This window comes from Patescibacteria group bacterium (assembly GCA_018896215.1).
Classification (GTDB): domain Bacteria; phylum Patescibacteriota; class WWE3; order 0-14-0-20-40-13; family 0-14-0-20-40-13; genus JAHINB01.
In genome coordinates this window covers 1-41,216 of the sequence record JAHINB010000008.1, presented here as the reverse complement: position 1 = coordinate 41,216, position 41,216 = coordinate 1, and the positions used below count along the sequence as shown (strand labels likewise).

Sequence of the window (41,216 nt, the reverse complement as noted above, 5' to 3'; positions counted from 1 at the left end):
CCTCCTGAAGGAGGAAGATTTTGCCTAATGTGCGGCGGCTTCGCCTTGTTAGGCTTATCGCTCGCAAAGCTCGCGACATCGCCTAACTGCGGTATACGCAAAATCCCCTTCGGGGACTTCGCTTATACCGCCGCACATTAGCCAACATCGCTACGCTCGTTGGCTAATGTGTTGCGGATTCGCTGTTGCCTCGTCGCTTCGCGACATCGGCTAACAGCGGGATATACGAAATTTTTTCCAGCTTCGCAGGAAAAGTCTTCGTATCATCCGCAACACATTATATGATGTTGTGCTGATTTTTTCTTTAATATATAATCATTATTAACTAATCAAAAAAAATATGAATGAGCAAAATTTTCCGCAATCAAATGAGTCAATCCAAAGCTCAAAAAATATTTGGATAACTATAGTTGCTGTAATTATTACTGCCTTAGTCGTTGGCGGCGGTGTTTACGTATGGCAAAGATCAACTATAAAAAACACGGAGCAAGGCTTACAGCAACAAATTGACACATTAGAAAACCAGATGAAGTTGCTCCAACAATCAAAAAGTCAGGATAATGACACAACCTCTCCGTTAACTGAGATTGATACTGACAAAACTGAAACTTCCTCAAGTCTGACTTCAATTGATCAAACATGGGATTTATATACCAACCACAAATATGGCTTTTCAATCAAAGTACCTAAAAAGATGTTTCATGGTTATGGATCAATGTGTGAATGGAAGACTGACTCCTATCGTCCTAAAGGCGGTATTGTCCCAGTGAAAATTTTTGAAGATGAAAATGTCTATATCTCTAGCGAATATTTTTATGAGCTTACTGGGGAAACAGTAAAAAATAGTATTCATTATTATTCTGGATGTGATAAAGTTATCAATTCACTTTCATATCTTAAAGACGACAAATATTTTCAGCAACAAAGTTGGGAATTTGTCATTAGAGACATTAGTAATGATATCGAGTTGGAAAATTTTATCAAAGAACATTACGGCAGTGGATGTAAATTAGGTAGTCAAAATCCTTCTAACCAATCCGACGTTTTTGATATATCAATTCAGGGAGACGGAAAGGATTTGGAGGAAACTAAATGTCCGTTAAACTATATGACGGTTTTAAAATATTATCCGGAGAAAAATATAGCAGTTTCATGGCATCTAGGACAGGCAACCACTTTTGTTGCGGACGAAAGCTATCAAAATGTTTACGACCAAAAAATGGTTGAGAGTTTTAAATTTGAATAAAAAAATCAGCACAACATCATATAACACTGAGTATCTGGTTCCGCTACGCTACACCCAAATTGCTATCGCAACTTCAGATACTCAGAAACGTTAGCAGAAATAATACAACAAAGAATATTATGGGCACCATCACAAAAGAAACCATAGAACTTACTAAAGAGCTCGGTAAAGTTTTAGAGAGACTTAATATAGGTAGAAGCTTCAGGATATTTGGCGGACTTGGTTTATTAATATCTTTATCAGGCGGCAACGACCTCGCTCTAAAAGTTGCCATTCTTACCTTTACTTTTGGTGCGTTATCTAAAGTTCTGGAGATGCTTAACGATCTCTGGCCCAAGAATACTATTTTGCAATCTATTATTTGGTTTCTTTTTGTGGTCGCGTACTCATTGTTAGTAAACAATCTTATTGAGGTATTCTAATTGTTGTATTATTCCTCGCTTCGCTTGGTCACATTGTACTCTCACTTCGTTTGGGTCACCTAACACAGCATACACGGCTCACCGCATTGCATTTGTTCGCTCAAAATAGCTGGGATATACTCTTTTTCCACCCCCGAAGTGGAAGATTACAATATGTAACCTATTTTTTTCTCAATAACCTCTTTGTAATTTGCAATAAATTGATCCAGGAAGGCTGGGGATTCTACAAGGGGAAATAAGTCCTCATAAACAAATTTGGAGTCCAACAACTTTAATTTTTTTCTAATCAAGCCGGACAGCTCGTCATTATTGTCAATCTTTAATAACTCTTTAATTCTCTCCCTATCAGGTCTTATTTTAAACTGATTGGACGCCGAAAGGTTAATTAGCCAAAATAGGTCATAAATGTCCCGACCTTTGAAGGGATACTTCTGCAGGCTTCCCCTAAAAAAAGAGCGTTCCAAAAAGGCAAAGATTTTATTGGCGAACAATGTTGGTAAATCGTAAGACTTGACAAAAAACGAAAAGCTTCCCGCGGTAATTAAATTTACCTCGGTTTGGTACTTTTTTCCTTGGATTTTGGAGAAGTCGCAACGCAAAAATATTACGGTCGATGCTATCTTTTCTTTGCGATTGTCAAATAGAGTTTCCCAAGGGAATTTAACTAACACTGTGTTTTCTTTGTTGGAGATACTAGTTGTTACCCCCTTTAACTTTAAAGAGGTTACAAAATACTTTCTAATGTCACTAGAAAATTTTTGGATTGAAAAATTACTCGTAAAATCAAAATCCAAATCCTCGGATAGCCTATTTAAACCATACACTTTCCTCAAACAAGTGCCTCCCGTAAAGATTAAATCTCTGTAGTTGCTATTGTAGATAAAATTTAGAGTGTAGTTTTGGAGGATTTCTTTAACTAAATTTCTAAGATAGAAGTTGTTAGAGCTTTGAGTTATCGCGATGGTTTTCTCAATGTCGCTTTTGATGTTCATCTAGATTAGTTTAAAGGTAATTAATTTCTTCTGCAATCGCTTCATTTTTAGGGAGTTGGATTTTTTAACATACTCTCTAAATTCTTGCTTATCTTTTATTTTTAAGACGCCCCAATTAATTCTGGAATCATACTTAAGGTATTGTTCCAGATTTAAGCCCGTCAAACCCTTTTTTAGGAGTAAAAAGTCAAACAAACATTTGGCTTTTGTGGCAAAACTAATGGATCCTGTCTTGTAGGGAATGTCTCTAAATCCAAAAAATAGCTCGTTTTTAATCTTTCTGTAGGAAAAAACGCCAAGACTGTTGTCAAATTTTTTTGTTTTGTTTGGTGAAACAGAAGTTATGCTGTACACACTTTCTGGAATTAAGCCGTAAAGGCTCAAAGCGTACTCTAAAGAGATATACGAGGGTTGATAGAGGGCATTGGACAGATACTCCAAGTATTTTTGCCGATCCGGTTCTTGTTTTAGGTAGTTGGTGGAGACATAAAGACCGTTTTTTAACTTAAATATCACATTAGATTTTATTAAAGATTTAATCCGATCGTCTACAGTTCGTCTATTATTTCCCAGAAACAATTCTAGGTTTTTACGCGTTAAATAGGGGACAGAATCTAGTTTTTGTTTTGTATTGGATATTTCCACTTGCACGCCATTTTACGTGCATTTGGAATTTGTGTCAAGATTTTGTTTGGCAATTAACTTTTGCCCCCTTCCTGTGGAGTTCGTCCAAGAGCCTTGGTGGAAGAAGTATCTTCACCCAGGCTCTTTTTTGTCCCTTGACATCAATTTGTACAATTGTACAATATACTCATGAATACCACGACAGTTGTAACGACAAAAACAAAAGTTAGAAATTCCTTTTCTTCCTACTATCAAAAGGCAAGAGATGGCTCTTTTGTCTATGTTTCCGATAGGGGAAAAGTGGGTGTTGCTATAGTTCCAATATCGTTACTTCCTCAAACAAAAAGATCTATTTCAATTTGCGAATCTCCAGCCTACGGAATGTTTAGAGATATCAAAAACCCAGTTTCTTTTGTAAGGAAATTAAGAGGAGAAAGGGCAAAAAGACAATATGGGAGAAGATCTTCTAGTTGATACAAATGTAATTATAGATGCGCTTCGTGGTCAAAATTCCGCAATTAAATTGTTGGACAGTCTCGGTGTTATAAATGTATCTGCTGTAACAGCTGGCGAACTATTGCAGGGGTGTATCTCAAAGAAAGATCAAGAAAAAATCCAAAAGCTTCTTGATGGTTTTAATATAATTCAAATAACAGAAGAAGTAAGCGTACATTCTCTTTTTCTCCTAGAAAAATATTGCCTTTCTTTAAAAATTGGTCTTGCCGATGCCCAAATTGCCTCAACCTGTTCAATATTTGGATATAAGTTGGTAACTAGAGACACTAAACACTTTTCCAAAATTGAGGAAATCGGACTTTTTAAGGGATAGTATCTAAAGAAACTCTTCCACTTTGAAGGTGGGAGATTATGAACTTTCTATTAAAGGAACAAAGACAAAACCGGGAAATTCTTGGGAGATAATTTCTCCTCGAAGATTTTTTGTTAGGCGGAAAATTGAGGTTTTTACCGGTATTACCATCACGCCCCCGGGTTTTAGCTGATTTAAAAGCTCTTTGGGGAGTGTATTGGCGGAGGCGGAGACCAGAATCCTGTCAAAAGGCGCTTTTGGTGGTAAGCCGAGACGCTTTTTTGCCCGAGAAATTTGGGCGTTTCTGTCGCCGTACTTCTTGAGATTAGCTCTTCCGAATTCCACAAGTTGGGGGACAATTTCAAGACCGTAGACTTTGCCTTTTGGACCCACGATTTTGGTCAGTAGTTGAGTAGTCCAGCCCGACCCGGACCCCACATCTAAAATCTTGTCTCCTTTTTTAAGCGATAGAAGTTCCAACATCAAAGCGACTGTGGTTGGTTGAGAAATCGTTTGTCCCAATCCGAGGGAGAGGGGATAATCCTCGTAAGCTCTAGTTTTATCTTCCGGTTTGACGAAATCCGCGCGGTCAACGACTTTAAAGGCACGAATAATCTCTGGGCTTTTAAGCGCGCCAGAATTTAGAAGGTATTTTAGAAGTTCCTCTTTTGTCATTAATTTAGGTAAAGCAGTTTAAAGAAATTATACAAGATATGAGCAAAAGACCAAAATTTATTTGTTGTCATAATAAAATAACATATTTTAGATTAAATGCTTTAGATACAGCAAATTATCGGGTACTACCCAAAGTCGGGTAGTACCCGCTTGCAGTAAGTGTTTTTGAGGATTGACATTTATATTGCTGGATTCCAATAATCTTGTTATAGATTCTCGCTCGCGAACTCGCGATAATATGTAACGCCTCCCGCCTTTGGCGGGGAAATTAATAGGAATATTTTCTCAAATCTTGTTATGAAGTATTTGGGGTGTAACTTAACCGCTTTTTGGAGAGTTGCTCCCATTCGTCCAACAAATTCTGCTCCTTAAAATCAAAGTTTAGTTTATAAAATGTTAGCTTTCCCACCTCTTTTTTTTGGACAACAGCTAAATCGGTGGCTTTTTTAAGGTAATTCACAAAAGTCTGTTTAGAAACTTTAGTCTTTGCTTTATTGTAAAGCCATTTAAACTGGGTTTCTTTTCTCTTTGTTAGTGGTAATAAGACGGCAACCTCAATTTTTGATAAGTCTTGTGACTTTAACCACTCTTGTTTTCTTGCAATTAACCCTGCTTTTACGACTGTTGCTATAGAATAAAAAAGTGCTTCCAAGATGAAACCAGTAAAATAGTTTAAATTTTTTCGTTCCAGCGAGTGTAAGAGAAATTTGTAGTACCGTGGTTTTTCGCTGTGGTAATAATAAGATGTTCCATAAAGGTTTTTGGCATTTAGCCCGATATCTCGGAGCAAAAAATGCTCTAAAATCCTGCAAACTCTTTTATTGCCATTATTAAACGGATGGAGAGCATATAACGCTGTGTGGAAAACGGCTATGCCAATTGGAGTAGGGTTGCTCCTTAGATATTTTGTAAGTTCTAAAATACCATCTCCAATAATTTGATAAGGGGCGGGGATGTAGTTTCCAACTCTGATGTTATCGTTTTTGCGCAATTTTCCCGGTACATATTGAGTAAAATTTGGTATCGCTTTTTCAAAGTTATCCAGATTGGCGCAAAGTAGGGCGTGGATTTTACAGATATTCTCAACCGAAAGGTTTTTGATCAATGCGGGGTTTTGAGAAAGTAGTCTAAAGGTTCTGGCAATATTTAAAAATTCTTTTTTATCATAATCTTTTTGGGTAGGGTTTTTTGTAGTCTTAAGATCCTTACCATCAAGGGCTATCGTGAACAAATTTTGAGCCTCTTGGACAGTTAATGAGGAGTTTTCGGCTTTAGAAATGGCATACGATGCTAAAAATTGGTTTTTGGCGATAAGGTGTTTTTCCAAATCAAGGTTTATAAATCGTTGCTCGTATTCAAAAAGCTTTTTGTCAAACGCAATTATTTCCGAATTGCTAAACGGAAGCTCGGATTGGTAAAAAGATAAATTGTTCAAAAACCCTGTTTTGAAAGGGTACGTAGGTGCATTGTTAATCATAATATCAGTCTAACATTAGTCTAACAATTAGTCTAGTTTGAAAATGGGTAATTTCTACTTCCGAAGTGGAAGAATTAAATTGGCACTTGACCCCCGAGTTTTAGGGGTTATAATAGACATATATGTCTAGAAATACTCCTGGTAATAATCTTGCGAAACTTCTAAAGTCAACTAGTAACACTTTTTCTCTAAAGGATTTAGGTGTTTTGTGGGATATCTCCAACGACAAAACCTTGGCGACAATTGTCTACAGATATGCTAAGAAGGGGTACCTTTATAGATTAAGAAAGGGAATTTATTCCAAGTTTCCTTTCATTAACCTAGATTACAAAGAGGCTGGTTGTGCTATTTTTGGTAGCGGTGCATACTTGTCAACGGAGTCGGTTTTAGTAACCTACGGTGTTATTACACAAAGCATCCAAGATCACACTTTTGTTGGCGGGTTGTCTCAAAGTGTTAAGATTGGAGAGGAAAGTTTTTTGTGTCGCAAAATGACCTCGCGATATTTATTCAATAGGACAGGGGTTATAGATGGTACAAATTATTCGCAAGCTTCATTAGAAAGGGCGGTTGCTGATATGTTGTATTATAGTCCTAAGTATTATTTTGATACCGAGAAGCCAATAAATTGGGATAAAGTCAAAGAAATTAAAAGTTTAGTAGGCTATTAACCATGTTTACTCCGAATAAAAGAGATATCCAGCACAAGGTTGTGATGTTCAACCTACTTAATTTAATTTTAAAGGATTCCTTTCTAGCACAACATTTAATGTTTAAAGGTGGTACTTATGCCTCGTTGCGGGGGTTTCTGGACAGATTTTCGGTTGATTTGGACTTTGATTTGCCATTCAAAGAAGAGAAAGAGCAAATCAGGGAGCGTCTGTACAAGATTTTTAAAAAGCTCGACTTGCAAATTAAGGATGAGAGCAAAAATTATTTGCAATTTTTTCTTAAATATGATCAGCTGTCTTTTCAAAGAAACACTTTAAAGCTCGAAATTAACGATGCGCCGAGTAAGTTTAACGAATACGAAAAAGCCAAGCTTCTGGAAATAAGCTCCTATTGTAATGGGCACACCCCGGATACGATGGTGGCAAACAAGTTGCTTGCCGCCAAAGGGCGCTATGATAAAAATGGGAAAATATCCGGCAGGGATTTCTATGACATTAACTATTTTTTAAAACAAGGACTAAAAGTTAACAAAAGAGTAGTGGAGGATATTTCGGGTCTCAAATACAAAGAGTATATTGCGGAGCTTATCGATCTTATTCAAAATAAACTTACAATACGCCTTTTAAACGAAGACTTGAATCCCTTATTGCCCAAAGACGCTTTAAACAAAAAATTGCCCCTAATCAAAGACGAATTAATCTTTGTTCTAAAGCAGGAGTAGGTCTGTTTGTTTTAATTCTTCCACTTCGGAGGTGGAAGAATTGCAATTTCTTATCTCCTATAGTAAAATACCCCCCACGGGCGCAAAAAATCTAGAGAAATCTGGAGGAAAGGAGCAAAGATGGACGCTAAAGTTAAAGCGTGCTATGACGCTATCGTAGCCTCAGTGGCTGGAGGTTCTCCAGCCATTTTTTGGATTCGGGCGGAGGCTGTGGTGCGTGGGCATGTAAGATGGCATTTCTTCACATGCCGGGGACTAAAGCCAACACGCAAGGCCTTTTGCCTTCGGAAAAAGGAATTCATCGGAAGATTCATCCCCCGACTTTAGGTCGTGGGGTCTTCTCTAAATCTTGTTATAAACAAACTAATTTTAGATTAAATGCTTTAGATACAGCAAATTATCGGGTACTACCCGAAGTCGGGTAGTACCCGCTTGCAGTAAGTGTTTTTGAGGGTGGTTGACAACTCTACTTCCCTAACAAAGGCGAAAAAATTAGAAATTCGGTTAGTTGGCTTGTTCCCAACGCACCTGTAAGAATTTTAGTATTAGATGATGGTAGGGTAATGCTAGACCGCCATTTAGATACAACAGGAAAATGGCAATTGGTCGAGAACGCCTTTAAAATTACCCATTCCAAAAAATTTAAATTACCTTTAAGTAAAATAATCGAGAAGGGTAGATTGACTCACTAACAAAAAATGAAAGGTGTAGAGGTAACTGCAATTTAGAGAAACTTTGCTAAACCCGCAGGCTTGCTTTTGCCTAAGTCCACAATTTAAATTGTGCATTTGGACAAGAGCGCTATTAAAATCTCCAAATAAAAGTGTTGACTTCGGATAGCATCCATCCTATTCTTTCGATACATATACCCTTCGTTCACGACCTAAAGTTGGAGCTACGGGTATACCTGCCGATGAAAAAAAAGAAGAAAAAAGTATCTCTTTCAGATTTGATTTTATTCCTTAAGGGAAAACTGTCTTCTCCCAATGGGTTTTTCTTCTTTCTCTCTTTTCTTTCTCTCATCTCTTTAAATTTTTTCATTACAGAACTTTCCAGTTTATCTAAAAACAATTCTCCTCAAAACCTTTATATCGCAGAAGTCGGAGCTACTCCTTTAATCTCAAATGGTGATTTTGAAGGAAGCACCAAACAAATTACCATTCCGCTTCCAGCGGGTGGATCCTGTCCTGTTAGTTCTGAAGTTCTTGGTATCTCCACCGAATCACAGCTGGCAGCAAACCCCCCAAGGCTTTTGGATATCTTTAAGCGCGGGTCAGTTGCTCCTTCTCGACCTCCCCCCGATGATACAGGTAAAGATCAAGAAGACACTAAACCAGTAACCCCAGTAACCAAACCAGCTACACCAGCTCCAGTATCCTGTAATCTCGGTACCATAGGAAATAGTTGGACTAGAGTAGGAAATACAACAAAGTATCAACACTTTGAAGTCTCCTCAACTAAAATTAAATCAGGAGCTAAATCTCAAAAGATACTAGCCGAAGCATCGGGTATCGGTATTCAACAAACCATTACGCTGGACCCTACCAAGCAGTACACCATCTCAACTTGGGTATTTGTCGAAAAAGGTCAAGCTGAACTTAAAGTTACCGATTCCAGCAACAAATCTCAATCGATTAAATCTACCAAAACGGGGGAGTGGCAGGAGCTTAAAACACGAGTGGATTTTGTTTCCTCAATTGACATCAAAATCTCATCTTCAACCAGCAACACCTCATTGTTTACCGATGCCATCACTGTAGAAAGTACCTTGTTTTTGGGGGATGGTTTTGATCCCACAGCAGGACCTGGTTTAGATAATGACTGTCCTTCTTGTCCCACAAGCTATGCTCAAGGAGGAGAGGCCGGCGCGGCTTATGTTCCGTATCCCAGCAACTCCAAGACAAAATTCAGACCGGTAATCTTTTTGGCCAAGGAGTTTCATTCCTACGATTCTATTTTTAGCTCGAGCGTAGGGGCAAGAATGATGGATTCGTTAAGTTGGTACAGGAATCAGGTAAGTGGCTTCTCTTTTAAATATGAGACTCCGGTTGTTGTGAAGGACTCTTTTAGCATTAGCTCTTGCAAAGGGGACGAAGACTGTCTTTTACTGTTGAAAATTAAAGCAGTTGAAAACATAGACAGATCGGATCCTTTAGCGAGCTATGTTCTTTTTGTTCCGGGGGTTTCTACCGAGGCCTATTCTGTTGGGTCTGGGGGAGGCAGCAGAGCGGGCGATATTCTTATTAGCGGGGCATATGTTCCGGGTTCAGAATCCCAGGAACTGGCTAGCCAGTTAAACGGACACACCGCAAGTGATCAAGCTTTTGCCATCTCCCACGAAATGGGGCATACCATGGGGCTTTTACACTCCCACAGACCGTCTGTGATGTCATATTATGAAGAAGGAACGGCTGCTATTTTATTTGATGACAGCTACCCCGAGAAATATGTTGTTTGTATGTCTAGTATGAATACCGGCAACAAAAGCGGTTGTCCCAATTATGTTCACACGGTATTTAAGAGGATGAAGAGAGTAGATATAGTTGGCAAAACAACTTGCAAAAATGCAAGTTTAATCCCAAGCAGTGGTATCGCTACGACTATTTCTATATATGAGTCGGGGGATTATAAAACTTGGACTCTTTATTCTAGCGACAGCGTAACCTTAAGTGAAACCGGAACAGCAGATTCCAAAATCTTTAGTATAAGCCATGAGTTTGATGTCAGTGGTTGGCGCTACAGGTTTTACATTGCTCCCGACAACCCGGGGACCGTTCCCGATGATACGGGTTGGAATACTTATACCTTTGTCGATAAAGGCGTGAGCGTGGATATCTGTAGGGAGTATGGGCTTGGTTGTTGGGACGCTTACTCCGGATTAGTCTCATTTGCTATTTTGCCAGATTCTCTTTGTATCTCTCCGCCTTCCGAACAAATTGTGGGTTTAGATTTTGGGGGAGTATTAAAAGAGTTTGACGGCTCTTTTGAACCCGAGGCAGATATTCTTATTAGAATTGTCCCCTCAACTGGTGGTGGTATGGAATTTCCCGCCCTTACGGGGGTTAATGGTGATTGGAGGACAAGGATCGCATTAAGCATTCCGGAGCCTGTGGAGACAAATTTGTTTGAGCACTATTTCCCAATTTCGCTTTTCTTCAGAAGAAAAGGAGAGTCGGCGGGGGTTTCTTTCCAGCTCGATAAGGTTAGCTTGGCTCATATAAGTGGCTCCGATTACAATCTTTTGGTAAAGAACAACGCCTTAGGTTGCAACCCTTCTTGTAACAGTAAGTCATTAAATTATACCCTTCCATCCCCCGTTCCTTCAGGTAATGCTTCTCTTTCTGGGATGCTGTCTGTTTCCGGTGTTCCGGTTTCTTCCGGAGGCAGTGTTCTTTTTGGGGAAAAATCAACGGGAAGCTATGTAGAGACCGCAGTCGGTCCTTCGGGAATATTTCATTTTGACTATCCTTTATCTTCGACTGATTACGCTAAGACTTACAGAATTATTTTTGCCAAGAGAGAAAATGGATTGGAACAGGTATACGAAACCGACTTTAGGTTTATTAACACCTCCGACCGCTCTCGCGATTGTAAACTGCTTTACAACGGTTCTAATGTTATCAAGGCGAGGTCCAATCTTAGTTTTGATTTTGATAACGGATTAGTGGGGGAAGCAAGTGTTCCCCTAACATTTTCTGCTGATTCGTACAGAGTGGTTCAAAATGGGAGCGCTACTTTCAGATGGGGCGCTTCCGAAGCTTTACATGTTCTTCAAGGATGTTCTGCAAGCGGGGGTTGGGAAGGGGCAAAACCTGCCGCTGGCTCGGAGCGGAAGGCTATCACGGATTCCAAAAACTACGCTCTTTCTTGTACCAACGGAACGGAGGGCGCTACCAGATCCTTTAGAATTGAGGTTGCTGGAAGTGCGACCCCAACCCTCTCTCTAACTTCCGATAAGACCAATCTTGTGGTAGGAGAGTCTACCACTATCCGTTGGAGCTCCGCCAACGCTACCTCCTGCCGTTCGTATGGAGACTATTGGAGAAATGAAGAAAGGGGAACCAGCGGGTCTACCAATACTGGAGCTTTTGCTTTGGCGGGTTCTTACGCTTATGATATGGTTTGTACCGCTTCCGATGGAGTAACCAGCGTCTCCAAGTATGTGCGGATTGAAGTTAGCGCTCCTGTAATTCCTCAAGCTACCATCTCTGGTCTTGTTGGTTGTCAATATTCGGGAAGTCCTACGGATATTGGAGAAGTCTATGCCATAGATAATACGGGAGTAGAAATAGCTCATGGAGCCATCGGATCCGATGGCAGGTATTCTCTCAACTACGCTTTTAAGACCAAAGCTCAAGATCCCAATGTCAACTATGCCATTAGACCCGGAAAGACTACCGAAGCTCAAGGAGTCTGCATCTCTTCCAATACAGTCGAGTATGGTCAGTTTGAAGATCGAGATCACAATGGAACAATCGATACCCTCTGTTCCCGATACCGCGATGGTGATAATCCCGGATGCGAACCTACCAATGATGATAATGGAATTGAGTTTGGATTCCTCAACTGCTCCCTCTCCCGGGGTCAAAGCTGCAATCCCGCATCGGATACTACGGCTAAAATCTGCAATACCAACGAGGGATACAACTGGCCCAAGCTAGAAGTTCCTCCCACGGCAACCAAAGTCACTGGGAGCGACAGCAAAGACTATCTCAAGCTCTGTATCTTTGGAGAAGCCGGTTCAGGCAAAGGATTCTTGATTTACGGTCCCGATAAGGATGTTCAATTTAACGAGACTTCAGGAAACACCGGCAAGCCAGCCAACTTTGATTTTCAGACCGATAAGAATGACGGGGGAGGTTTGATGGCTTGGACTTGCACTAAAACTGGAGAAGCGGGCACAAGAACCGTGGCAAGCGCAACCGCTCCCAACGCTATTTTATTATCAACTTTGTCTTCGGGATCCAATACCTTCGCAATCTTTCCCGATATCAAGACAGGCAAGACCCCTTGGCAGAAGAAGGATTGTCAGACCAAAGTTAACTATACTAATCTCTTACCGAATCTCTCAATGTTTTCAATCAGAGTTTCTCCTTCCAGTAGCATAGAAGTTGGAACTTCTCATAGTGTTATGGCTACGATTCAAAATGATAGCTCTTTGGGTATCTCCCAGACCTTTGATGTGGCGGTCTATTTAGACAAGATGGAGCAGGGGAGTATCAAGGGATATCAAACAGTTTCCAGCCTCAAAGCTGGAGGATTCTCCGAGGTAGAATTTGCTAATCTTACTCTTAGTGGAGCTTCCTCTTTGGGCAATCACACATACTTCGTCTGCGCTGATTGGAATAACTTAATCACTGAATCAGACGAAAAGGATAACTGCATGTCGACCAATCTTACAATCACTGCCTGTACTGATACCTCTGCTCCAGTAGTTGCTTCTGCTACACCCCCAGCCGGAGGAGCAACACTATGTACTAATGACACCACCCCCTCTTGGTCGTGGATCGTTTCTAATCAAGGATGTTACACCTTATCCAGAACCGAATTAGATACCAGTTGGGATAGTAACAACGCAGTCTTTAACTCTCCAATTTCTTCCTTTACTCAATCCAGCCTCTATCCACTTAAACCTGATGGTAACTACTCGATTAAGGTTAGGATGCAGGAGGCATCTTCCACTAACCCAGCTTTAACCTCTTGGGGTCCTTGGTCAGGGAGTATGGTTTATTCAATCGATACCTCAACTCCCGCTGTAGCCTCGGTAACCTCATCCAGTCTTACTTGTTCTAGCGCCGGAGGGGCTAACGGTTCCTTGGTTCTTAAATGGACAGTTGCTGACACGGGATGCGGTTCCTCCCAAATCTTAAATTGGATTGCGGTGGATAGTACGGCTGGAGCGGCATACTATACCGACTGGAGCTCTTCCAAGTCGTTTAGCGAAACTGTAGAGAATCTCTCTCCCGGAGCTCACTATGTGACGATTAAACCCATGGATAAAGCCAACAACATCTCACCCAGCGCCTACAAGAGATACGACTTTAATATCCCGACCTGCAGCGCTCCTGAAAGGGTAGTCAACTCTATCCTTAGAGGGGTAGCAAAAATATTTAAGGTGAGGTAAGGGTGTATGCCTCTTGACTGGTTATTGTTAATGTGTTAATTTTCCCTTCGCGGATGTATAAAACACCTTACAAGAGATTCACTACAATAGTGCCCATATAACGGGTGGTTCTTTTGCTAGGTATGTTTGCGCAACCGCCAAAGGGCGGTTCGTTGTTTCTAACCTCGCCCGCCTTTGCCGAGGCTACGGCGGGCATAAACAGCTGTAACTCGCTTTACTCGTAACAGCTATTAATGGGCCTGTAGTTCAGCCGGTAGAACGCTTCGTTTGCAACGAAGAGGTAGGCGGTTCGAGTCCGCCCGGGTCCACCACGTAATATCTTAGCGATGCACCGACGCAAGGTCGGTGCGAGATTAGAAATTACGTGGAACGTTTGAGCCGAAGGCTCATTACGTTCCCACACTAAGATTTAATCCTATATCGCTAAGCTAAACGTGGCACAGCCACATTGAGCACCTTAACAAATGAATGACAACCTTTTAAAGAATAGCTAGTTTCTTAAAAGGTGGATAGAAAATACAAATGCATACGCGTGGATGCCTTGGAACTTGAAGCCGAAGAAGGACGTACCAGACTGCGATAAGCCTCGACAAGCTGTCAAGAAGCGTTATAGTCGGGGATTTCCTAATGGGGAAACCCTTGCAAGTAAAACTTGCAAACTGTGTATTAAAAATGGCGCAAGCTATATAGGTATACAGAGGGAACTCGGGGAACTGAAACATCTTAGTACCCGGAGGAAAAGAAAACAAATCCCGACCTTGTGTCGGGAACATTCCCCAAGTAGTGGCGAACGAAAAGGGAAAAGCCTAAACCCCGACCTAAAGTCGGGGGGTTGCGGGGCAAATAATGTGGCATTTTGTTTTGCTAGAAGAACTTGCCTGGAAAGGCGGGCCGTAGAAGGTAATAGCCCTGTATTTAAAAGCAAAGCAAAGCCTATTTTGTACCCAAGTACCGCGAGACACGAGAAATCTTGTGGGAATCCGGCAGGACCATCTGCCAAGGCTAAATACTTCAAGTTACCGATAGTGAACAAGTACCGTGAGGGAAAGGTGAAAAGCACCCCGGTAAGGGGAGTGAAATAGTTTCTGAAACCGTATGCAGACAAACTGATAAAGTCCCGACTTCAGGTCGGGATAATATCGTGCCTATTGAAGAATGAGCCCGCGAGTTTACAATGGTTTGCGTTTAGGTTAAGCTCGTCAAACGAGCGGAGCCGAAGGGAAACCAAGTCTTAAAAGGGCGTATTTCCGACCTAAAGTCGGAATGTAGTAAACATTGTAAGACCCGAAGCCAAGTGAGCTAACCATGAGCAGGGTGAGCCCGTTGTAAAAAACGGAGGAGGCCCGAACCGGTGTCTGATGCAAAAGGCTCGGATGACTTGTGGTTAGGGCTAATACGGTAATCGAACTTGGCGATAGCTGGCTCTCCCCGAAATATATTTAGGTATAGCCTCTTTTAATGTTGCGCAGGGGTAGAGATACTGGAAGGGATGCAGGCTCGCAAGAGTACTGTACCCTACCAAACTCCGAATACTGTGCAATTTATAAAGGGAGTCAGTCCTAGGGAGCTAAGTTCCTAGGTCAAAAGGGAAACAACCCAGACCGTCAGATAAGGTCCCTAATTAAAGTTTAAGTGTGAAAGGAAGTAAGTCTGTTAAGACATCCAGGAGGTTGGCTCAGAAGCAGCCATCCTTTAAAGAGTGCGTAACAGCTCACTGGCTTATTCCCCGACCTAAAGTCGGGCGGCAGACTTGCGCCTAAAATTTAACGGGGCTAAAACTTTAACCGAATCTGCGGATCCCGACCTAAAGTCGAGGATGGTAGGGGAGCATTCCAACGGCTGTGAAGTCCTGTCGTGAGATGGGGTGGAGCTTTTGGAAGTGAGAATGCGGGCATGAGTAGCGTAATATCCGATGAAAAATCGGGTCGCCGAAAGTCCAAGGTTTCCTGCGCCACGTTTTTCGACGCAGGGTTAGTCGATCCTAAGGCGAGGCCTAAAGGCGTAGTCGATGGATAAACGGTTAATATTCCGTTACTACCAAAAAGTTGCGATGGGGGGACGGGGTTTGATAACAAAAGTGTCAGTATGGTTTGGCATCTAAGCAGCAAGCTAGAGAGTGTAGGTAAATCCGCACTTTCGTCCCGACCTAAAGTCGGGATACGCAAGCTGTGGGGAAGTCCGCATGGACAATTTTTGCGATTTAAGCCTCCAAGAAAAACCTCTAAGTTTACACTTTTTGGTATTCGTACCTAAAACCGACACAGGTGGACAGGTAGAGTATACCAAGGCGAACGGGAGAACGGCGGCCGAGGAACTCGGCAAATTAACTCCGTAACTTAGGGAAAAGGAGTCCCTCCTTGTGCGAAGCACAAGGAAATCCTGGAAAATTTCTAATCTCTAAATCCTAAATCCTAAACGAGCACAAATGTTCAAAACACAAATTTCAAAAAAGAATTTGGAGAATTTGAATTTTGATATTGTTTAGATATTAGAATTTAGAATTTAGTATTTAATCTATAGGATTTTCTTTTGCTTCGTATGAGGGGGGGGCACATAAATGGCTCGAGCGACTGTTTAACAAAAACACAGGTCTCCGCTTAACCCGCAAGGGGATGTATGGGGACTGACGCCTGCCCGGTGCCAGTAGGTCAAACTCTAAGGTTCACGCTTTGGAGCTAAGCCCTGGTGAACGGCAGCAGTAACTATATTCGCGCAAGCTACCGCGAAGCGAGAATATATGTGGTGAGGTTTCCGCCGAACCCATATAACTGTTCTTGCTTTGTCGAAGCAGTATGTAGTTACTATAATAAATTTGGCTGTATGCTGGAAACTCTTGCAAAGTTTAGAGTACCGAAAATTAAGGTGAAAATCTCTAAAATAAAGACAATCAGCAGGCAACCCTTCTATTAAAGAAGGTGAGTCCTCAGAGACTATACGCCAAATCCCGATCTAATCGGGAATGATATAGTCCGGTCTCCAGCGAGAGTTGGAGTTAACACACACGAACTGTTCTAAGGTAGAATAAGCGCCGCCTTAGTAAAATTCGGCTAAATGCTGGAAACACCGTTGTATCCACAAGTACCCCGACCAAAAGTCGAGGGTGAAAATCTTAGTGGTGCGGTCAATCAGCAGGAAAGATCAGCAGAGTATCAAAGGCTGAAATCCTCACTCACTATACGCCGAATCCCGACCTAAAGTCGGGAAAGAGATAGTGGCGTCTGCATAGCGATATGCAGTGATTGCATAATGTGCGATAAGGAAATGCAATCTGGAGTCGACAATCGTCGATAAAGAATATAAGCGAAATTCCTTGTCAGGTAAGTTCTGACCCGCACGAAAGGCGTAACGACTTGAGCACTCTCTTAGCCGCCGGCCCGGCGAAATTGAAGTGGCTGTGAATATGCAGTCTATCTGCAGCTGGACAAAAAGACCCCGTGGAGCTTTACTGCAGCTTAGCATTGAGGCAAGTTTTAGGATGTGTAGGATAGGTGGGAGTCCCGACCTAAAGTCGGACAACAGTGAAATACCACTCTTTCTAATCCTTGTCTCTCTAGCCTGACCCGTTATCCGGGCAGGTAACAGTGCTTGGTGGGCAGTTTGACTGGGGCGGTCCCCTCTTAAAAGGTAACAGAGGGGCCCAAAGGTTTGCTTATCCCGGATGGAAATCGGGATGTAAGTGTAAAGGCAAAAGCAAGCTTAACTGAAAGACATACAAGTCAAACAGATACGAAAGTAGGGCTTAATGATCCTCCGATGGCATATGGATGCGTCGGAGCTTAACGGATAAAAGTTACCCCGGGGATAACAGAGTAGTCACGCCCGAGCGCCCACAGCGACGGCGTGGTTCGCTACATCGATGTTGTCTCGTCGCATCCTGGGGCTGTATAAGGTCCCAAGGGTTGGGCTGTTCGCCCATTAAAGCGGCGCGTTAGATGAGTTCAGAGCGTTGTGAGACAGCTCGGTCTCTATCCACTGTGGACGAAGTTGGTTGCGAGGATTTGCCGGTAGTACGAGAGGACCCCGGTGAACGAACCTCTAGTGTACCAGTTGTCACGCCCGTGGCATCGCTGGGTAGCTACGTTCGGATCGGATAAGAGCTGAAAGCATCTAAGCACGAAACCGACCTCAAGATTAACCAACGGCCTCCTGGTAGACTACCAGGTTGATAGGTAACAGGTGTAAGCACAGTAATGTGTTCAGCCGAGTTATACTAATGGCCTCATTTTTCTATCCACCTTTTAGGCAAACTACACCCTTCGCTCACGACCTAAAGTCGGAGCTACGGGTATATATCCGTCTAAGCTATTTTGGCAACCCGTTGGGTTGCAAACTAGCGTAAGATGGATATAGTTGGCTTGCTTTGTTGCTTCGGTGACTTGGCCTGTTGGATCAACCTGTTCCCATTTCGAACACAGTGGTTAAACGACATGGCGGAGAAAATACTTTGGGAGAAGTCCCTTGGGAAAATATCCTTCGCCGGGGCAACAAAGTAAGCCAGCTAGTTTTTAATACCTATCTAAGCTATTTTTCCAACCCCTAGGGGTTGCAAACTAGCGTAAGATAGGTATAGTCTTGAAAGGAATTTAATAAATATGTCACCAAAAAAGTTATCTCGTCTTGTGTCGTCCGCATCTCTTATGGAGGAATTGCTCACTAAACACCCGCTTTCGGTTAAATCGTTTAGAAAAGGTCAAATTATTGAAGGTACTGTGGTGTCAGTATTGCATGATCAGGTTTTAGTTGATGTCGGAGCTAAATCCGAAGGGATAATTCGCGGTACCGAGCTTGCGGATACAGATTTTTCTTACAAAAACCTTAAGGAAGGGGATACCATTTTGGTTTCGGTAGTGCAATCAGAAGACAGGTATGGCTATTTGGTTTTATCTTTAAAGCGGGCCGAAAAAGAGCGCAAATGGAGAGATTTTGAGAGAATGTTTCAGGATGGGTCATATATAGAAGTTCAGGTGTTGGAGTACTCCAAAGGGGGTCTCTTGGTAGATGCGCTGGGGCAACGAGGTTTTATTCCTATTTCGCATTTGGATAAGTCTCACTTTACTGACTTTAGTCGCGCTATGGCAGAGGGAAGTCCCGCCGAGCAAAAGGCCAGTCTTGGGGGACTTAAGGGAGCAAAAATAAAAGTTAAGGTTATTGAAGTCGACCGAAACTTAAATAGGTTGGTTATGTCCGAAAGGGAGGCTCTAGCTTCGGCTGGTTCCTATAATAAAAAGGACTTAACCGACAAGCAACTTACATCGTTTGTAGTAGGGGATGTTTTAGAGGGTGCTGTCTCGGGAATTGTTCCCTTTGGACTTTTTGTAGATATTAAAAAAGGCGATGTTTCGTTGGATGGTCTGGTTCATATCAGTGAAATTTCTTGGGAAAAGGTTTATCACCCCGGAAACATTTACAAAGTTGGAGACAAGGTAAAAGTTAAGGTGATAGAGGTTAATAAACAGGAAAAACGAGTTCAGCTTTCCATAAAAACACTAATTCCTAACCCTTGGGAGGAGCTATCTAGCAAATACCCGGTAGGATCAAAGGTTAAAGGGGTAGTCTCTAAAATTGTCCCCTTTGGGGCTTTTGTTACCATAGAAGTTGGTGATCCTAAACACCCCGCAAAGCTGGATGGTCTAATTCATATCTCCGAGACAACGGGACCTTTAACCGAAGGCGAAGAGATTACTACCATGGTTACAATTTGCGATCCCCAAAACCAAAAATTAGGCTTATCTGTAAGGCAAATCGAAGATGTCAAGATGTATAAGTGAAACTTGTTACGCTTTCGCTGACGCGAAACATTTTAGTATTTTTTCTTAAATCTTGTAATAAATGAAACTTGTTACGCTTTCGCTGACGCGAAACATTTTAGTATTTTTTCTTAAATCTTGTAATAAATGATGTTACCAAATTTATCTGAATCGTTAAGAAAAATTCTTCTCTCGCTTGAGAAAAAGGAAGATTCTCAAGGTTTATTTTCTTCCAACACTGTTTTTTTGGCTCTTTGTGAGAGGGATGGTACGGTTGCCAAAATTGCTTCCACTCTCTTTATTAAAAAAATCAGCGAGAAATCTCTTAATCTCTCCGAGCTGGTCGCAAAATCGTATACTGAAGCCTACAAGGAATCGGCCTCTGTAGTTTACCCTTACCATACTTTTTTAGCCCTGACGCTTTGGTGTTTACCTGCTCGTTATAAAGACGCTTTTTTAGCGCAAAAGGCCATTCAAATGGCGCAAAAAGACTATAAACCTAGTATTTTTGACAGCGACTTTTCTCCATTTACAAACCTAACCTACCTTGCGGCAACCAAAAAATTACCCAAAATAATCTCCCGAGAAAAAGAAATCGATTGTATTTTAAGTTCTTTTTTGCAAAGGGACCGGAAGCCGTTGTTGCTTTTGGGTCCCACAGGGGTTGGAAAAACCTCAATTGCCTATGGCTTGGCGCAAAAAATTAATGACTGGAAGGTTCCCAGACCCTTTTTAGGAGCGCAGGTTTTGTTACTAGACTCCCTTCGGGATTCTTTCGAAAAAGGTCTTTTGGCTTTACTTAATACTTATGGAAAATACGGAGTAAAAACAATTTTGTTTTTTGATGATATTCATACAGCTTCGATTTCTGGAATTGTTGGAGTATCAGCGCTTTCACTAAACCGCGACTTTGGTTTAAAAGAGGATCTGCCGATTAATTTTTTGGGGGCAACCAATGACAATTTAGCTTCTCGTCCTTGGGTACCATCCCTAAGTGATTTTTGGGAGGAATATCCAGTTTTAGAGCTTTCGTCTAGCGTTACTTGCAGAATACTTCGGGAAAAAATAAAAACCGATGCTTATTATAAACGAATTACTGTAGCAAATAATGTATTGTCAAAAATATGTGAGAGCACAAAAGTGAGTACGAAAGTTCCCCAGGTTAATCCCGGAAAGGCGGTGTTTTTGCTCAATGAGGCTATTGCCAAATCTAGGGTAAGATCAGAAAGATTAAGTTCCGCGGAAACTGCCACCAAGAAAAAATTAGACCTGCTAACCCGCAACTTAAACGCGCTTATCGTGGAATCCCAATTTAATAAGTCTATTAAGGTTGCATCTAGTGTTAAAGAAGAAACAAAAAAAATTGAGAACCTTTTTAAAAAAGATTCGGCAAAAATTAATATTTTGTTAAAGGATATTAAAGACATTTTAAGCTTCCAAGACAACAAGATTGCTAAAATTAAAAGGTCGCAAGCTTATAACAACCTACTGGTTCGTTTAGAAAACAAAATAAACGAGCAAATTGTGGGTCAGGAAAGGGCTTCCCACGCCTTATCTCTGGCTGTAAGAAGAGCCGAAACTGCCATTGCCGACCGCGGTTTGCGACCAGCGGGATCCTTTTTATTTTTGGGTCCCACAGGAGTGGGAAAAACCGAAACCGCAAAGGTTTTGGCGCGGGTGTTAAAAGATGCTTATGAGCTTACTACCCCAAATTTTCTTCGTTTGGACATGGCGGATTTTATGGAACGGCACACTGTAGCAAGGCTTACGGGTTCGCCTCCGGGGTATGTGGGATACGACGAGGGTGGGCAGTTAACCGAGTTTGTTTTAGAAAACCCCCAATCAATTATTCTTTTTGACGAAATCGAAAAAGCTCACCCAGATGTTCTGAATATTCTGCTTTCTATTTTGGAGGAAGGAGAGCTAGCTGGGGGTGGGGGAGAAGTGGCGAGTTTTAGGGAGTGCATTGTAATTCTAACATCAAACATTGGTTCGGAATTACTAGCTCATCGGGAAATCGGTTTCGGTCAAAAAGACCCTAATTCGCCGGCTGGCGAACCAAATCTCCCTAATCGCCCTAATTTACCTAATTACGAAAAGCTCTTTCTTGAGGCTACAAAGAAAACATTAAAACCCGAATTTCTAAACCGTCTAGATGAAATAATTGTCTTTAGGCAACTTAATGAGGCAGATTTGCTTAAAATTATTGACCTACAACTTGCGCCAGTTATGGTCAGTTTAAAACAAAAGGGAATCAAGCTGACTTTAACCGATGTTGCCAAGAAGGAAATTTTGGCAAAAGGTAATTTTAAAGAATACGGAGCAAGGGAATTAAGGCGAATCATAGAAAAAGAAATTTTAGATCCGCTAAATATTGCCATTTTTAATGGCCGTTTGGTGCGTGGTGGGATAGCAAGTTTTGGCGCGGATTTTAGGGTACAATATTCTCAATGGTCCAAAGAACGCTAATTGTTTCCTTTCTAACCCTAATCCTGTTTTCTCTTACCACAAAACCAGTATTAGCTTTATCGTTGCAGGACTTTGCTAGTACCCCGACCCAAAAAGAGCAAAGGGAACAAAATCGTCAGGAGTTTTTAAATATCTGTCAAAGGTTATACCAAGACAAAGTAGGCTCGGGGCTAAGTTTAGCCCCGAGCCTGATTCTGGGTTCAATCAATCGGGTACTACCCGCATTCCCTTCTAGTATTCTCGGTTTTTTGGATCCCGTAATTTCTCGCCTTTCTGCAATTAGCAACCTTCTTTCCAAAATAAAAGACACTCTGCAGACGCTTGGAGATTTACTTCACTTATAGAGCTACTTTGATGGAAGGAGACATGGAGGAAGCAAGATAGACGGATCTAATATAGACCCCTTTGATTTTTGCGGGGCGGACTTCTTTAATTTTAACCATTAGCGCCTTAAAGTTTTCTACCAACTGCTTGTCATCAAAATCAACCTTTCCAATTATGGTGTGAACAATAGGTGCCGATTTTTCCACTTTTATCTCCTTTGTTCTAATTTTGTGTTCATTTTTAGTTAAATCCAGACCCAGATTTATGTGGGCTTCCACGGTGTTGTTCTTTTTAGAAAACGAAATTTGCTTTACAAGTTGTACAGCTTCCTCGATGGAATACTGCCTGTTGGGGTCCACGAGCTTTTTAGCTTGGGTGTAGAGCTTACCCCTGGTTTTAGACTTAGTTGGGCTTTTACCCTTCGACAGGCTCAGGGCAGGGGGGTTAGAGATAACAACAGAGCCAGAAACCGGAGTTTCTGGTTCTAATTCGCTGGTAATTATAATGTTACGCTTTTTCCCCATGATTAAACAATGTCAATTCCCATACTGCGGGCAGTGCCGGCAATAATTTTGCTGGCGGAGTCTAGATCCCGAGCATTTAAATCCGGCATTTTTTTGGTGGCAATTTCTTCTACTTGCGCTTGGGTGATTTTGCCAACCTTGGTTTTGTTAGGAATGCTACTGCCTTTGGCTATCCCCGCGGCTTTTCTTAGCAAGTCTGATGCCGGAGGAGTTTTGGTAATAAATGAAAATGTGCGGTCTTCGAAAACAGTAATAACAACAGGAACAACAGCGTCCCCCATGTTTTTGGTTTTTTCGTTGTATTCTTTGCAAAACTCCATAATAGGAAGTCCGTGTTGCCCCAGCGCCGGTCCAATGGGAGGAGCGGGATTGGCCTTGCCAGCCTGAATATTTAGTTTGATGTAAGTTTTAATTTTTTTTGCCACTTTGGGTCAAATTCAACTCGATTAGGGATAATCCCAAATTTGGGATTATCCCTATTTTAGATTCTAAAGAGAAGAGATTTGGAGGAAATCCAATTCTACTGGAGTTTCTCTTCCAAATACCGAAACTAATACTTTGACTTTACCTTGATCTTCGTTAACATCAATAATTTTTCCAATGCAATCAAGAAACACCCCATCGGTAATCTTTACCGCGTCGTCCACCTTAAAACGTGATTCGTATCTCGGCGCCTCTATTTTAGAAAACTTTTGAATTGTCGCCACTTCAGATTCGGCAAGCGGGGTGGGTTTTGATCCCGCGCCCACAAATCCCGTGACTCCTGGAGTGGAACGCACCACATACCAATTGGGGTCGGTCATTTTCATAAAGACAATCACATACCCCGGAAAAAGCCTTTCATCAACTTTGCGTTTTTTGCCCTCCGAAATTACAATTTTTTCTTGAGTTGGGATGAGGATTTTGCTAATTTGCGATCCCAAACCTACGCTTTGTACCCGTTGCAGTAGGGTGTTGGCAACCTTTTCTTCGTGACCCGAATAAGTATGAATTACAAACCACTTGGAGTCGGCATCAGGTTCTTTGGAAAGCTCAATAATATTAACTTTTTTTCCTTCTTCTTTTTCTATTTCGCTAGAAACAAGCTTGCTTATTTTTTTTGTTGCCATCTTTAGCTTAAAACAAGTTTTAAAATCGCGCTTAAGAGAAAATCCAACGCTCCAAGGTAGGTTGCTACAATCGCCGATACTACCACAACAATTACGGTAAGTCTAATGGTTTCTTTTTTTGTGGGCCAGCTAACTTTAGAAACCTCGGATTTAACCTCGGTAATGTATGTGGTAATGGGATTGCGCATGTTTGGTAGTCTAGCAAAAAAGTGGCAAGAAAGCCACCTTTTTGTGTCAAAGATAAAAAGATAATATCACCCCGCTACATCGTGTGGAATCGAGGTTGCTTTCCCGTTAAGATCAAGTGGGTTTTCTAGAAACTTGTGCCATGCAGAAGTTTCATGTCGAAATCCCGTCTTAAAGGTTGTAGAGAAGCAAAAACCTAATTCCATCTCGCGTGTGCGGCAGGGATTGGGTTTGTGACCCATGGCTTAATTATTCTCCGTGAGTTATACTTTGTCAAGTTTTTTGGAAATTAAATAAAATGAATTGGATAATTTTGTCCCTAGCTGGTGTTGCTATTTGGGGTGCCAACAACATCATTGATAAGATTTTTTTGGAGAAATATATCAAGAATTCTAGTAGCGCTACCATCCTAATGGGTCTAGTAGGGTTGCTTGTTTCCTTGTCACTCCTTGTTTTTACTGGTATTCCCGAATTTTCCACAAGGGATTTTTTGATTATTTTCGCCTCGGGTCTTGTACTTACCCTTTTTGCTTTGCCTTACTATAAATCTCTTTCGTTGGATGATGCATCAAGAGTAGTTCCTGTTTTTCAATTTATCCCAATTTTCTATTTGCTTTTGGCATATATTTTCCTTGGAGAATCTCTGCAACAAAAATCCCTGGTTGGGTTTTTAATTGTTTTGGTAGGAAGTCTTTTTATTGCAATGGAGAAGTTCGACTTGAGTATTTTTAAGATCCGCCCATCTTTTTTGTTTATGCTTCTTGCCTCCTTTATGTATTCGGTTTCTATCGTTATGTTTAAGGTAGTAGCCGTTGATAATGATTTTTGGGGTTCGATACTTTTAACATATTTTGGAACGGGGGTTGGGTCTTTGTTGCTTTTTTTGATCCCATCTTTTAAAAGAAATTTTATTAGCGACATTGTTAGGTTCAAAAAAGGTGTGTGGGGTGTAGTTGCTCTAAACGAAGCAGGAGGTCTTACAGGAAAGCTTCTTATCTCCCTTGCGGTTATCGCAGGGCCATTAGCGTTAGTTGGTCTAGTAGAAAACTCCCAGCCGGTGTTTGTGTTTATTTATGCCTTGTTGCTTACCAAATTCGCCCCCAAAATTCTTAAAGAAGATTTTTCGCGCGAATCCCTTATTATAAAAGCGTCATCGCTTGCAATAATCACTGTGGGGGTGTTGTTGATTTAAGCTTTGGTTTGGAGTTCTTTATACACCTCGTAGAACCTTAAAAGCCCAATGGTCATTAAAAAATACGAAATAACAAAAAGATAATCGCTTGTTCCTCCTGGAAGCCAAGTCTCGGCTCGCGTTTCGTAGATAAACATGCTATCTGCAAAATATTGGAAAACAAGAGAAAACAGAATGAAGGTAACTTTATTTTTCATTATCCCACCCAGCGTTTTTCTAGTAAGTCGATATGTAAGAATTGCTAAAGAGACAAAACAAGCTTGAGCTAGTGGATAAAAATAATCTAAATATAGACCAATGCCCGCAGACCCCTCGCTAGAATAATTTTTAAGAAAGAGTAAGTACGATAAAAAAACTAGACCCGTTGGTATAAAAAGCGCACTCACTTTACTGGAGAATTTTTTTAAAGTTATGGTTATTCCCGAGGATTTTGCTAGGTAAAATACAGCAAAGATATATGAAGGTATGGTCAAAACGAAAAATATTTCGCCTACAGAGGGATAAGCATTTTCCACGCCGGAAACCCGATAAATTATGGTGTAGCTTAATTGTCCCAAAAACTGGAATAGCAATCCCCACGAAAAAAAGCTCACAGCTTTTCCAACATAGCTTTTGTATCCACCCCAATTTTGTGAGGCAATAAAGCCAACCACCGCGCCCCAGAGGGCTAAAATACCGTATAAGTCGGCAAAAAGATCTCCGTTAAACGGGGTTTCATTAAGGTTTAGAAACTGAATTAAAATCCACCACAAAGAGAAAAGGGCAAATAGAATCCAAGATATCGTAAGGAAGCTTTTTTTGGTTATCATAAGTTAGTTCATGCTAATATTAAGGAGCGTATGTTGTCAACTGGTTATTCTTATCCTAATTTTTGTTTAATGTCATCAAGGCATTTGGGAATGATAAAGAAGTATCTAAAAGATTTTTATCCTTATTCCGATTTTAATCCCGTAAGTATTTTGTGCTGGGATTATTCCCATCAAGCTTCGTTTTCTGTATTAGATGGAAATTTGGTTATTGCTCTAAAGAACTATTTAAAGGACAGCGTGGCATTTTCTTTTCTGGGGACAAAAAATGTTCATAATTCTGTAACAGTGTTATTGAGAGATAAAAAAGAACTTCGCTTTGTTCCGAAGGAGGTTTGCAAAATATTGGAAAATTATCCTTTGCAGTATAATATTCATTCCGATAGAGATAGTTTTGATTATGTTTTGGATATTCCTCTACACAAAAATTTAAGTGGGAACAAATTTAAGAGTCTTAGAAGACAGGTTGTGGGATTTAAAAAAGCTTATCCGGACAGTGTTTTGCGCCTGCTAGACCTAAAAAAGCGCAAGGAAAAAAAACAAGCGTTACAACTTAGGAAAAAGTGGTGTTTGGCAAAAGGGTTTAACAGATTAGAAGCGCAAAACGATATCTACTCCATAAATAAATTTTTTGAGATAGAACGATCTATTGACAGTCTAAATTTTGGGTTATTTATAAAAGATAAACTTATAGCCTTTACTTTAAATGAAAAACTGGAGAACGGTTGGTGTATGGGGCATTTTGGTTGTTCCGATGCGGATTTTGATGGAGCATCCTATCATCTTGAATACGAGGAATTGGGGTGGTTAGAAAAGAATGGTTGTAGGTATTTAAACATGCAACAAGATACTGGGATATCTGGTCTTAGAGAATATAAAAACACCTTTAGACCCGACTTTTTTCTGGAAAAATTTACTGTATCGAGAAAGTCGCTTTAACAGGTTTTTCTAAAAGACATAATTAGCATCTCGGGTTTTTTTGACCCCGACCAGTGGTATTTCTTCAAGAAGTGCAGAGGGTAGGGTGGGTAAGATTCTAAAATTTTTGTAAATCCGTTTTTCTCCATAACTCTTTCGTAATACTTGGCACCTCTTATGTAAACGGGAATTTTTATTCCTTCAAAGTTTACATAGCCTTTATGTGGGTCTATGGGAGAGTCAAAATTTTCGAACAAATCTTTTATAATTAACGAGTCGACAACATGATTTTTTGGAAACACAGAAAAGATTACTATACCGTTATCTTTCAACATTACTGCCAGCTTTGCTATAACCGTTTCTATATTTTCAATCCATTCCCATGAGTGCATTGCCGTAATAATGTCAAAATAATTGCCATAGGCAGAGGGAGCTTTTTTGTTTTGCGACAAATCAATTTTAATAAGTTTTACCTTTTTTGGGAGATTCTTCTTGGCAAAATTTATCATCTCCTGCGACGCGTCTACTCCGGTAACCATATACCCCATGTTGTAAAGTTCTTTGCAAAATTTTCCAGTCCCGCATCCAAAATCCAGAATTTTACATTTTTTCGCACCCATAAATTCTGCCTGGAAGTTTATTTGTTGCAAAAATGTTGGCCATCCAACATATGTGTTTACCGCAGCGTCAGGATGAATTTTATTACTAGCTTTATGAGTGTTAAATCTTTCGATTAATAAATCCCACTCATTTCGTTTTTCGGTTCTTTCTAGCATACTGAAACATATTAGTGAGTAGACACGATATGCGCAACAGGCTATTGAACTTGTTTTTTACTTGTATTAAATTAGTAATCATGAGAACTGTACCTGCCAACAGATATAAAAACGAAATTCTTGCCATAAAAATTGTTTATGGTCAGGAAAAAGTTTTGGGATCATTTATTGCCAGAGGTCTTGCTAGACAAGCTGGGGTTGTTATAGAGGAGGGAGACAGAGTTGTTTTTAGTAAGCCTCCCATTTTAGCCTTGAGCGATTTAGTTAAGGAGTATAGCAAAACATTTGGCGAAGCCTCCAACGAAGTTAGTCGTGAAGTTTTGTTTAGTGAGGGGTTATCCCAAAGCCAATTACAGAAGATTATTAGGTAGCTTTTATCTCCATGCCCCCAGAAATTACCATCTCTCCGCAAAAAATCTTAAAAGAACTCTATATTAAAAATTTAGAGTTGGTTCGAGAACGCCGTAGGATCAACGAAATTCTGCAACAAGTCGCCGAGGTGGTTTTTGCGGTGGATCAAAACTACAAGATTACCATTTTCAATACTAGCGCTGAAGGGGTTTTTGGAGTTTCTCAAGGAGACGCAATTGGTAAAAATGCCGATAGCATAATCAAAGTTTTTTTAAAAGACGAACCCTTTAGCATCACAAAATATGCTTTTAAAAGCAAAGCAGTTTTAAAAACGATTAATCAAGAAAAACTCACCATCAACGGTAATCTAGGAAACAAGTATTACTTTAAACTTAATTTTACTAATGTCGATTTTGGAGCCAAGAGCAAGGAGTGTGTCATTTCCCTCACCAATGTCACCGAAGAAGTCGAAGCCGATTTAAAAAAGGATGAGTTTATTTCCATCGTCGGTCACGAGCTTAAAACCCCAATTACCATCATCAAAAATAATTTATGGATGGTTAAGTATTTATTTGGTGGCAAAGCCGTTTTAAGCGACAGGCAGGAGCAGATTTTTGCTACTTCCTTTGATGAATTAAATCACCTGACGAAACTGGTCAATGATTTGCTGGATTTGACGAGAATCGCGCAAAATAGGCTAGTTTTGTATGTTAAAGATTGCAATTTGGATGCTGTTTTAGACTCAATCTACGCGGAGTTTAAGGAACTGGCGGTCAAACAAAACCTTAAATTTACCAAACCGGACAAACAATTTGGAATTGTCAAAGCGGATAAGGAGAGGCTCATAGAGGTTTTCGAGAACTTGCTCTCCAACGCCTTTAAATATACTTCAAAAGGATCAATCACTATCAAGGTTGTGGCAAGGGTCAAAGATATCAAAGTGGAGATTATGGACACTGGGGCGGGAATTGCGCCAAAAGATTACCTAAGAATTTTTACCAAATTTGGGCGCGGATCCGAGGGACTCAAGGTCCACGAAAACGGGGCGAGTACGGGACTGGGTCTTTATGTCACAAAGAATTTGGTGGAGCAGATGGGGGGAGAGATTGGGTTTAGCAGTAAGGTGGGGGAGGGGAGTAGATTTTGGTTCACTTTGAGAAAGTAACGGAAATAATTTGAAATTCTAAATTTTAAATTTGAATTTAATTTGAAATAAGTATTATGGGAAACTCTAAATCCAAAACCCTAAATCCTAAACAATATCAAAATACAAATTTTCCAAATCCTAAAAAATACGATTTAGAAGAGAGAACTTTAAAATTCGCTAAAAATGTTAGAGAATTTATTAAAGCGCTCCCAAAATCCGTTAGCAATTACGAAGATTGTAAACAATTATCCCGTTCTTCTGGATCAATAGGGGCAAATTACATAGAAGCAAACGAATCATTAAGTCGAAAAGATTTTGTTATGAGAGTTAAAATATCAAGAAAAGAAGCTAAGGAGAGTGTATTTTGGCTAAACCTGGTTGATTTAGGAGATTCCAATAAGGATTTAAATATTAGAAGAGAGTTTTTGGTTAAAGAAGCCATGGAACTTACGAAGATATTTGGAGCAATAGTAGAAAAAAGCAAATAGTTTTTAATTTTGGACATTAGTATTTTGGATTTGTTTAGAGTTTACCTCCAAAGGAGGCTCGGTCGTAGACCGAGGAATTTAGAGCTTAGAATTTCAAATTGTTTGGGCTGTCGCCCAAACAATTTGCCTCTTGCATTGTTAAAAAAGTAATAGGTACAATGGTTATAGTTATGAAAATCTTGCCCAAGAACGCGTATCCTTTTTTAATTCCACTGTTTTTAGTTTTTGCTTTTGTTGCAGGAATTCTTTTATCGGCGAAACTTTCCCACAAAGAAACAATCGCCACCCCAATTCAAGAAGAGGTATCCAACCCCGAACCTCCTAGCGCGGGTTTTGGCAAAGCATCGTTGCCGATTATGATTGAACCGATACCGGGAGAGCCTTACTATATGGAGTGCTATAACAATTCCTGCGTTTATGTTCATGGGGAGGGAGAAAATAACTGCGCCGTGGATTTGGATTGCGCCGTTAAGGAGGATTCATTATGAAATCATCCAGACTTTTAAAATTTGTTTTCTTGACGATCGTTCTCGTCGCAATTTTTCTAAAAGGCGAGGCTTGGGCGCAGACAATGACGGGGTTTGCCGGAACTGACCACGGGGCGTGGTTTTTTGACCAATCCGAAACTGACAAAATAAACTATACCACGCTCAAATTTCAAGCTAAGACGCTAGGAGATAAGACACCGATTACTTTGGAATTTGCTACAGTCAGCATGGCGCAGGATTCGGTAAATAAATCCCTCTACAATTTAACCTATAAAGTAACCTACCCCTTGAGTACTTATGGCAATCCGTCAACTGCCGATCCCAACTGTTTTTCCGGCGTTTCGGGACCCGAGGACAAGTGTGTGGAGCTTAAGTTTTACGAGGTGGGGTGCGTGGGGAATACCATCGAAGAAGTAATAAATTGCACCAAGAATTCTCCTCATTACGAAGTCAAGCCATTAAGATATATTCTTCTTAAACCAGGAGATTCCAAAGCCATCTCTTTTTCCATAACCATACCTACGGAATTCCAGTGGTGTGGGATTACCCAAATGGATGTAATGTATTGGGGATACAAAGAGAAGGGTATAGATGTCCATTTATATCCTTTAGGGGAGATGGGTCAAAGATACAGGTGGGTGCCTCCCGTTCGCGGTTTTGGAGGTTATGGGGTAGGGCATAGTTTGGAATACGACTGGAAAACCGACACATACAGTTCCATCCCCGCCTGCTTTCCGCCAAAGAAATTGGCTTGTGTTGGCGGTTCTTGTAGAGTGGTAACAGGAGATTTGCCAATTGCTGCCGGTTGTGAAGATACAGACTTTAATTCTGATGGTAAGGTTGATGAAGTTGACCTCCCCCTTTTACAAAGTTGCTACTTTTTAGAGCGGGGTGATCCGAAATATGAGAATTGCATACGCTTTGATTTGAATAAAGACGATAAGGTGAATATCCTGGATTCTGGTCTCTTAAGACTTTGTGTGAATGTGAACTCTTCTTGTGTTAACGAGGGAGATGTTTGTGGATTTCATAAAGAGTGTAACGGCGATAGGGGGGTTTGCATAATGACCGGAAACACTGTTGGAAACACCAAGGACAAGTGCGACCCCGCAATCCCCGATGTTTGTAAACCCAAAACCTATTCTATTGGGGATTTTGTCTGGGAGGACAAGAATTATGATGGTATTCAAAACGATGGAGCATCTGGTATAGCAAATACTAATGTTGTTTTATGGCCTGTGACGAATACTACCTGTTCTGCTTCTGGTGCTGGTGCCAAAATTGCACAAACACTAACAAACAGTAATGGATTTTATGAGTTTTCCAACCTAGCACCAGGGGAGTATAGAGTTGGCTTTTTTAACCCATTTTCTAGTTCTGGTTTGACTGGTCAGTTTACAAAATCTCTTCAAGGAGGAGATACCTCAAAAGATTCAAACGGTACCTGCTCGGTTGTTTCTCTTTCTACCTCTGACGATATGACTGCGGATGCTGGATTCTTCTTTCCAGTGACTCTTAAAATCCAAAAGAAAGGTAGTGATACTGGAAACACTCTTCTTGGTGGAGCAATGTTTAACCGAGATCAAGGAGTTGCTGTTTATGGACCAACAGTTGCTGGTCAAGAGCTTGTTCCTGGTGGACTGAACTTCCCTGGTACTTACACCATAACCGAAACCACTCCCCCTACAGGATACAATCTTCCTCCAGAAAACGAGAGGTCGCAAACTGTAACCTTGCAATCTGGAGAAACTAAGACTCTAACATTTATTGATACTCCAATTCCACCACCACCACCTCCGCCCGCTAGTTGTTCCAATGTTACAGTTGTGTCCATGACGGGGACTACATACGAAAAGAAGGGGTATTACAGTTTAGTAACCACTTACACTATGGATGCGTCCAAGACGCTTGATAGCGTCGCATTTGTGGTTACAAAAGAGGGAGAAGCCCCTCAGTCGTTGGTTTGCGCATCAACGACTGGAAATTGTGTTGTAAATACAGCCACAAAAATGGTTACATATAATAACTTTTTAATCAGCAAATCAGGAAGTTATAAATTTGAAGCAACAGTTACGGAGCAGTAGTCATTGGGGTCGAACCCCAATACAGTTCCGAAAAATGCATCCATAGGGGTTAGACCCCTTAAAACAAAATGGAAAAAATGATGAGCTTGAATCAAAATTCAACTTCTAACCCGCAAAGACAATTGGGTAAGCCAAAGTCTTTTGCTATAGCAGGGTTTCCCAGTAATTTTTTAATCTACTTTTCTTCCATTTTCTCTTTACTGCTTTTGGTTTTTATGGCAGGGGCTTTAACTTTTCCAAGCAAAGTGTATTTCTCAACCACTAAAGTAGAGGAGCATCCAGTAGAGGTTTTTGAAACAACCCCGCCACCGGCTTTTGGTTGCGACTCCGCAAACGCTTGTTGTCAAGTAATTACGGTCAGTAATACCCCGCCAGTTTGCGAGTACTTAAAGGCTTCGCTCACGGACGGTAGTTCGTATGTATCCGAATCTTTGACTGTTTCGGACTTTTCTTCCAGAGTGCATTTTGCCGTGTTGGGTCGTGATGCTGATAATTTATGCGGTGCTCCCGCCGAAGGAACCTTTGATGATTTAACTAGAATGGATTTTGATTATGGGGACGGTTTAGCTCATTATATTCGCCAAATTGTGAATTACGAAGGCTGTACTCCTCAAAATGCTGAAGATGGTGGGTATGGGTTTAGAGCTACCCCTCAACACACATACGCTTCTGGAACTTATACCGCCACGGCAAAATATTATGATCGTGATGGAGCTGTTTCGAACACCTGTTCCATTACCATCCAACCCCAACCTAAACACTACACTTGTACCTCTGGTGCTTGTACCCAAGTTAATGGAGCAGGTAACGATGAGTGTAATCCCGCAACTCCTAATATTTGCAAACACTTAACCTGTCAAACTAACTCCTGTACCTATGTTAATACCCCAGGAGCGAACATTGACGGATGTACAACTGTTGGTCAACAGTGCGGTGTGTTACCTAAACACTACACTTGTACCTCTGGTGCTTGTACCCAAGTTAATGGAGCAGGTAGCGATGAGTGTAATCCCGCAACTCCTAACATTTGCAAACACTTAACCTGTCAAACTAACTCCTGTACCTATGTTAATACCCCAGGAGCGAACATTGACGGATGTACTACTCTCAATGCAACATGTGGGGAGACCCCGCCAACTGTAAAATCGTGTGAAACAGTAACTATTGCGTTTGTAGGTGGTTACGATACCCACTATGTAGGAGATAAGGTAGATATAACGGTCACAGGAAAAAGCGATCATGCCAATGGCGTGACGAGCTTTAAATTCCGCTTTGGACCAGAAGGTTCCAAAGTAGTTACCTGTGGCAAATTTGTCCGCGCCAGTATGGCAGAGAACTGCTCTGGCATCTCTCAAGATGGAGATACTTACTCAACAACACTAACTTATACCTTAGATAAAGTGGGAGCGTTTGAAGTTTATGGAGCTGCCTGCGACGATAGTGGTAGTGATAGTTGCTCGGAGTTTAGCAAGTAATTATGGAAGAAAAATTGTCCAAAAAACTTATCGCCCTTGCCATCTTAGCCTTTGGAGTGGCTATTTCTGCGAGTATTTTAATTTTTGGGCTTTCTCGATCAAGGCTAGCAAATGTCCCGGTTAAGCAGGTTGAGGTATTTGAGGCAACTGGAGAAACATCTTGCTACCAGCAATTTACTGTTGCCGAGACCCCAACCTATGGAAAATGCGATGGCGAATCCTGCACGCAAGTTGTCTGCGCCGACACCCGCGATTGTCCAGATGACGAATGTACTACAGCCGATGATTGCAAGTCTGCGCCACCAGCTAACAAATACAAAACCTGTCGCGGGCAATCTTGCGCCGAAGTAGTTTGTCCCGATCAAAATGCCTGTCCGGCAAATTCTTGCGCCAGTGACCCTGATTGCGCCGAAGAAGAAATTGATGAAACACCCATTTGCAAGGAGTTGCTCGCCAGCCCCAAAAAGGGAACAGCCGATCTCAAGGTGCGTTTTAGTGTGGATGCCGAGGATCCCATAGGAGGTAGCATAGAAGAATATCAATTTGAATTTGGCGATGGCGAAAGTTTAGAGTCACCAAATGACACTGTTTATCATATTTATAAAAAGGGTGGGGAGTTTGAAGCTAAAGTCCAAGTAGTCAATGGCAAGGGGCAAAAATCCGATGACGATGCCAACGACGATTGCAAGGTAGAAATTAAAGTTGACGAAGAAACTCACATGGCGTGCGTGAATCAAGCTTGCAAAGAGGTCGAAGGGGCGGGGGACAACCTTTGTTCCAACGACTCGCAGTGTCAACAACCAGTCTACACAACCCATCTGGCTTGCGTCAATTCCGCTTGCATTGCGGTAACCGGCGCTGGGTCAAATCTGTGCTCGACAGACAGCGAATGTCAAGTCAACCCTCAACCGGTGACTGAAGTTCCAGTTACCGGAAGTTCTACTAATTGGATGCTAATTTTGGCGCTTCCGGCCCTTCTTATTGCCGGCGGTTTGGCGTTAATTTTCTAAAATTCTATGGAAGAAGATAATGCCCCCAAACCTAAAATTCTTCTTGTAGAAGACAAAGAGTCCTTGCGAATGGTTTATGGTGAGTATTTGCGCATGGAGGGTTTTGATATTACCGAGGCCAAAGACGGGGAAGAGGCAATTAGCCTTGCAACCTCGGGCAACTTTGACCTAATGCTTCTTGATATTATGTTGCCTAAAGTAGATGGGTTGGAGGTTCTAAAGACTTTAAAGGCTAATCCCAAAACAAAACAGCTCAAAATTTACCTTTTAACCGTTTTGGGGCGAGATGCGGTAATTCAGCAGGGGTTCGAAATGGGAGCTGACGGCTACCTAATTAAAGATAAAATAACTCCAGCGATGATTAAAGACGAAATTCTTTCGGCTCTTGCGCCAAAAGCCTAGTTGTGATTCAATGTACCCCATGGCAAGAATTTGTGAAAACTGCAATAAAACCAAAATAAAAGGAAAAAAGGTTACTGATGCTTGGGGTGTAAGCTACCGTTCAAACAGGCAGTTTGGTGTCAACTTGCAAAAAACCACCGTTATTGTTGATGGAATCAAAAGAAGGGTGAGGGTGTGTACGAAGTGCCTGAAAGAACTAAAAAAATCTGCTATCATTTCCTAATGAACTTCTTTAAATTTCCCTCTCTTTTTACCGAAGATTTGGCAATCGACCTGGGAACCGCCAATACCATGATTTATGTTTTGGGCAAGGGTGTGGTTGTTCGGGAGCCAACAATTTGCGCGATTAAAAAAAAGACCAAAGAAATAATTGCCATCGGAGCCGAGGCAAAAAGAATGCTGGGGCGCACCCCTCCGGCGATTGTGATTGTGAGACCCTTAAAAGATGGGGTAATTTCGGATTACGACGCCTCGGAAAAAATTTTATATTACTTTATTAATAAGATTTCGGGCAAAAAAAGCTCTTTTTTTCGCCTGCCTCGTCCCAGAGTGGCTTTAGGTGTTCCCGCTAATATTACCGAAGTGGAAAGACGAGCCGTTTTTAAAGCAGCTCTTTCCGCGGGGGCTCGTCAGGCCTTTTTGTTGGAAGAACCAATGGCGGCAGCGTTAGGAGCCGAATTACCGGTAGAAGAAGCGAAAGGTAGTATGATTGTGGATATTGGAGGAGGTACTACCGAAATTGCGGTTATTTCGCTTGGTGGTATTGTGGTGGCAAAATCGCTAAAAGTTGCCAGCTACGAAATAGACCAAAAAGTTATAGAAATTAGCAAAGAGAAGTTTGGATTGATAATTGGAGAACGCACAGCAGAAGAAATCAAGATAGAAATTGGCAATGTCTTTGAGCCAAGGGATGACAAAACAGCGCAACTTAAGGGGAGAAGTATTGCCACTGGTCTTCCTGTTATGATTGCAGTCTCACAAAAGGACATTTACGAGGGAATTAAAATTCCTGTCTCTTACATTGTAGAGCAGATAAAAGACACTATAGAAGAAACCCCTCCAGAACTGGTTGCTGATATTTTAAAAAGCGGAATTACTCTTTCGGGCGGTGGAGCGCTTCTTTGCGGTCTTGATAAACTGCTGTCTTGCGAAACAAAAATTCCCATTAGAGTAGTGCAGGATCCTATGACCAGTGTGGTTAAAGGGTGCGCCAAGGCGTTGGGGAATAAGAAATTATTGGAAAAGGTGAGAGTTACCTAAGAAAATGGCAATAAACCTCGAAATCAAATACGCAATACTGTCACTTGTTATCCTAGTCTTCGGTGCAACCCCTATTGCCAACATCGCTCGTGGCGTTTTTACACAAATATCTGCCCCATTTTTATATGGTTTTGTAAGTATTGCCCGCGCTACTCATAACGAATGGTCGTTTTGGGCCAATTTAAGGGGAATACAACAAAATAACACCGTTTTGGAGGATAAGGTGGCGGAGCTTTCGGAAAAAATAGTTAGACTTTCCGAGGTTACAAACGAAAACAATCTTTTAAGAGACGGGCTAAAAATTAAACAGGCAGTGCCCAATTTAAATCCAGTTTTAGCAACCGTATTAGGTTTTTCTGGGGGAGAAGGGTTTGATAATGGTTTTATTGTTAATGCTGGCGCTGATATGGGGGTGCTTGTTGGCGATATAGTGTCATATAAAGATATTGTGGTTGGAATTGTTTTAGAAGTCATATCTAAAAGCTCTGTAATTGAACCTACAACCAGTCCAAATCTAAAAATTGCTGCCAAAATAGCACGAACCGGGGCAACAGGTGTTGTTTCTGGAGACTTTGGAACCCAGCTTAAAATTACTGGTTTATTGCCCCAAGATGATGTTGTTGCTGGTGACATAGTGGCGACCTCCTCACTAAATGAAAATATTCCCGAAGGTTTGTTATTGGGCACAATTGGAAATGTTTTACCTAATCCACAGGCAATTCAAAAGGAAGCTACAGTTAAAATGCTTTTAGATTTAACCAAGTTAGATAAACTTATTATATGGACACAACCCTGATTAAAATTCCGCTTTTGGCCTTTGTCTGTACTATTGTGCAGTTTAGCTTTTTGTCATTTTTTGGCTATTTTGGGTGGCATCCCGATTTGCTTTTTGTCTTAATATTTTTGTTTTCTTTTAACGCCCCCAGAGAGAGCTTTTATCTTTTTTCGTTTTGGGTTGGTTTATTTGTAGATTTGCTGTCTACAGGAAGATTTGGGCTAATTACTTTATCATACGAAGTAGCTGGAATCGCTTTGTTCTTTTATCTTAGGCAATTTAGCTTTGGAATACTGCAAAAAGTAATTGGATTTGTGGCTCTTTGGTTTATTCTAAAAGTTGCGGTTTTAAAACTAATTGGCGGTGGGGAGATTTTTCTCACTAAATCGCTTCTTGACATGCTAATTTCGAGCTTGTTCATTTTTCCAGCGTTGTATATTAGGAGAACATTTTTTAAAAACAAAGAGTTTGGGACTAAGAAGGGGATACAGTTAAAATTGGGAGGCTAGTAAATTTATAGTTATGCTAACAACTGCCAAAAAGAGAGCATTTAAATCTAAAGATGCCAACCAGGTAACCTCCTTTCGTTTTTCTTCTATTAGTGCTACTAAAAGTGAAAATCAGGAGAACAAAACAATTTGGCGTTTAATGCCATTTAGAATGTTAGTACTTCTGGTAACAATAATTATTGTTGGGAGAATTTTTTACTTGCAGATTATCAACGCCTCGTTTTATTCTTCTGTCTCACAGAGTAACAAGACCAGGGAAACAATTATAAGAGCGGATAGAGGTATTGTTGTTGATAGGACAGGAAAGGTAATTATACGCAATAAACCCCAGATAGATTTGTGGGTTAATTTAAGCATATTACCTACTGAATACGATATTGTCATACAGCAGCTATCTAAAGATTTAAACATTGCAACAGCGTATCTGCAAAAAAAGATTCAAGAAGATACTAAAAACAAGTTGGCTAGAACTCTTTTAAAGTTGGATTTGTCTCAAGATGAGGCGATTTATTTTGAGTCGCAATATGCTAAGTACCCTTATATTGTGGTAGAAAAAATCTCATCAAGAGACAATTTGTATCCTTATGAGACAGCAACCCTAGTTGGTTATGTGTCGCAAATTTCACAAGATGAGATAAATGGTTCCAGCTACAAATACTCCTTGGGTTCGATGTTTGGAAAAACTGGTATAGAAAAAGAGTACGAAAAATATCTAAGGGGGGAGGATGGTGTCTTATTGCTACAAGTTGACTCTGTTGGTACTCAACTGTCTGTTCTTGGTAAAAAGAGCGCGATACCGGGGGATACGGTAGAGCTAAATATAGAGATAGATTTGCAAAAACAGATTTATAATATTATAGATAATTGGGACAAAGATCACCCCCAAGTTCTACTTGGGGGAGCAGTAGTTCTTCAAGATGTGTCAAACGGAGAAATTGTTTCTTTAGTTAGTTATCCTAGTTACAATGTATCCTTATTTAGCCAAAATCTAAGTTTAGAAGATTATGACAAACTGGTTAATGATCCAAGAAAACCTTTATTTAACAGGGCTATTTCTGGGGCGTTTCCCCCAGGTTCGGTTTTTAAAATTATTACGCTGTCGGCTGCTTTAGAAGAGAGGACAATTTCGGCAGAATACCAGGTTACAGTTCCAAGTTATATTGCAATAGGTTCTTATATTTACCGGGACTGGAAAGAATCGGGTCATGGTTTGGTAAATGCCGAAAAGGCTTTGGCCGTCTCCTCCGATGTCTATTTTTACGCTCTTGGCGGTGGTTGGGCGCCGTTTGGTATAACAGGATTAGGTGTCGAAAGAATGACAAATTGGGGTAAAAAGTTTGGTTTGGGAAGTGTTTTGGGAATCGATCTTCCCGACGAGGTTACGGGTTTTTTGCCCTCAAAGGAATGGAAACAACAGACCTATGGAGAATCTTGGTACATTGGCGACGATTTTATTACCGCAATTGGACAGGGTTTTGTTTTAACCACACCTTTGCAAATAAACAGTCTTACTGCAACTATTGCCAATGGGGGATTGCTGTATAAACCGCGGGTGGTTGCAAGTATTAAGCTTTTGGGAGGAGAAGTTGTAAAAAAAGAGCCAGTTGTGATTAACCGTGGTGTTGTTTCTAAAGAAACCGCCCAAACGATATTTTCTGGTATGGTAAAAGCTTGCAGTCTTGGCGGTACAGCCTATCCGCTTTTTGATTTTGTTCCCCAGGTTGCTTGTAAAACTGGAACGGCAGAGTTTGGAGAAAAGTTGTCAACTGGCGTAAGTCGTAGTAGCCACGCTTGGATTACGGTTATTGCGCCAGCTGACAACCCAAGGTATGCTTTAACTGTATTTTTAGAAGGAGGCGGAGAAGGGTCGGGGGATGCTGGGGGAGTGGCAAGGGAGATTTTAAATTATATGAAGGAACAAGGATTAATAAATTAACCTAATTTTGCTATGTTAGAACCTCGTCAACTTTTAAAAACCTCTAACGATTTTCCCTCCCGCTTACTAGCCCTTGCGGATTGTCCTCAATCTATCGATATTGCGGGAAGTATCGTTCCACAAGACAACTTGTCTCTTGCCATTGTAGGTTCGCGAAAAATGAGTTCTTATGGAAAAGAAGTGGTCCAAGATGTGGCGCGCTCTCTCGCCCCTTATCAAGTTACAGTTGTAAGTGGTTTAATGTACGGTGTGGATATGGAATCGCATAAAGCGGCGTTGGATAATAATTTAAGGACAATTGGAGTTTTGGGTTTTGGATTTAATTATCTTTACAAAGTTCCAGAAATGGCTTTGGTGGAAAGTATTGTCAGTAAAAATATGGGGGCAATTATCTCCGAATTTAAAAGAGAAGAAGCTCCTGCCCCATGGACTTTTCCTAAAAGAGACAGAATAATTGCGGCGCTGGGAAGTGTGATTCTGGTTGTGGAGGCTGGAGAGAGGAGCGGTACTTCGTACACGGTTGGTTCGGCATTACAACTTGGAAAAGAGGTTTTAGCAGTTCCAGGTTCTATTTACAGTGAGGTTAGCATTGGTTGTCACAAACTGATAGAGGATGGCGCGCGGATTGTTAAATCAACACAAGATGTTTTAAGCGCCTTGGGTCTAACGGGAGAAACGGCTGGTAAAACTGTAATATTAAATTCTCCTCTATCCAAAGAGGAGGAGAATGTGTTTAAATTTTTAGATCAAACAGGACTACCTGTGGATGATATTATTGTGGGTTGCAAAAGGCCGTCGTCAACTGTGTTATCATGCTTAGTTAGTTTAGAGATGAAAGGTTTAATTAAGGATACAGGTAATGGGGTGTATCGGAAAATATAGACTCCCACGCACAAGTGCGTGGTAGTATATAACGCCCCCACCGTAGGTGGGGAAATTAGTAGGAATTTTTCTTTTATCTTGTTATGAAATTAGTCATTGTGGAGTCGCCTACTAAGGCAAAAACAATTAGCAAATATTTAAGCAACGAATATAAGGTTGTGGCCTCTTACGGCCATGTGGTGGATTTGCCTAAAAAACAACTGGGGGTGGATCTAGAAAACAACTTTACGCCGTCATACGAAGTAACTTTGCGGGGTAAAAAAACCCTAGCCGAACTTAAAAAATTGGCTAAAGAAGCAACGGAAATTTACATAGCCACAGACCCAGATCGAGAGGGGGAGGCGATTGGTTGGAATATCTTAAATGAAATAAGCCCAAAGAGCTCAAAAGTTGAGAGAATCACATTCCATGAAATTACAAAGGAAGCGATTAACGAGGCGTTTAAGCATGCCACAACTGTCAACACGGATTTGGTGGATGCGCAACAAGCCAGAAGAGTTTTGGATAGGTTGGTAGGTTATAAACTTTCTCCGCTTTTGTGGAAAAAAGTGCGTTATGGTCTGTCTGCCGGAAGGGTGCAGTCGGTCGCGGTTAGGT

The 41,216-nt window shown here is 41.0% G+C and carries 38 protein-coding genes, 1 tRNA gene and 2 rRNA genes; 31 read left to right on the top strand and 10 right to left on the bottom strand.

Annotated features, from left to right (window positions below; translation table 11 throughout):
* Positions 1-340 precede the first annotated feature (340 nt).
* Both KKF75_01925 and KKF75_01920 read left to right on the top strand, forming a co-directional pair.
* A complete protein-coding gene (locus tag KKF75_01925; GenBank protein MBU4380953.1) occupies positions 341-1,246 on the top strand; it encodes a hypothetical protein in 906 nt (301 codons plus the stop codon).
* A gap of 119 nt (positions 1,247-1,365) precedes the next feature.
* Positions 1,366-1,668, top strand: coding sequence for a hypothetical protein (locus KKF75_01920; protein MBU4380952.1), 303 nt, complete (start codon positions 1,366-1,368; stop codon positions 1,666-1,668).
* 146 nt (positions 1,669-1,814) lie between these two features.
* Here KKF75_01920 and KKF75_01915 read toward each other — a convergent pair whose 3' ends face one another.
* Complete coding sequence (locus KKF75_01915; protein ID MBU4380951.1) at positions 1,815-2,660, bottom strand: nucleotidyl transferase AbiEii/AbiGii toxin family protein; 846 nt, start codon at positions 2,658-2,660, stop codon at positions 1,815-1,817.
* Entirely contained in the window at positions 2,661-3,305 is a 645-nt protein-coding gene (locus tag KKF75_01910; protein MBU4380950.1) for a hypothetical protein, read from the bottom strand.
* A gap of 168 nt (positions 3,306-3,473) precedes the next feature.
* On the opposite strand from KKF75_01910, the gene KKF75_01905 reads away from it, so the two are divergent.
* Both KKF75_01905 and KKF75_01900 read left to right on the top strand, forming a co-directional pair.
* On the top strand, positions 3,474-3,758 hold the full coding sequence (locus KKF75_01905) for a hypothetical protein (protein MBU4380949.1): 285 nt from the start codon (positions 3,474-3,476) through the stop codon (positions 3,756-3,758).
* Positions 3,736-4,113 (top strand): type II toxin-antitoxin system VapC family toxin, encoded by a 378-nt coding sequence (locus tag KKF75_01900; GenBank protein ID MBU4380948.1) that lies wholly within the window; start codon positions 3,736-3,738, stop codon positions 4,111-4,113. The genes KKF75_01905 and KKF75_01900 overlap by 23 nt, the downstream gene beginning before the upstream one ends.
* A 36-nt stretch (positions 4,114-4,149) precedes the next feature.
* Here KKF75_01900 and pcm read toward each other — a convergent pair whose 3' ends face one another.
* Both pcm and KKF75_01890 read right to left on the bottom strand, forming a co-directional pair.
* On the bottom strand, positions 4,150-4,767 hold the full coding sequence (gene pcm, locus KKF75_01895; protein ID MBU4380947.1) for a protein-L-isoaspartate O-methyltransferase: 618 nt from the start codon (positions 4,765-4,767) through the stop codon (positions 4,150-4,152).
* 295 nt (positions 4,768-5,062) lie between these two features.
* Positions 5,063-6,244, bottom strand: coding sequence for a Fic family protein (locus KKF75_01890; protein ID MBU4380946.1), 1,182 nt, complete (start codon positions 6,242-6,244; stop codon positions 5,063-5,065).
* A gap of 122 nt (positions 6,245-6,366) precedes the next feature.
* Here KKF75_01890 and KKF75_01885 point away from each other — a divergent pair, with 122 nt between their 5' ends.
* The 10 genes from KKF75_01885 to KKF75_01840 all read left to right on the top strand — a co-directional run bounded on the left by KKF75_01885 (position 6,367) and on the right by KKF75_01840 (position 22,321).
* Positions 6,367-6,915, top strand: a complete 549-nt coding sequence (locus tag KKF75_01885; protein MBU4380945.1) for a hypothetical protein — start codon at positions 6,367-6,369, stop codon at positions 6,913-6,915.
* Between the two features lie 2 nt (positions 6,916-6,917).
* On the top strand, positions 6,918-7,637 hold the full coding sequence (locus KKF75_01880) for a nucleotidyl transferase AbiEii/AbiGii toxin family protein (GenBank protein ID MBU4380944.1): 720 nt from the start codon (positions 6,918-6,920) through the stop codon (positions 7,635-7,637).
* 230 nt (positions 7,638-7,867) lie between these two features.
* Positions 7,868-8,062 (top strand): hypothetical protein, encoded by a 195-nt coding sequence (locus KKF75_01875; GenBank protein MBU4380943.1) that lies wholly within the window; start codon positions 7,868-7,870, stop codon positions 8,060-8,062.
* A gap of 488 nt (positions 8,063-8,550) precedes the next feature.
* The gene (locus KKF75_01870; protein MBU4380942.1) at positions 8,551-13,761 is read left to right on the top strand and encodes a hypothetical protein; all 5,211 of its coding nucleotides are present in this window, start codon (positions 8,551-8,553) and stop codon (positions 13,759-13,761) included.
* 235 nt (positions 13,762-13,996) lie between these two features.
* A tRNA-Ala gene (locus KKF75_01865) sits at positions 13,997-14,072 on the top strand.
* A gap of 197 nt (positions 14,073-14,269) precedes the next feature.
* A 23S ribosomal RNA gene (locus KKF75_01860) occupies positions 14,270-17,995 on the top strand.
* A gap of 132 nt (positions 17,996-18,127) precedes the next feature.
* Positions 18,128-18,244 (top strand): 5S ribosomal RNA (rrf, locus tag KKF75_01855).
* A gap of 109 nt (positions 18,245-18,353) precedes the next feature.
* Positions 18,354-19,529, top strand: coding sequence for a S1 RNA-binding domain-containing protein (locus KKF75_01850; protein ID MBU4380941.1), 1,176 nt, complete (start codon positions 18,354-18,356; stop codon positions 19,527-19,529).
* 126 nt (positions 19,530-19,655) lie between these two features.
* The gene (locus KKF75_01845; protein ID MBU4380940.1) at positions 19,656-21,977 is read left to right on the top strand and encodes an AAA family ATPase; all 2,322 of its coding nucleotides are present in this window, start codon (positions 19,656-19,658) and stop codon (positions 21,975-21,977) included.
* Entirely contained in the window at positions 21,959-22,321 is a 363-nt protein-coding gene (locus KKF75_01840) for a hypothetical protein (protein ID MBU4380939.1), read from the top strand. Before KKF75_01845 ends, KKF75_01840 begins: the two co-directional genes overlap by 19 nt.
* On the opposite strand, the gene KKF75_01835 is transcribed toward KKF75_01840, so the two are convergent.
* From KKF75_01835 to secE, 4 genes are all read right to left on the bottom strand, one after another.
* The gene (locus KKF75_01835; GenBank protein ID MBU4380938.1) at positions 22,316-22,825 is read right to left on the bottom strand and encodes a hypothetical protein; all 510 of its coding nucleotides are present in this window, start codon (positions 22,823-22,825) and stop codon (positions 22,316-22,318) included. The two genes, KKF75_01840 and KKF75_01835, sit on opposite strands and share 6 nt — an antisense overlap.
* Before the next feature lie 2 nt (positions 22,826-22,827).
* Positions 22,828-23,250, bottom strand: coding sequence for a 50S ribosomal protein L11 (gene rplK / locus KKF75_01830; GenBank protein ID MBU4380937.1), 423 nt, complete (start codon positions 23,248-23,250; stop codon positions 22,828-22,830).
* Positions 23,251-23,313: 63 nt separating this feature from the next.
* Positions 23,314-23,934 carry a transcription termination/antitermination protein NusG gene (nusG, locus tag KKF75_01825; GenBank protein MBU4380936.1) on the bottom strand — a complete coding sequence of 207 codons (621 nt, stop codon included), beginning with the start codon at positions 23,932-23,934 and terminating at the stop codon, positions 23,314-23,316.
* A gap of 2 nt (positions 23,935-23,936) precedes the next feature.
* On the bottom strand, positions 23,937-24,122 hold the full coding sequence (secE, locus tag KKF75_01820) for a preprotein translocase subunit SecE (GenBank protein ID MBU4380935.1): 186 nt from the start codon (positions 24,120-24,122) through the stop codon (positions 23,937-23,939).
* Positions 24,123-24,418: 296 nt separating this feature from the next.
* On the opposite strand from secE, the gene KKF75_01815 reads away from it, so the two are divergent.
* Positions 24,419-25,312, top strand: coding sequence for an EamA family transporter (locus KKF75_01815; protein MBU4380934.1), 894 nt, complete (start codon positions 24,419-24,421; stop codon positions 25,310-25,312).
* On the opposite strand, the gene KKF75_01810 is transcribed toward KKF75_01815, so the two are convergent.
* Complete coding sequence (locus KKF75_01810; protein MBU4380933.1) at positions 25,309-26,121, bottom strand: hypothetical protein; 813 nt, start codon at positions 26,119-26,121, stop codon at positions 25,309-25,311. The two genes, KKF75_01815 and KKF75_01810, sit on opposite strands and share 4 nt — an antisense overlap.
* Positions 26,122-26,151: 30 nt before the next feature.
* Between KKF75_01810 and KKF75_01805 the strand changes: the two genes are divergently transcribed.
* The gene (locus KKF75_01805) at positions 26,152-27,057 is read left to right on the top strand and encodes a DUF2156 domain-containing protein (protein MBU4380932.1); all 906 of its coding nucleotides are present in this window, start codon (positions 26,152-26,154) and stop codon (positions 27,055-27,057) included.
* Here the strand turns inward: KKF75_01805 and KKF75_01800 are convergent.
* Positions 27,054-27,812 (bottom strand): class I SAM-dependent methyltransferase, encoded by a 759-nt coding sequence (locus KKF75_01800; GenBank protein ID MBU4380931.1) that lies wholly within the window; start codon positions 27,810-27,812, stop codon positions 27,054-27,056. The two genes, KKF75_01805 and KKF75_01800, sit on opposite strands and share 4 nt — an antisense overlap.
* A gap of 80 nt (positions 27,813-27,892) precedes the next feature.
* Between KKF75_01800 and KKF75_01795 the strand changes: the two genes are divergently transcribed.
* The 15 genes from KKF75_01795 to KKF75_01725 all read left to right on the top strand — a co-directional run.
* Positions 27,893-28,183, top strand: coding sequence for a hypothetical protein (locus KKF75_01795; protein MBU4380930.1), 291 nt, complete (start codon positions 27,893-27,895; stop codon positions 28,181-28,183).
* 11 nt (positions 28,184-28,194) lie between these two features.
* A complete protein-coding gene (locus tag KKF75_01790; GenBank protein MBU4380929.1) occupies positions 28,195-29,328 on the top strand; it encodes a PAS domain-containing sensor histidine kinase in 1,134 nt (377 codons plus the stop codon).
* Between the two features lie 56 nt (positions 29,329-29,384).
* A complete protein-coding gene (locus tag KKF75_01785; protein ID MBU4380928.1) occupies positions 29,385-29,798 on the top strand; it encodes a four helix bundle protein in 414 nt (137 codons plus the stop codon).
* Positions 29,799-29,968: 170 nt separating this feature from the next.
* Positions 29,969-30,286 carry a hypothetical protein gene (locus tag KKF75_01780; protein ID MBU4380927.1) on the top strand — a complete coding sequence of 106 codons (318 nt, stop codon included), beginning with the start codon at positions 29,969-29,971 and terminating at the stop codon, positions 30,284-30,286.
* Complete coding sequence (locus KKF75_01775; protein MBU4380926.1) at positions 30,283-32,370, top strand: hypothetical protein; 2,088 nt, start codon at positions 30,283-30,285, stop codon at positions 32,368-32,370. The genes KKF75_01780 and KKF75_01775 overlap by 4 nt, the downstream gene beginning before the upstream one ends.
* A gap of 77 nt (positions 32,371-32,447) precedes the next feature.
* On the top strand, positions 32,448-33,845 hold the full coding sequence (locus tag KKF75_01770; GenBank protein ID MBU4380925.1) for a hypothetical protein: 1,398 nt from the start codon (positions 32,448-32,450) through the stop codon (positions 33,843-33,845).
* Positions 33,846-33,847: 2 nt separating this feature from the next.
* The gene (locus KKF75_01765) at positions 33,848-34,855 is read left to right on the top strand and encodes a PKD domain-containing protein (protein ID MBU4380924.1); all 1,008 of its coding nucleotides are present in this window, start codon (positions 33,848-33,850) and stop codon (positions 34,853-34,855) included.
* A 6-nt stretch (positions 34,856-34,861) separates the two neighbouring features.
* Positions 34,862-35,257, top strand: coding sequence for a response regulator (locus tag KKF75_01760; GenBank protein ID MBU4380923.1), 396 nt, complete (start codon positions 34,862-34,864; stop codon positions 35,255-35,257).
* 19 nt (positions 35,258-35,276) lie between these two features.
* Positions 35,277-35,480 carry a 50S ribosomal protein L28 gene (locus KKF75_01755; protein MBU4380922.1) on the top strand — a complete coding sequence of 68 codons (204 nt, stop codon included), beginning with the start codon at positions 35,277-35,279 and terminating at the stop codon, positions 35,478-35,480.
* Complete coding sequence (locus tag KKF75_01750; GenBank protein MBU4380921.1) at positions 35,480-36,517, top strand: rod shape-determining protein; 1,038 nt, start codon at positions 35,480-35,482, stop codon at positions 36,515-36,517. Before KKF75_01755 ends, KKF75_01750 begins: the two co-directional genes overlap by 1 nt.
* A 4-nt stretch (positions 36,518-36,521) precedes the next feature.
* A complete protein-coding gene (locus tag KKF75_01745) occupies positions 36,522-37,313 on the top strand; it encodes a rod shape-determining protein MreC (protein MBU4380920.1) in 792 nt (263 codons plus the stop codon).
* Positions 37,298-37,801, top strand: coding sequence for a rod shape-determining protein MreD (gene mreD, locus KKF75_01740; protein MBU4380919.1), 504 nt, complete (start codon positions 37,298-37,300; stop codon positions 37,799-37,801). The genes KKF75_01745 and mreD overlap by 16 nt, the downstream gene beginning before the upstream one ends.
* A gap of 13 nt (positions 37,802-37,814) precedes the next feature.
* The gene (mrdA, locus tag KKF75_01735) at positions 37,815-39,737 is read left to right on the top strand and encodes a penicillin-binding protein 2 (protein MBU4380918.1); all 1,923 of its coding nucleotides are present in this window, start codon (positions 37,815-37,817) and stop codon (positions 39,735-39,737) included.
* A gap of 12 nt (positions 39,738-39,749) precedes the next feature.
* Positions 39,750-40,619 carry a DNA-processing protein DprA gene (dprA, locus tag KKF75_01730; protein MBU4380917.1) on the top strand — a complete coding sequence of 290 codons (870 nt, stop codon included), beginning with the start codon at positions 39,750-39,752 and terminating at the stop codon, positions 40,617-40,619.
* A gap of 83 nt (positions 40,620-40,702) precedes the next feature.
* Positions 40,703-41,216, top strand: a 514-nt coding sequence (locus KKF75_01725; protein ID MBU4380916.1) for a type I DNA topoisomerase, incomplete at its 3' end; no start/stop codon positions are given.

Coding starts and splice junctions, on each gene's coding strand:
- mrdA (MBU4380918.1), top strand. CDS start 37,815: ATGCTAACAACTGCCAAAAAGAGAGCATTTAAATCTAAAGATGCCAAC.
- mreD (MBU4380919.1), top strand. CDS start 37,298: ATGGACACAACCCTGATTAAAATTCCGCTTTTGGCCTTTGTCTGTACT.
- KKF75_01805 (MBU4380932.1), top strand. CDS start 26,152: ATGTTGTCAACTGGTTATTCTTATCCTAATTTTTGTTTAATGTCATCA.
- KKF75_01905 (MBU4380949.1), top strand. CDS start 3,474: ATGAATACCACGACAGTTGTAACGACAAAAACAAAAGTTAGAAATTCC.
- KKF75_01755 (MBU4380922.1), top strand. CDS start 35,277: ATGGCAAGAATTTGTGAAAACTGCAATAAAACCAAAATAAAAGGAAAA.
- KKF75_01900 (MBU4380948.1), top strand. CDS start 3,736: ATGGGAGAAGATCTTCTAGTTGATACAAATGTAATTATAGATGCGCTT.
- dprA (MBU4380917.1), top strand. CDS start 39,750: ATGTTAGAACCTCGTCAACTTTTAAAAACCTCTAACGATTTTCCCTCC.
- KKF75_01765 (MBU4380924.1), top strand. CDS start 33,848: ATGGAAGAAAAATTGTCCAAAAAACTTATCGCCCTTGCCATCTTAGCC.
- KKF75_01745 (MBU4380920.1), top strand. CDS start 36,522: ATGGCAATAAACCTCGAAATCAAATACGCAATACTGTCACTTGTTATC.
- KKF75_01780 (MBU4380927.1), top strand. CDS start 29,969: ATGAAAATCTTGCCCAAGAACGCGTATCCTTTTTTAATTCCACTGTTT.
- KKF75_01785 (MBU4380928.1), top strand. CDS start 29,385: ATGGGAAACTCTAAATCCAAAACCCTAAATCCTAAACAATATCAAAAT.
- KKF75_01760 (MBU4380923.1), top strand. CDS start 34,862: ATGGAAGAAGATAATGCCCCCAAACCTAAAATTCTTCTTGTAGAAGAC.
- KKF75_01840 (MBU4380939.1), top strand. CDS start 21,959: ATGGTCCAAAGAACGCTAATTGTTTCCTTTCTAACCCTAATCCTGTTT.
- KKF75_01790 (MBU4380929.1), top strand. CDS start 28,195: ATGCCCCCAGAAATTACCATCTCTCCGCAAAAAATCTTAAAAGAACTC.
- KKF75_01870 (MBU4380942.1), top strand. CDS start 8,551: ATGAAAAAAAAGAAGAAAAAAGTATCTCTTTCAGATTTGATTTTATTC.
- KKF75_01795 (MBU4380930.1), top strand. CDS start 27,893: ATGAGAACTGTACCTGCCAACAGATATAAAAACGAAATTCTTGCCATA.
- KKF75_01810 (MBU4380933.1), bottom strand. CDS start 26,121: ATGATAACCAAAAAAAGCTTCCTTACGATATCTTGGATTCTATTTGCC.
- pcm (MBU4380947.1), bottom strand. CDS start 4,767: ATGACAAAAGAGGAACTTCTAAAATACCTTCTAAATTCTGGCGCGCTT.
- KKF75_01770 (MBU4380925.1), top strand. CDS start 32,448: ATGATGAGCTTGAATCAAAATTCAACTTCTAACCCGCAAAGACAATTG.
- KKF75_01890 (MBU4380946.1), bottom strand. CDS start 6,244: ATGATTAACAATGCACCTACGTACCCTTTCAAAACAGGGTTTTTGAAC.
- KKF75_01915 (MBU4380951.1), bottom strand. CDS start 2,660: ATGAACATCAAAAGCGACATTGAGAAAACCATCGCGATAACTCAAAGC.
- KKF75_01800 (MBU4380931.1), bottom strand. CDS start 27,812: ATGCTAGAAAGAACCGAAAAACGAAATGAGTGGGATTTATTAATCGAA.
- KKF75_01775 (MBU4380926.1), top strand. CDS start 30,283: ATGAAATCATCCAGACTTTTAAAATTTGTTTTCTTGACGATCGTTCTC.
- KKF75_01920 (MBU4380952.1), top strand. CDS start 1,366: ATGGGCACCATCACAAAAGAAACCATAGAACTTACTAAAGAGCTCGGT.
- KKF75_01880 (MBU4380944.1), top strand. CDS start 6,918: ATGTTTACTCCGAATAAAAGAGATATCCAGCACAAGGTTGTGATGTTC.
- secE (MBU4380935.1), bottom strand. CDS start 24,122: ATGCGCAATCCCATTACCACATACATTACCGAGGTTAAATCCGAGGTT.
- KKF75_01835 (MBU4380938.1), bottom strand. CDS start 22,825: ATGGGGAAAAAGCGTAACATTATAATTACCAGCGAATTAGAACCAGAA.
- KKF75_01925 (MBU4380953.1), top strand. CDS start 341: ATGAATGAGCAAAATTTTCCGCAATCAAATGAGTCAATCCAAAGCTCA.
- KKF75_01845 (MBU4380940.1), top strand. CDS start 19,656: ATGATGTTACCAAATTTATCTGAATCGTTAAGAAAAATTCTTCTCTCG.
- KKF75_01875 (MBU4380943.1), top strand. CDS start 7,868: ATGGCATTTCTTCACATGCCGGGGACTAAAGCCAACACGCAAGGCCTT.
- KKF75_01885 (MBU4380945.1), top strand. CDS start 6,367: ATGTCTAGAAATACTCCTGGTAATAATCTTGCGAAACTTCTAAAGTCA.
- KKF75_01750 (MBU4380921.1), top strand. CDS start 35,480: ATGAACTTCTTTAAATTTCCCTCTCTTTTTACCGAAGATTTGGCAATC.
- KKF75_01815 (MBU4380934.1), top strand. CDS start 24,419: ATGAATTGGATAATTTTGTCCCTAGCTGGTGTTGCTATTTGGGGTGCC.
- nusG (MBU4380936.1), bottom strand. CDS start 23,934: ATGGCAACAAAAAAAATAAGCAAGCTTGTTTCTAGCGAAATAGAAAAA.
- KKF75_01850 (MBU4380941.1), top strand. CDS start 18,354: ATGTCACCAAAAAAGTTATCTCGTCTTGTGTCGTCCGCATCTCTTATG.